Raw genomic sequence first — 50568 nt, forward strand, 5'->3', positions numbered from 1 at the left:
AGGCCATCCCTGGCCTGTCTTCAGACGCTTCGGCATCCTGCCTCGCCCGGCGCGAACACACGCGCCGGCTCATGCCGCCACGAGCTGCGATGCTCGGCGCAAACTACGGGGCGGAAAATCAAAAGCAACGGCCAAAGCCAAAGCAACATCAAAAGCCAAAGCAACATCAAAAGCGCCGCTACTCCACCTTCGTCATTCCGGCGAAAGCCTGAATCCAGGGGCCGTACGCGCGACTCTCTCAGCTACGCGACCACCGCGGTCACTGCCTTCGTATCCGCTACCCGCCACAGATACCAGCTCCCCACCGAACGGTAGGGCGCCCACTTCGCCGTGATCGCCAGCGTCGCCTCGTCGTCCAGCTTCTCGCCCTTGTTGTGCAGCACATTGAGTCCGCGCCGCAGTCCGGCATCGCCCAGCGAGAAGATGTCGAGCCGGCCCATGGCGAAGATCAGGAACATCTCGGCGGTCCAGCGGCCGATACCGGGCAGGGCGTCGAGCGTCTCGATGGCGGCTTCGTCGTCGAGCTTGGCCAGTTTGCGAAAGAATTGCGCGTCGCCGTGGTGGACTTCGGACACGGCGCGCAGCCATTTCGCCTTGGCGTTGGACAGGCCGCAGGCGCGTAGCGCTTCCGGCGTGGTGCCCATGAAATGGGCCGGCTTGAAGCGCGCGCCGGCCAGGGTGGCAGCGGCGACGCGCGCCTGGATGGTGTCGGCGGCGCGGGACGACAATTGCTGGCTGATGATCGAGCTGCACAGCACATGGAACGGATCGCGCTTCTTGCCGCCGATGGTGCAGGGGCCGTGCGCGTCGATGACGCGCGCGAGCTTTTTGTCACGGCGGCGCAGATGCGCCTCGGCGGCCAGCAGCACTTCGGGATCGATCACGGTGGCACCGGGTAGTGGAATGACTCTTAGCATGCCGCAAAGTCAGCGGCTTCTCATCCATCGCCAGCGTCTCGGGGACCGGGATCGTACAGCCCCCCCGACTACGGGTAAACACCGGCTTTACCCCCACCCCCGGGCGCCTTCAGTACACTAGGGAGGTGGTTCCACGCGCCCCGTCCAGGCAAACCCGTCGCGGCGCCCAAAAGGATCGTTTACAGTCCGGTCATGCTATTCGGCTTTTTCCTCACCTTGCGCGCCGCCGGCCTCAAGCCCGGCCTCGGCGAATTCCTGGCCCTGCTGGAAGCCCTGCGCGAGCACGTCATCATGTTCAGCCTGGACGACTTCTACGTCCTGGCACGCACCATCCTGGTCAAGGACGAAAGCCACTTCGACCGCTACGACCGCGCCTTCGCCGCCTATTTCAAGGGCGTGGAGAAGGTCTTCGAGGGTTTCGACAAGGCCATTCCCGAGGAATGGCTGCGCCTGGAGGCGATGAAGCTGCTAAGTGAGGAAGAGCGCGCCAAGATCGAAGCCCTGGGCGGCTTCGACAAGCTGATGGAGACGCTCAAGCAGCGCCTGGAAGAGCAGAAGGAGCGCCACCAGGGCGGCAATAAATGGATCGGCACCGGCGGCACCAGCCCCTTCGGTAATGGCGGTTACAACCCCGAGGGCGTGCGCATCGGCGGCGAGGGCGGCCAGAAGAAGGCGGTGAAGGTGTGGGAGAAGCGTGAATACCGCAACCTCGACGACTCGGTCGAGCTCGGTACGCGCAACATCAAGGTGGCCCTGCGCAAGCTGCGCCGCTTCGCCCGCGAAGGCGCGCCGGAGATTCTCGACCTCGACGGCACCATCGAAGGCACCGCCCGCAACGCCGGCTGGCTCGATCTGCGCATGATGCCGGAGCGGCGCAACGCGGTGAAGGTGCTGCTGTTCCTCGACGTCGGCGGCTCCATGGACCCGCATGTCAAGGTCTGCGAGGAGCTGTTCTCCGCCTGCAAGACCGAATTCAAGCACCTAGAATATTTCTACTTCCACAACTTCGTCTACGAAAGCGTGTGGAAGGACAACCGCCGCCGCCACGCCGAGCGCATTCCCCTGTTCGACGTGCTGCATCGCTACACGCCGGACTACAAGGTGATCTTCGTCGGCGACGCCACCATGAGCCCCTATGAAATCCTGCACCCGGGCGGCAGCGTCGAGCACTGGAACGAAGAAGCTGGCGCGGTCTGGTTCAAGCGCCTGACCGAAGCCTATCCGCGCACCGTCTGGCTCAACCCGGAGCACGAGGACCGCTGGGAATACACCCCCTCGATCCAGGCCACCTTGCAGCTGATCGGCGAGGACCGCATGTTCCCGCTGACCCTGGCCGGGCTGGACCGCGGCATCCGCCGGCTCACCCACTAAAACAATAACGGGGCCTCCGGCCCCATCACGCGAAGGGAGGAACCCCATGTTGTCACTGCAAGCCTTGATCGGATTCACCGCCTGGACCCTGCTGCTGGTCCTGATCATCTTTGCCTGGCGCGGCATCGAGATCGTCATCAACGGCAAGAAGGCCGATTCCTGGACGCGCGGCAAGGACACCCCGGCCCCCGGCCTGATCCGGCGCATCGAGCATGCCCACGTCAACTGCCTGGAAAACCTGCCGATCTTCGCCACCATCGTGCTGGCCGCCGCCGCCATGGGCAAGAGCGCCGTCACCGAACCCTATGCCATGTACGTGCTGTACGCGCGCGTGGCGCAGACCCTCACCCACATGGTCGGCGTCAGCCACTGGCTGGTCATGCTGCGCGCCACCTTCTGGACCATCCAGCTGGCCCTGTTCGTGGTCATGCTCGCGGGCCTGTGCAGCGGGCACGCGGCTTGAAGTTCGGGCGCCACCTCGGGCGGAGATTGCGGCGGTGGTCACTGATCACCGCCGTGGTCCTGTTCGCCCTGGTGGCGCTGCTCAACAACTGGGTGGTCAACAACACCTACTCCTACATCTTCGACGACTGGTCCCTGCTGCCGGACAACGACGTCGGCCTGGTGCTCGGCACCAGCAGCTACACCCGCAGCGGCGCCGCCAACCCGCAGTTCTACGGCCGCATCCACGCCGCCGCGCAGCTCTACCAGCTGGGCAAGATCAAGCGCATCATCGTCAGCGGCGCCAATCCGGATTCGACCTACAACGAGCCGCGCGCCATGCGCCGCGAACTGGTCAAGTCCGGCGTGCCGCCGCAAGCCATCTACATGGACTTCGCCGGTTTCCGCACCTTCGATTCGGTGGCGCGGGCCCAGGTCGTGTTCGGGCTGGATCGCGTCACCATCATCACCCAGCGTTACCACGCCTACCGCGCCGTGTTCGTCGCCAAGAAACTGCACATGAAGGTGGTGGCCTACGCCGCGCCTTCGGACGAGATCGGCTCGTTTACCCGCACCATGGTGCGGGAAGTGCTGGCGCGGGTCAGGGTGGTGCTGGATATCTATGTGCTGCACACGGAGCCCAAGTTCCTGGGAACGCCGCAGAAAGTGGATACGGACAACAATCCGCCGCCGGACACAGACGGATAAAAGCCCGCATGCTGTTCTCCCTCTCTCGATGAACATGGGGAGCGGGTCGGGGTGAGGGTCCGTTTTCCTTTGCCGCTGCACCACCCTCCGTTCGCCCCGAGTGCCCGCGCAGCGGGTGTGCTTTTCCGAATGTCCCGAGTGAATCGCGCGGCGATTTGTATCGAGGGAGGGGCCAAGCACGGAACCCTCCTTTATTGGCATTCCCGCGCAGGCGCGAAGCGAGTTTTGCTTTTCGCTGTCATCCCCGCAGCGAAGGATCGCTGGCTTCCCAACTCGGAGACTTCACAACATGCGCTTGCGCGCGCGCCGGATCCTCCTCACCGACTGTACGGAGTTTTTCGCCTGCGGCGAGTTACTTTCTTGACGCAAGAAAACCAAAAGAACATCCCCCGAACGTCGCTTCTCTACCATCGTTCCCCGGCTTTCGCGGGGTGACGATTGATCGGAGTTACGGCGGCGCGGCCAGGGGATGGGCCTGCTTCAGCGCCTCGTCCAGCAACCACTCGCGGAACGCCACCACTTCCGGCCGCTGCATCGCCGCGTCCGGCACCACCGAGTAGTAGGCGTTGTCCAGCGGCAGCGCCATCGGGAAAGCCACGGTGACCTTGCCCTCGGCCAGTTCGGCAGCCGCCAGTAGCGGCATCGCCAGGGTCACGCCGAGGCCGTCGGCCGCGGCTTCCAGGGCCAGGGTGGAGTGGTCCAGTTGCAGGCCGCGGCGCGGGTCGACGTCGGTGACGCCGGCGCGGCGCAGCCAGCGCGCCCAGGCCGAGCGGGTGCGGTCGGCGACGCGGGCGTCGCCGTGCAGCAGGGTCTGGTGGCTGAGGTCTTCCGGCGTGCGCAAGGGCGAGGGGCCCTTGAGCAGGCGCGGATGGCACATCGGCACCACTTCCACGGTGAACAACAGGTCCACGTTCTGGCCCTGCGGCCGGCCGTTGCTGAAGCGGATCTCGATATCGGCGTCGACGGTGGATTCCGCCGCGTCCTCGGAGCGGATTTCCCGCGCCGAGGCGTTGATCAACTGGCCGCTGGCGACCAGGCGCACGTCGATTTCCGGATGGTCGACCAGGAAGCTCTGCAGGCGCGGCATCAGCCAGCGCGAGACGAAAGTCGGGGTGGCACCCACCGTCAGGTGCGGCGCCTGGCCATGGTTGCGCAGCTCCGCCACGGCCTGGGCCAGGGCGTCGAAGCCCTGCTGGAAGCGCGGCAGCGCCGCCTGCGCCGGCGGTGTCAGCTCGATGCGGCGGGCCAGGCGCTCGAACAGCGGGAAGCCGAGCAGCTCTTCCAGGGACTTGATCTGGTGGGTCAGTGCCGCGGGCGTGACGAACAGCTCCTCCGCAGCCTTGCGGAAGCTTTTGTGACGCGCCACGGCCTCGAAGGCGCGAAGGGCGTTGAGCGGGGGGAGTCTGGAGAAGGACACCTCTATAGTTTAGTTTTTTTCAGGTGAAGCAGTAAATAATTTTAATCATGAATTTTGCTTCGACTGTGTCCGAGGTCACGCAACCTGCCCGGCGGCGTGACCCGAAGCCCAGGCCCACTGGAAGTTGAAGCCGCCGAGGTGGCCGGTGACGTCCACCACCTCGCCGATGAAATACAGCCCCGGCACCTTGCGCGATTCCATGGTGGTGGAGGACAGCTCGTCGGTATCCACCCCGCCCAGGGTCACTTCGGCGGTGCGATAACCTTCGGTACCGCTGGCCACCACCGGCCAGGCATGCAGCTGGGTGGCGATACCGCGCAGCTCGGCGGGGCGATGCTGGCGCATCGGCCGGTTGCCGAAACGCAGTTCGCATAAGCGCTGCGCCAGGCGCTTGGGCAGGACTTCGGACAGTACCGTCTTCAGCTCCGCCGCCGGACGTTCCTGCTGTTGGGTCATCAGGTATTCGAGCGCATCCGCGTCCGGCAGCAGGTTCAGGCTCAGGGGCTCACCGGGTTGCCAGTACGAGGAGATCTGCAGGATCGCCGGCCCGCTCAGGCCGCGATGGGTGATAAGGAATCCGGCGCGGAAACTCCGGCCGTTGGCTTCGGCGATCACCGGCAGGGCTACACCGCTGAGGTCGGCGTAATCATCGAGGTGCCGGCCGCTCAGCGTCAGCGGCACCAGTCCGGCGCGCGTGGCCAATACGCGGTGGCCGAACTGCCGCGCCAACTCGTAGCCGAAGCCGGTGGCGCCCATCTTGGGAATCGACAGGCCGCCGGTGGCGACCACCAGCGAAGTGCCGCGCACCTGGCCCAGCGTGGTATCCAGCAGGAAGCCTTCGCCGCCGCGTCGCACCTGTGCCACGGCGCAGTCGGTCTCGATCCGCACGCCGGCTTCCGCGCACTCGTCCAGCAGCATCTTCACGATCAGCCTGGACGATTCGTCGCAGAACAGCTGGCCCAGTTCCTTCTCGTGCCAGGCGATGCCGTGGCGCTCCACCATGGCGATGAAATCCCATTGCGTGTACCGCGCCAGCGCCGACTTGCAGAAATGTGGATTGGCCGAGAGGTAGTCCTCGGGCCCCGCGTGCAGGTTGGTGAAATTGCAGCGACCGCCGCCGGACATGAGGATCTTCTTGCCGACGCGATTGGCATGCTCGATCAGCAGCACGCGCCGGCCCCGCTTGCCGGCCTCGATCGCGCACATCAGCCCGGCGGCGCCGCCGCCGATGACGATCAGGTCGTGATGCATGTGCGCGCCGCCGCCTTGCGTGTTCAGTTCGCCGAAACGACCGGCAGCTCGATCGAGCTGGCCTGTGCACCGGCGCGATAGACGCGCTGCGTTGCCTTGCGGTAGTCCTCGGGCTTGGCGAAGAAGATGTTCGGCACGTAGGTCTGCGGGTTGCGGTCGTACAGCGGGAACCAGCTCGACTGTACCTGCACCATCAGGCGGTGCCCCGGCAGGAACACATGGTTGGCATTGGGCAGGGCGAAGCGGTAGCGCTGCACCTTGCCGGCGGGGATGGCGGAAGGATGCTCCAGGCTGTCGCGATAGCGGCCCCGAAAGATGTCCATGCCGATGTTCAGTTCATAGCCTCCGAGCTCCGGCTGTGAGGGTACCTCGTCCGGGTAGACGTCGATCAGCTTCACCACCCAGTCGCTGTCGGTACCGCTGGTCGAGGCATAGAGGTTCACTTCCGGTGCGCCGCCGATCTGCAGCGGCGCGGTGAGCGGTGCCGAGACGTAAGTCAGCACGTCCGGGCGGCCGTCGACGAAGCGCTGGTCGGTCACCAGCCAGCGCTTCCAGGCGTCGCCGTCCTCGAAGCGCACCGGACGCGGCAGGTAGGGCACCGGCTTGGCCGGATCGGAGACGTACTCGTCGTAGCTGGTTTCGGCCTTGGCGGGCACGTCGAAGCCGAGCGCGAAGGACGGTTCGAGGTACAGCGTCTTCGTCTTGCCGGCGCAGCCCTTGTCGCAGGACAGCGGCCAGGCTTGCAGGCGGCGCCAGGTGTTGGTGCCGGTTTCGTAGGCGAACACCGGCGGCGTCTGCGCCTTGGGTGCGCCGTCCTTCAGGCGCTCGTCGAGGAAGGGCTGCATCACGTCGCGGCGGAATTGCAGGGCGGTGTCGCCCTCGAACTTGAGCGGGCCGAGATTGCGGCCCTCGTAGTTCACGCCGCTGTGGCGCCAGGGGCCGAGCACCAGGAAGTTGGTGTCGTTGTTGCCGTCCTTCGGTTCCACCGCCTCGTAGGTGTTGATGGCGCCGTACATGTCCTCCTGGTCCCAGATGCTGGCCACGTACATGGTCGGCACCTTCAGCGGCTGCGCCGCCAGCGCCACGTCCAGCGCCTGTCCCTGCCAGTAGGCGTCGTAGGCGGGGTGCTCGGACAGCTTCTTGAAGTACGGTAGCTGGTCGATACCGGTCTGGTGCGCGTAGGCGCCGTCCGAGCCGGCGGCGAGGAAGGCGGCGTAGTCGTCATAGGCGCCGCGCGGCACCGCGTCGCTCTTGCCCTTGACCGAGGTCTGGTCGTAGATGTAGTCGAGGTTGGTCTGGCGGAAGGCGCCGTTGTGGAACCAGTCGTCGCCCTTCCAGCCGTCCACCATCGGGCTCATCGGCACCGCCGCCTTCAGCGCCGGATGCGGATTGACCAGGGCCATCAGCACAGTGAAACCCTCGTAGGAGGAGCCGATCATGCCGACTTTGCCGTTGCTCTCCGGCGTGTTCTTCACCAGCCAGTCGATGGTGTCCCAGGCATCGGTGGAGTGGTCCACCGTGCTGTCGTTGAGCGGCCCGCGCAGCGGCCGCGTCATCACGTAGTCGCCTTCCGAGCCGTATTTGCCGCGCACGTCCTGGAACACGCGGATGTAGCCCTCGCCGATGAAGACTTCGTCGCCCTGCGGCATCGTCGCCAGCAGGTGCGGGCTTTCGTAGCGCGCCACGCGCTTCGAGGCGTCGTAAGGCGTACGGGTGAGGATGATCGGCGCGCCGTGCGCGCCCTTGGGAATCATGATGACGGTGTGCAGTTTCACGCCGTCGCGCATCGGGATCATCACATCGCGCTTGATGTAGTCGTAGCCTTCCTTCGAGGCTTCGAACTTCGGCAGGATGTCGGGGGCGAGGGAAGCGGTCTGGGCGAAGGCGGCAGTCAGCGGCAGCAGGCCAAAGGCGGCGATCGCGGCCGCCGGGCCGCGCAGGCGGAGGAGGGACATGGGTGGAATTCCTAAGAGCCTGTAACAGAATGAATCGCGCCTGCGACGGCGGTCATTTTTGCGCAGTGCAAGTCGGACAGAGTGCGGCATGGTGATTCCATGGTGCGCTCTGGCCGGCGCAGCAATGCGCAAAAATGGCCCCGTCCCGAAGGGTTGCGCCCAAAATCGCGCCAGGCTGCGTTGTCAGCCCCAGCCATGGAATCACCATGGCTGGGGCCTCCGCCTTGCCTGACGCGATTTTGGACTGCAACGCAGGTGCGATTCATTCTGTTACAGGCTCTAAAGAGATGCAGCATCCTAGGCGATCCGCCCCCAGGCGCGGAAGTGAGCGGCGCCTGCAGGCCGCCGCCGGGATGCATAAGATGTCCGCATGGAAGACTGGGTACAGAGATCCCTGGCGCGCTGGCCGAATGTGCCGGCCCTGTTCGGCTGGCTCGCGCTCGACCGGCGCGGGCGCTGGCTGATCCAGGGCGAGTTGATCAGCCGGCCGCAGATCATCGAAACCATCAACCGCAACTACGCCGCCGACGAACAGGGCCGCTGGTATTTCCAGAACGGCCCGCAGCGCGGCTACATGAAGCTGGAGTATGCACCGCTGGTGCTGCGCGCCGAAGCGTCCGGCGAGGCGCTGGTCGCCCATACCGAAGCCCGCGTCGGCAAGGTCGAGGCTGCTTACCTGGACGAGGAAGGCGCGCTCCTGCTCGATACCGATCTGGGCCCCGGCGTGCTCGATGCCGCCGACCTGGATTGGGCGCTGCAGCGCCTGGAATCCGATGAGGGGGAAGTCGGCGAGGCGCAGCTTGCCGAAGCGCTGGCGCTGGCGTCCGGTAGCGCCACGGCGCTGTCATTGCGCATCGGAACCGACAGGCTACCGCTGTTGCGCCTGGATGCGGCCCTGGCACCGCGGCTGCTTGGTTTCGTGCGCGAACCGCTGCCCTAGTCCCGGGCCTGGCCGCGGCCGTGTGACGAACACGGCTGACTTTTCGCCGGGACGCGGCTACGCTGCCGCATCTTACGACTGTCTTTGCTGCCATGACCATGTTTGTTGCGAAACGTTGCGCGCGACTGCTGTGCGCGTTGGGCGTTGCCTTTGTCGCGGCTGCACCCGCCGCCGATCCCGCGCCTGAAGAAAATCCCGATACCGTGTTGCAGACCGTGGCGGAGCAGTCCGGCTTCGTCAGGACAGGCCGCTACGACGAGGTCGAGCGCCTGTGCCCGGCGTACCAGAAAATCTGGCCGCAGCAGGTGCGCTGCTTCGAGTTCGGCCGCTCGCCCGAGGGCCGGCCGATGCTGGCCATGGCGGTCAGCCGCAGCGGCGCCCTCACCGGCGAGGAGGCGGCCAGGCGCGGCCTGCCGGTGCTGCTGATCCAGGCCGGCATCCATTCCGGCGAGATCGACGGCAAGGACGCCGGCTTCCTGGCCTTGCGCGAGCTGCTGGAAAAGCGCGTGTTGCCGGAAGCGCTGGAACACAGCGTCATCCTGTTCGTGCCGGTGTTCAACCTCGACGGCCATGAGCGCTTCGGACACTGGAACCGCCCCAACCAGGTCGGTCCGGAGGAGATGGGCTGGCGCACCACCGCGCAGAATCTCAACCTCAACCGCGACTACATCAAGGCCGACGCGCCCGAGATGCAGGCCATGCTGCACCTGCTCGATACCTGGGACCCGATCGTCTACGCCGACCTGCACGTCACCGACGGCGCCAACTTCCAGCACGACATCTCCATCACCGTCGAGCCCCTGTACGCCGGCGACAGCACCCTGCGCACCGCGGCACGCGAGCTGCAGCAGGGCACCACCGAGCGGCTGGCGAAGAGCGGCTCGCTGCCGCTGGATTTCTACCCCAGCTTCAAGCGCGATGACGACCCCGCCTCCGGCTTCGAAGTCGGCGTGATCCAGCCGCGCTTCTCCAACGGCTACTGGGGCCTGCGCAACCGCCTCGGCGTGCTGGTGGAGACGCATTCCTGGAAGGACTACCCGACCCGCGTGCGCATCACCCACAACACCATCCTCGCCCTGGCCGAGCTGATCGCGACGAAAGGCCCTGAGTGGCTGAAGGACGCGCACCAGGCCGACAAGCGCGCGGCGCAACTGGGCGGCACCGACGTGGCGCTGGACTTCACCGCCGGCGACCACATGCGCGTGATCGACTTCAAGGGCTACGCCTACACCCGCGAGCCCTCGGCCGTTTCCGGCGGCCTGGTCACCCGCTACGACACGAGCAAGCCCGAGACCTGGCACGTGCCGCTGAAGGACACGGTCAAGGCCAAGCTGACGGAGAAGGCGCCGCGCGCCGGCTACATCGTGCCGGCCGCCTATGCGGACGTCATCGCGCAGAAGCTGGCCCTGCACGGTATCGGCTTCCGCCGCTTCGACGCCGCCGCGCCGGCCATGCCGGTCGAAACCTTCCGCGCCACCGAGGTCAGCTTCGCCAAGGCGTCGTTCGAAGGCCGCACCGCGCCCACGCTCAAGGGCGAGTGGAAAGCCGAGAAGCGCGACGTGCCTGCCGGCTCGCTGTTCGTGCCCATCGCCCAGCCGGGTGCGCGCCTGCTGATGACCCTGATGGAGCCGCTCGCAGGAGACTCCTTAGCGTCCTGGGGTTTTTTCAACGGCGCCTTCGAGCAGAAGGAATACATGGAGCCCTACGTCGCCGAGCAGGTCGGTCAGCAGATGCTGGCCAGCGATCCCAAGGTTGCCGCCGAATTCCGCCACAGGCTGGATACCGACGAGGCCTTCGCCCATGACCCGCAGGCGCGGCTGGATTTCTTCTACCGCCGCTCGCCGTCCTGGGACGAGCGCCTGAATCTGTATCCGGTGTATCGCGCCGAACAGGCGCCGCCGGGATAGCGCGGGCCGGCTTATGACGCAGCGGAAGATCCCCGCGCTCTACATGCGCGGTGGCACCAGCAAGGGGGTGTTCTTCCGCGCCGAAGACCTGCCGGAAGATGGGGCGCAACGGGATGCGATCCTGCTGCGCGTTATCGGCAGCCCCGATGCCTACGGCAAGCAGATCGACGGCATGGGCGGCGCCACCTCCAGCACCAGCAAGGTGGTGATCCTGCGCCGTTCGGAGCAACCGGATTGCGATGTGGATTACCTGTTCGGCGCCGTCGCCATCGATAGTGCGGTGATCGACTGGTCCGGCAGCTGCGGCAACCTCGCCGCCGCGGTCGGCCCCGCCGCGCTGCACTGGGGCCTGTTGCCGGTGCCGCGCGAAGGCCTGGCCACGGTGCGCATCTGGCAGGTCAACACGCGCTCGCACATCGTGGCGCGGGTGCCGATGCGGGATGGTGAAGTACAGGAGGAAGGCGGTTTCTTCCTCGATGGCGTGAGCTTCCCCGGCGCGGAGATCGAGTTGCAGTTTCCAGATCCGGGCGGCGAAGGTGGTGCTCCAGGCACTGGCGGCCTGTTTCCCACCGGCCGTCCGCTGGACCGGCTGGACATCCCCGGTGTCGGCCCCATCGAGCTGACCCTGATCAACGCCGGCAATCCGGCGGTGTTCGTCGATGCGACGGCGCTGGGCCTGCGCGGCGACGAGTCGCAGCAGCAGGTCAACGAAGACGCCGCCCTGCTGGCGCGCTGCGAAGCGGTGCGCGCTCACGCCGCCGTGGCCATGGGTCTCGCCGCCAGCGCCGAAGAAGCCACCGCCAGCCGTCCCGCCACGCCCAAGCTGGCTTTCGCTTCACTGCCGCGTGCTTACGTCGCCGCCGATGGCCGGCGGGTCGAAGCGCAGTCCATCGATCTCAACGTGCGCATCCTTTCCATGGGCCGGCTGCATCACGCCATGACCGGCACCGGTGCGGTGGCGATCGCCGCGGCCGCGGCAATTCCCGGCACCGTGGTGCGGCGCTGTGCGCAGCCGGATGCGGCGGGAAGACTGCGCTTCGGCCATCCTTCCGGCACCATGACGGTTGGTGCTGAAGCTGCCTTGCAGGATGGGCAGTGGCAGGTCACCCGCGTCAGCATGAGCCGCAGCGCGCGTCGGCTGATGGAAGGCGTGGTGCTGGCTCCCTAGCGCACCACGCGATAGCAGGGCACGTATTCCTTCCCCGCCAGCTTCATGCGGTGCTGCGCCACGAAGGACTTCAGCAACTCGTCCATCGGTTCCATGATCGCGGCGTCGCCGCGGATCTCGAACAGGCCGTGCTGTTCCACCGCGCGGATGCCGGCTTCCTTGACGTTGCCGGCGACGATGCCGGAGAAGGCGCGGCGCAGGTTGGCGGCGAGGTGGTGCGGCACCTGGTCGCGGTGCAGCTCCAGGCTGCGCATGTTCTCGTGCGTCGGCGCGAACGGTTTCTGGAATTCCGGGGCGATCTTCAGCAGCCAGTTGAAGTAGTAGGCGTCCTCGCGGCCCTTGCGGAAGTCGCGCACGCGCTGGATGCCGGCCACCGCGCGGCGCGCCACCCGCTCCGGGTCGGCGACGATGATCTCGTAGCGCGCCTGCGCCGTCGGGCCCAGGGTCTTGCCGATGAACTGGTGGATGCGCTCGAAGTACTCGGCGGAGCGGGCCGGCCCGGTGAAGATCAGCGGGTAGGGAATCTCCGCGTTGTCCGGGTGCAGCAGGATGCCGAGCAGGTAGAGGATTTCCTCGGCGGTGCCGGCGCCGCCCGGGAACACCACGATGGCGTGGCCGGTGCGGACGAAAGCTTCCAGCCGCTTCTCGATGTCCGGCATGATCACCAGGTCGTTGACGATCGGGTTGGGCGACTCGGCGGCGATGATGCCGGGCTCGGTGATGCCCAGATAACGGCCGCCGCTGATGCGCTGCTTGGCGTGGCCGATGGCGGCGCCCTTCATCGGGCCCTTCATCGCGCCGGGGCCGCAGCCGGTGCAGATGTCCAGGCCGCGCAGGCCCATCTCGTAGCCGACCACCTTGGTGTAGTCGTACTCCTCGCGGGAGATGGAGTGGCCGCCCCAGCACACCACCAGATTGGGCCGTGTCACCGGGCCCAGGATGTTGGCGTTGCGCAGGATGTGGAATACCGCGTCGGTGACGCCTTCGGGCGATTGCAGGTCGAAGCGCGGGTTGGCGACAATCTCGTTGCTGACGTAGATGATGTCGCGCAGCACCGCGAACAGGTGCTCGTTGATGCCCCTGATGATCTGCCCGTCGACGAAGGCCACCGCCGGCGCGCCCTTCAGCGCCAGGCGGATGCCGCGTTCGTTCTGCACCAGGCTGATCTCGAACGATTTGTAGCGCTGCATCAGCTCCTGGCCGTCGTCGAGGAAGCCGCCGCTGTTCAGCACCGCCAGCGAGCAGCGCCGGAAGATCTGGTACAGGCCGCCGTGGCTGGTGTCGAGCAGCTGGCTGACTTCGGACTTGGACAGGATGTCCAGCCGGCCGGTGGGCGAAATGCTGGCGTCGACGACGTCGTAGTCCATGGGTGCGAGAGTCCTCCGTATTGGTCTGTGCGCCGATTCGCCGGACTTAAGGCGGACGTGGGCGAGGCGGTCCGGAGCCGTGGATGTTCCACCGGCGGCCGCCTCCCGGATTATGCCTGAGGGCTACCCGGGGAGCCGCTTCCTCGGCGCAGGCGCGTGCGCCGTACGTGGGCGTATTTCCGCTTTCAGCGGGCCGCCCGTTCTTGAGTGGATGCCTTGAAGACCAGCCGCGAGCGGATGCGGTTCGATTCGCGGCAATGCCTCAATCAACAAGCCCGGGGGAAGCCATGAGCGGTGCAGGAAGCGGTTCGATGAGCCGGCGCGAGCTGTTCCGCATGATCGGCGCCACCGCCGGCGGCGCGGCCATGTTCCAGGCCATGAGCAGCCTCGGCTTCAACGCGGAATCGCCCTACAACGGGCCGATCGAGCTGCAGGGCACGCCCAAGGGCGCCTCGGTGCTGATCCTGGGCGCGGGTATCGCCGGCATGACGGCGGCCTACGAGCTGCGCAACGCCGGCTACAAGGTGCAGGTGCTGGAGTACAACAACCGCGCGGGCGGCCGCAACTGGAGTCTGCGCGGCGGCGACAGCTATACCGAGCTGGGCGGTTTCACCCAGAAGTGCGAATTCGACAAGGACCTGTACATCAACCCGGGCCCCTGGCGCATTCCCTATCACCATCGCGGCCTGCTCAGCTACTGCAAGCGCCTGGGCGTGCCGCTGGAAGCCTTCGTGCAGGTCAATTACAACGCCTACCTGCACAGCAGCCAGGCCTTCGGCGGCAAGCCGCAGCGCTACCGCGAGATCAAGGCCGACTACCAGGGCCATGTGGCCGAGCTGCTGGCCAAGGCCACCCGGCAGAACGCCCTGGACGATTCGGTCAGCAAGGAGGACCGTGAGAAGCTGCTCGAGTCCCTGCGCGGCTGGGGTGCCCTCGACCGGGATTTCAGCTACGGCCCCAGCGAGGCCAGCAGCGACCGGCGCGGCTACGAGAAGGAGCCCGGCGGCGGTCTGAGCGCGCGGCCGATCCCGTCCAAGCCCATCGGCCTGTCCGACGTGCTCGATTCCGGGCTGTGGCAGGGCATCCCCAACGGCGACACCTTCGACATGCAGACCGCCCTGTTCCAGCCGGTCGGCGGCATGGGCCGCATCGGCGAGGCCTTCGGCCGCGAGCTGGGCCCGCTGATCCGCTACAGCGCCAAGGTCATCGACATCCACCAGGACCAGCACGGCGTCACCGCCACTTACGAAGACCGGCTGGCCCCAGGCACGACGCTCAAGGCCAGCGCCGACTGGTGCCTGTGCACCATCCCGCTGCCGGTGCTGGCGCAGATTCCCATGAATGTCGGGCCGGCCCTGTCGGCGGCGATCTCGTCGGTGCCGTACGCTTCCGCCATCAAAGTGGGCCTGCAGTTCAAGCGCCGCTTCTGGGAGGAGGACGACCACATCTACGGCGGCATCAGCTACACCGACCTGCCGATCACCAATATCGGCTATCCCAACACGGGCTACCACAGCAGCGGCAAGGGCGTGCTGCTGGGCGCCTACATCTGGGGCCTGAATGCGATGGAGTTCACCGCCATGACGCCGCAGCAGCGGGTACAGAAGGTCCTGGAATACGGCAGCCAGATCCATCCGCAGTACCCCAAGGAATTCGACAACGGCGTTGCCGTCGCCTGGCACCGCTCGCCCTTCACCATGGGCTGCTACGGCATGTGGAGTGCCGATGCCCGCGCCAAGCACTACGACGACCTGTGCCGGATCGACGGGCGCATCGCCCTGGCCGGCGAGCACGCCTCCTTCCTCGGCGGCTGGCAGGAGGGCGCCGTGACCTCGTCGCTCGACGCCATCGGCCGCTTGCATCAACTCGCCCTGGCACAGGGAGGCAAGGCATGAGCATCCTGTTCAAGCGGCTTCGTGTGAGCCATTGCGCCGCCTTGATGCTGGGCGCCGCTGCCATCGCGGCCCACGCCGACGATTCCTCCTTCACTTCCACCGCCGGCATCGGGAGCATCGGCGGCGAGGAAATCTACAGCCGCATTTGCCAGGGCTGCCACATGCCGCAGGGGCAGGGCGCCGTCGGCGCCGGTCACTATCCGAAGCTGGCCGGCGACCCGCGCCTGGCTTCCTGGCAATACATGGCGCTGACCGTGCTCGACGGCCGCAACGGCATGCCGCCGTTCGGCCTGCCGACGGACCAGGTGCAGGAAACCCGCACCGTGCACCTGAGCGATGCCCAGGTGGCGGACGTGGTCAACTACGTCCGCAGCCACTTCGGCAATGCTTACAAGGACAAGGTCACGGCAAGCCAGGTGACGGCCCTGCCGCATCCGGGCGCGCCCGCCGCGCCCTGATCGCTGCCCGGCAACGCCGTCCCGAAAAGCGGAAAGCCCGGCTTGCGGCCGGGCTTTCCGTTTTGCGGCACTCCGATCAGCTGGAGCCGAACCTCAGGCTCAGGAGGCTTGCTGGGTGGTGGGGTGCGGGGAATACCACTCGGTCATGTCGTCGTACATCGCACCCTTGAACAGGTAATACGGCGCCTTGTGGTAGATCTTGATGTCGTGGAACGGGTCGGTGAGGATCTTGGTGCCCCACACCAGGGCCGGCTGCGCGCCCTTGATGAAGAGCAGCTGGCCCATGCGGAACAGCACCGCGCCGATGCCGACGAACAGCCACAGGATCGAGGTGTTGTAGAGCAGGCCGCGAGCCACTTCCTGGGTGTTGAAGAAGCCGAAGAAGCTCGGCTGGAAGTACAGCACGAACGGCACGGCGAACCAGATGCTGAGCAGCACCACCTTGCGCTGCAGGTTGTAGCCCACCTTCACGCTTTCCTTGTACTCGTGCGTCGCGTCGTTGACCGTGTCGTAGGTCTTCGGCTCGAAGAAGAAGTGGCCGATCTGGCGCAGGATCATCGCCAGCAGCCAGCCCACCATCACGGCGAGCACCGGGTTGGTGAAGATCAGCACGTAGCTGGCCAGGAAGCAGCAGGCGCTCACCAGGTGCAGGGCCTGGTTGATGCGGCTGTGGTGGTAGTAGCGGTGGTCATCCCAGCGTTGCTGGTGCAGTTCTTGGAGAAAGGTCATGGCGGCGACTCCTGGGTGATGGCGTATAGCGGTTGAATCAAACGGTCAGCGTGGCCGCTTCCGATGGAAGCGGGGCGAGTCCTGCGGCGGCGGTATCGGTCATCAGCGCCTGGCCCATGCGGATGGTGCGGCCCTGCTCGATGCCCTGCGCCAGGGCGTAGTTGGAAGTGGCGAAAACGATGATGGTCGAGCCGTGCTGGAAGTAGCCCATCTCCTCGCCCTTGCGGTATTGCGCATGGCAGGGGATGCGGTTTGGGCCCCGGTACTTCAGGTCCAGCTCGTCCGGCAGGCAATGGAATTTCATGCTGGCGACGAGGATTGCGGCCACCGGCACCAGGCAGATGTCGCCGGGACCATCGAGCTGGGTCAGCGGCACCACCGCGCGCTCGTTGCGGCAATACAGCTTCTCCACGCGCTTCAGCGCCACCGGGTTGACGTTCCAGGTGTCGCCGGAGATGTAGCGCACTTCCTCCACCGTGCAGTCCACCGGCGCATGGAAGCGGTGGTACATGCTCGACTTGAGGCGCAGCGTGGCGTAGCAGCCGTCGCGATATTTTTCCTGCAGCCCGCGATCGGGAATCAGGTCGCCGATCTCGTAGGGAAAGCCCTTGGCCTGGAACACCGTGGTGCCGGCGATCGGCCCGCATTCGCCGACGATGGCGTCGCAGGGGCTAACCATGACCTCCGGGCGCTCATCCAGCGGGCGCATGCCGGGCTTCAGGCGCCGGGTGAAGCAAGCGTGCAGGCTGCTGAACTCGCGTTGCTCGGCTTCGTCCAGGTTCAGGTCATCGGCCAGCAGCTGCCAGGCGGCCATCGACAGCTTCGTCAGCGCCGGGCTTTCGATGCGGCTGTACCAGCCCATGAACCGGGTCAGCGCGCGGCGCGGCACCCGGTTGGTGAGCAGGAAGTTGAGCTGTTCCTGCTGGCTGAGATTTCGTAGTGCGGTGGTGGCCATGGTTCAAGCTGCGGAGCGCTGCTCCATCTCCGGCTCGGCGATGGGCAAGCCCATGTTGCCGAGGAACTGGCGCATGATCGGCTCAGCCTGGTAGTCCGCCACGCGCAGCAGGGCTTCGCGCCGCATGGCGGCGTGACGCTCGCGCTCGCTGAAGTGCCGCACGATGCGCCCGGACATTTCCTCGATGGTGTCGACGAGATAGCCGTTGCGGCCGTTCTGGATGATGTCCTTGGGGCCCTTGCAGTTGTAGGCCAGCACCGGCATGCCCTGCGAGAAGGCTTCGAGGATGACGTTGCCGAAGGTGTCGAACTGCGAGGGGAAGACGAACAGGTCCAGGCCCGCGTAGATCTGCTCGATGCGCTCGCGGCTGACCCAGCCGAGGAAGGTGGCTTCGGGCAGGGCCGCGCGCAGCTCGGCTTCTGCCGGGCCGGAGCCGGCGATGACCAGTTGCAGGTCCGGGATTTGCTGCTTGGCAGCCTTGTAGATCTCCGGCAGCTCGAGCACACCCTTTTCCTTGCTCATGCGGCCGGCCATGAACAGCACCGGCGTGGCGGCGGTGGCGCCGGGGATCAGTTCGGACTTCTGCACCGGAACGACGTTGCGACGCGACGGCTCGACGTGGTGACCAGTGAGGTGCACCGCTTCCTCCGGCAGGCCGATCTGGCTGCCGGTGAGCCACTTGCGGTGGTCGGTGTTGAGCACGAACACGCCCTGGAACTGGTGGTACAGCGCGCGCAGCAGGCGGCGGATGCGGTCGCGCTCGTGGTGGTCCAGGTTGGTGGTGTGCTTGACGAAATCGAGCCAGTCCGTGTGCATGAAGAAGAAGGCCGGCACGTTGAACATGTACTTGATGAGCAGCGCCACCAGCACCATCGGACCTTCGGTGGAGCAGACCACGCGATCGTAGCCGCCGCTGTAGAAGATGCGGGCGATCTCGAGCACGTCGGGAATGCGCAGCTGCTGCTCGCCGAAGTTGGGAAAGGTGATCTGCGTGATCGGCCGCACCACATGCAGATGCGGCTCGGGCGCGGCATCGGAGTGGCAGATGAGGAAATCGACCGGATAATCCCGGCGCTGGATCTCGGCCAGCTTGGCGGAGAGCGAGCTGGAGACGCCGTTCTTGTCGCGCAGGGTATCGGTCAGATACAGCGCGCGCCGCGGATGGTGGTTGCTGCCGATATGGTCGGCGAAGTCGTTGAGGAAAGACCGGTTCTCGTAGAGCACGCGCGCGCTGGCGACCTGCGAGCCGGCCAGCACGCCAGCCATGATCAGCGGGAACGAGAGCTGGTCCACCAGTTCACCGAAATTGACGCCGGTGATGTTCTTCTTGTCGCGCGGGGCTTTGCCGAAGGCCAGGCCCCGGATCTGCGTGGGAATTTCGAACTTGCGGATCAGCGTCTCGGTGGAGAACTCGTCCAGCGGTATTTCCGAATACTTCGAGGCGTACTTGCCCAGCCGGCCGGCGATGAGATGGGTAAGGCCGTTGAACAGGGCGGAGATGGCCTCGTTCACCATTTCCCTGGCCTGTTCCGGCGGCTTGTCGTGGCTCTCGGCGATGGTCTCGAGATGCTTGACGCAGAACTTGTAGTCGGCCGAAACACCCCAGCGCAGTTTCCAGCCCGGCTTGGTGCCGTGCAGCGCGTCGTGGACGAAGCCGACGAAGCGCTGCGTGTTCTTGTGCTTCTTCAGCTCCAGCATGACGTTGGCGATGGCGAAGCAGGCCAGCTTGTCGTTGGTCTCACCGCGATGCAGCATCAGGCGCAGCAGGCCCGGATCCTCCATGCGGGTGGCGATCTGGGCGAAATAATCCAGCAGCGCCAGGCTCAGTTTCTGGTTCTCGCCGACATGGCCGTAGGGCGCGATGCGGCCGGCGCGGATGGCCTCCAGCGCCAGCTGCGACAGCGGCGTGGTCTTGCGGCGCTGCGCCAGGTTGGGGATGAACAGGGAGGAGCCGCACTGGCCGGCGGACAGGCCCATGTGGTCGTCCGAACCGCCGGTCAGCACCTTGGGCGCGCGCAGGCTGACGGCGAAATCGGCCGGGTTGAGCTTGTGCTTGTGGCCGTAGCGCACCAGTTTCTCTTCGGTCAGGCCGCGCGCCCAGTTCAGCACCAGCAGGCTCTGCCAGATGTCGCGGTGGCCGTTGAGCACCTCGAAGCGCTGGAACAGCACCGCGAACTTCTCGAACAGTTCCAGGCGGATGTGCGGATTGCGGGTGTAGAAATACAGCGGGTGCGGCAGCACCACCGGGATATCGTGCTCTGCGGCGTAGCGCAGGAAGTCGTAGATGTCGCGCCGCTTCCTGTTCAGCACCACTTCCTGTTCCGGCGTGAAGCCGTAGGTGAGGACGTGGACGTAAAGCTCGTACTCCGGGAAATGGCAGGTGAACTCGGTGCCGACGACGACATCATGCCCCTTGTCCAGAAGCTCCCAGCAGGAGCGCGCGTTGTTGTGGTTGGTGATGGTGATGACGTCGCTGCCGTTGCCCTGCAGGCACTTCACCAGGTCGCGGGTTTCGAGCCAGGTTTCGGGCAGACCGAGGATGCGGCCCCACAGCTCATCGGGGATGTCGCTGTTGCGGTCGTGGCAGTGGAAGTCCATGCGGAGGCATTCCTCCGGGTTGAAGCGCACGGCTTCCTGCGCCAGGTAGCGCTGGAAATCGACCTGCAACTGCTCGCGGAAGGAGGTGACCGCCTTTTCCCTGTGCCGGTTCAGATTCAGTTCGATCATGTCGGATCACGTCCTCTAGCGTTAACAGGCCCTAACGGAGACTCGCCACGGGCTGACCGGACGGAGCCGATCGTTCGGGCCGGCCGCGGAAACGCGCGGCCAGCATGTCCTTCAGCATCTGCCGCTTGATCCACTTGTTGCTCAGGTGGGGCGCGGTCCACCACCAGCCGTCGTTCTGCATCTGCTGCACCGCGCGCTGGAAGCGGCGCGCCACTTCCGCGAAATCCTCGTCGGTGTAGTTGAGGCTCATGATCATGCGGCCGCTGCCGATCCAGCTCAGCTCCAGGCCTTCGGCGCGCAGGTAGAACTGCAGCATCCAGTTGTAGCGGCAGGGCACGCTGTAGAGGATGGTGACGATGCTGTGCATATTGGCCAGCCGCACCGGCAGCGCCGCGTCGGCCAGCGCCTGGCTGAGCCCGGCCACGCGCGCATTCCATAGCGCATCGGCCTTGGCGTAGATGTCCTGGTATTCCGGCTGGCGGATGCGCTTGAGGAACACCGACATGCAGGCCATCACGTGCGGGTGCGAGTTGAAGGTGCCGCGGGCGAACGAGATGTTCGCCGGCTCGGCTTCCTTGAAGCGCTTCATCAGCGCCGCGCGTCCGCACAGCACGCCCACCGGCAGGCCGCCGCCGAGGGTCTTGCCGTAGGTGACCATGTCGGCCTGGAAGGAGAAATACTCCTGCGCGCCGCGATGCCCGAGGCGGAAGCCGGCGAAGACCTCGTCGGAAATCAGCACGATGCCGCGACGGGTGCAGACCTCGCGGATGCGCCCCAGCCATTTGGTATAGGCCTCGCGGTCGAAGGCGGTGCGGCGCTCGCTGTTGACCAGGGAGGCGTCGCCCGGCGCGTCCGAGTTCGGATGCAGCGCCTGGAACGGGTTGATCAGCACGCAGGCGATGTCCCTGCGCGTGTCGAGGATGCGCAGGGTGTTCTCGCCGAGGTCGGCCAGCGTGTAGACGTCGTTGACCTGCCGCTGGTTGCCCACGCCCGGCTGCACCCCGTCCCACCAGCCGTGGTAGGAGCCGCACAGCCGCACCAAGTGGGTCTTGCCGGTGTGGTAGCGGGCCAGGCGCACGGCCTGCATCACCGCCTCGGTGCCCGACATGTGGAACGAAACCTCGTCCAGGCCGGAGATTTCCTTCAGGGCCTGCACGTTGTCGCGGATCACCGGGTGGTAAGGACCCAGCACCGGCCCTATGTCCGCCACCATGGCGTAGCCCTCGCGCAGGCACTCCTTGTAGAAGTCGTAGCCGAAGACGTTGACGCCGTAGGAGCCGGAGACGTCGTACTTCCAGTTGCCGTCCATGTCGCACAGCTGCGTGCCGCGCGTCTGCGTCACCACGCTGCCGAACTTGAACTCCGCCGGGAGCAAGTTGCGGTAGGGGAAGGGCACCCGGTAATGGCTGGTGAACTGCACGTCGGAAATGCCGCTTTCCAGCGACTGGCTGTAGCCCAGCGTCTGCGGGGCCGCCGCGACGAAGCGCTGTCGCAGCTGCTCCATCCCCGCCTTGCGCCGGGCGGCGATGTCCGCCGGGGCGAGGTCGCTGGAGAAATAGCGCGTCGCATCGTAGTCGAAGAAGCTGGTCAGCCGGGCCAGCCGCCGCGACATCTTGGAGTGGCCGCTGAGCGACGGATGCTTGGCACGGGACAGCAGCAGTCGCGTGTAAACTTTGCGGAGGAGCAGAAGCCCCAGACAGGCTAAAGCCAGATAGCGGGCGATTTCCAAGTTGACCTGCAACGGCACCGGGCCGTAAAGACGCCGAGCGTGTGGCGCGATCCGGCGATGCTACGAGCCCCGGATGGCAAAAAAATGAATCTTTATGTTCGATTCATTGACACTTTGATGTGATCAAGAGTGAATTTTCATGACAGCCGTGTGACGGCCCCGGCGCATGCTCGCCCGGAGTGCCGTTCCCGGCGGCGTCCGCACAATTCCGGTGCGAAAACGCAGGAGGGTGAGTGCACGGCCAAGGCGGCCTGGCTCCCCGGAATCATCGCCCACGCGGCAGCCGCTGCCGCCATAAATATATGGAGAGAAGCCATCCGGCGATGCAAACCCGCTTCTGCCGGTCAATCCTCAATCTTCCCCGGTCTCCGGGGTACGGAATCGGCGCTTTTCACGTCGATGCGGCATTCGCTTCGATCATGGTCGGCAGGGTGTCGTCGAGCCCCCGCGCCGGCCCCCTCGATTGATTCAAACCGGTGACCGCGTAATATAGACGCCGGCTCTCCACCCCGGCCGCTCGTCGAAAGCGCCGACCGCCGCCGTGGAAAAGTCTCAGGGCGCCTCGAAAACAGAAATTCTGACAGCCCCACCAGCGATGAATGCACTTGGCCGGCCAGATCCGCCAAGCCGGCTATTCCATGACGCGGGCTGGACCTCCCAATCTAGGACACCAACCATGAGTACCCAGCAGCCCACCATCATTTACACGCTGACCGACGAGGCGCCGTTGCTTGCAACCGCCGCCTTCCTGCCGATCATCCGCACCTTCATCGAACCGGCCGGCATCACCGTTGCCACCAGCGACATTTCGGTGGCGGCGCGCATCCTGGGAGAGTTCCCCGAGTTCCTCACCGAGGAACAGCGGGTGCCGGACAACCTGGCCGAACTGGGCCGGCTGACCCTGCTGCCCGATACCAACATCATCAAGCTGCCCAACATCAGCGCCTCGGTACACCAGCTGGTCAGCGCCATCAAGGAATTGCAGTCCAAGGGCTACAAGGTTCCCGACTTCCCCGAGGATCCGAAGACCGACGAGGACAAGGCCATCCGCAAGCGCTACTCCAAGTGCCTGGGCAGTGCCGTCAACCCGGTGCTGCGTGAGGGCAACTCGGACCGCCGCGCTCCCAAGGCGGTGAAGGATTACGCCCGCAAGAACCCGCACAGCATGGGCGAGTGGAGCATGGCTTCGCGCACCCACGTCGCGCACATGCGCCACGGCGACTTCTACCACGGCGAGAAGTCCATGACCCTGGACCGCGCCCGCGACGTCCGCATGGAGCTGCTCACCCGCGGCGGCAAGACCGTCGTGCTCAAGCCCAAGGTTTCGCTGCTGGCGGGCGAGATCATCGACAGCATGTTCATGAGCAAGAAGGCCCTGTGCGCCTTCTACGAAGAACAGATGGAAGACGCCCGCAAGACCGGCGTGATGTTCTCCCTGCACGTCAAGGCCACCATGATGAAGGTCTCGCACCCCATCGTCTTCGGCCACGCCGTGCGCATCTTCTACCGCGAAGCCTTCGAGAAGCACGCCAAGCTGTTCGAGGAACTGGGCGTCAACGTCAACAACGGGCTGGTCAACCTCTACGACAAGATCGAAACGCTGCCGAGCTCGCAGCACGACGAGATCGTCCGCGACATGCACGCCTGCCACGAGCACCGCCCGGAGCTGGCCATGGTCGACTCGGCCAAGGGCATCTCCAACCTGCACGCGCCCAACGACGTCATCGTCGACGCCTCGATGCCCGCCATGATCCGTCTCGGCGGCAAGATGTACGGCGCCGACGGCCGCCCCAAGGACACCAAGGCGGTGATCCCGGAGAGCACCTTCGCCCGCATCTACCAGGAGATGATCAACTTCTGCAAGACCAACGGCAATTTCGATCCGGTCACCATGGGCACCGTGCCCAACGTCGGCCTGATGGCGCAGCAGGCCGAGGAATACGGCTCGCACGACAAGACCTTCGAGATCGCCGAGGACGGCGAGACGCGCATCGTCGACATCGAGACCGGCGAAGTGCTGCTGGTGCAGCAGGTGGAAGCCGGCGACATCTGGCGCATGTGCCAGGTCAAGGACGCGGCCATCCGCGACTGGGTCAAGCTGGCCGTCACCCGCGCCCGCAACTCCGGCATGGAAGCCGTGTTCTGGCTCGATCCGTACCGCCCGCACGAAGCCGAGATGATCAAGAAGGTCGAACGGTACCTGAAAGATCACGATACGTCCGGCCTGCACATCCAGATCATGTCGCAGGTGCGCGCCATGCGTTACACCCTGGAGCGCGCCTACCGCGGCCTGGACACCATCTCGGTCACCGGCAACATCCTGCGCGACTACCTCACCGACCTGTTCCCCATCATGGAGCTGGGCACCAGCGCCAAGATGCTGTCCATCGTGCCGCTGATGGCCGGCGGCGGCATGTACGAAACCGGCGCCGGCGGCTCGGCGCCCAAGCACGTCAAGCAGCTGGTGGAGGAAAACCATCTGCGCTGGGATTCGCTGGGCGAGTTCATGGCCCTGGCCGTGAGCCTGGAAGACATGGGCATCAAGACCGGCAACAAGCAGGCCAAGGTGCTGGCCAAGACCCTGGACGCCGCTACCGGCAAGCTGCTCGAGAACAACAAGAACCCCTCGCCCAAGACCGGCCAGCTCGACAACCGCGGCAGCCAGTTCTACCTCGCCATGTACTGGGCGCAGGAACTCGCCGCACAGACCGAAGACCGTGACCTGCAGGCGCGCTTCGCCCCGCTGGCCAAGACACTGACGGACAACGAGCAGACCATCGTCGGCGAGCTCGCCGACGTGCAGGGCAAGCCGGCCGACATCGGCGGCTACTACCTGGCCGATCGCGCCAAGATGGAATCGGTGATGCGGCCGAGCAAGACCCTCAATGCCGCCCTGGAAGCCGTGCGGGGCTGAACGGCGGCGTATGCCGCAGCCGCGGGTCTGAAGCGATGCAGTGCCCGGGCCGTCGAGGCCCGGGTACGTTGGCGGTTAGTGCCCGACGCCGTCCACCGCGCCCTGCGGCTTCTGGATCAGCGGCACCAGCAGCACCGTCAGCGCCGTGGAGATCGACAGCAGGAAGTACATGTCGCCGTAGGTCATGGTCGAGGCCTGCTGGTAGGCCTGCTGCGCCAGCATGCCGATGGCGCCGGCGGCGCTGCCCGCGCCGAGCTGCGGTGCCAGCATCGCGCTCATGCCGGACAGGGCCTCGCGCACCGCCGGGCGGGACAGGCGCGTGCTCTCCGCCAGCGCCTGCCAGTGGGTCCAGTTGCGCTGGTTGATCAGCGTCGCCACCACCGCCAGGCCGAAGGCGCCGCCGAGGTTGCGGGTCACCGTATAGAGCGCGCTGGCGTTGTTCAGTTCATGGCGCGGCAGGGTGCCGAGGGCGAGGTTGGTCATCGGGATGAAGGCGAAGATCAGGCCGGCGCCGCGCAGGCTTTGCGACAGCGCGAACTCGGCGAAGCCCCATTCCGCGGTGAGCTGGGCATTGGTCCAGGAGCCGATCGCCACCAGCAGCAGGCCGATGCCGATGGTCACCCGCGGGTCCAGCACCATCGCCATGCGCATCACGAAGGGCGCGGCCACCACCATCGCCATGCCCTGCACCATCATCACCTCGCCGATCTGCTGCGGGTTGTAGCCGCGCACCTGGCCGAGGAACACCGGTGTGATGTAGACCAGGGTGAAGATGCTGACGCCGAGCATGGCCGATACCAGGGAAGTCACGGCGAAGTTGCGGTTGCGGAAGGCGCGCAGATCGATGATCGGATGATCCGAGTGGAAACCGCGCCAGAAGAACAGGCTGCCGCCGATGGTCGCGGCCACTGCGCAGAGCAGCACGCTGCGGTCGTCGAACCAGTCGTGGCGCGGGCCGTCGTCCAGGGTGTATTCGAGCCCGCCGAGGAACATGGCGAGGAACAGCACGCTCCACAGGTCCAGCTTCTTCAGCATCTCCGGCCTGGGCCGGTCGACGTCGAGCGTGGCCCACACGATCAGGGCGCAGGCGATGCCGGGCACGAAGTTGATCAGGAACAGCCAGCGCCAGGACAGCGAGTCGGTGATGTAGCCGCCAAAGGTCGGGCCGATGGCCGGCGCCAGCATCGTCGCCATGCCGCCCAGCAGCTGCGGCAGGTTGCGCTTTTTCTCGTCCGGGAACAGCAGGAACATGGTGGCGAACGAAGCGGGGATCAGGCCGCCGCCGAGGAAACCCTGCAGGGCGCGGAACACCACCATCGAGCCCAGGCTCCAGGAGAAGCCGCAGGCCACGCTGGACAGGGTGAAGCCGATCGCCGCGATGGTGTAGAACACCCGCGTCGACAGCATCGGCGCCAGGTAGCCGGACAGGGGGATGGCGATGATTTCGGCGATCAGGTACGAGGTCTGCACCCACTGGATCTCGTCGGTGCTGGCCGACAGCCCGGCGCGGATCTCGTTGAGCGAGCTGGCCACGATCTGGATGTCCAGGATCGCCACGAAGCTGCCGAGGGTGATGGCCAGGAACGCGGCCCAGTCGCGCCACGCGCGTGCGCGGTCGCCCGCAGCGGTGGCCTGAGCCTGCGGGATGGATGCGCCTTGGCTCATGCTCGCGGGTTCGTGCGGAGTGTAGGAAGGTCATTCCATTTCACACGGCCCGGCGCTGTTCAGCCTACCCAGTTTGGGGTAGGGGCGGCGTCTCGAAGCCCAATAAAGAAGCCGCGGGACACTTGCGTGTCCCGCGGCTTGCATCGGCCGCGATTCAGCGCGCGACGATTATGGCAGCAACTTGCACAGCGCCGACAGCGGCGTGTTGGCAAACACGCAGGTCGTGCCGGTGCCGCCGAGGATGCCGGTCAGTACCGTGGTCAGCGGCCCCAGCAGCCCATCCAGAGGCGTGCCGGTGACGCCGCCGGAGGACGAGCCGCCGGCGCCGGCAAGCGCCTGCGTGATCGGACCGAGGATCGCCGGCAGCAGGGTGTTCAGCACCGGGTTGACCACCGGCGCCAACTGGCTGCTGTTGAGTGCGGCCAGCAACTGCTGCTCGCCCTGCGTCAGCGCCGTCGCGACCGTGGCGGCGAAGGTGGCGGCCGCGGTGTCGATCGGGCCGGTGATGCTGCCCGGCTTGCCGGCCTGCGTCTCGATGAAGCTGGTCGGCACGACCTGGGTCAGCACGTTGACCAACAGGTTGTCGAGCAGGGCCTGCGTCGCGCTCTGGAACGCAGCGCTGTTGCTGGTGGACAGGGCATCGACCACCGCGGCCAGGTTGCCGACCGTGACCTTCAGCGTGGTCAGCACGCCGCCGACCACCGGCTGCGAGAAGGCCGAAGCCGGGACCTGGGCCATACCGGTCTGGAATGCCGCATTCAGCTGGTCCACCAGGCTTGCCAGGTCGGCAAGGCCGTTGCCGCCGCTGCTGCCGGCGCCGAGCTGGAGCTGGATTTTCTGCAGGATCGGCAACAGGGCATCGCCCAGCGGAGCCAGCGGCGTGCCGGCCAGCGGGTTGGTGACGGGAACGCTGCCGCCCCCACCGCTGCTGCTGCTACTGCCGGCAGCGCTGCCGCAACCGCCCTTGCCGGCAAGCGAGTTGAGCAGGCCGCCGAGGTTGTTCGCCATTTCCAGCAACAGCGCCTGGATCTGCGGCGGTGCGCTGGCGGCCGAGGCCGGGTTTTGCAGCGCGTTGAGTATGGAATCCACCACGTCGAGCGTGTTCTGGTTCACCACGTCGTCGGTGCACACCAGCACGCCCTGCAGCGGGGTGCCCGCCGTCGCCGTTTCAAGCTGGCTCAGCACACTGCCGGACAAGGTGGTCTGCACCGTGTCGAGCGGTCCTGCGACCGAGACCGTGGTGCCGCTGGCCCCGCTGCTGCTGCTGCCGCTGCTGCCACCACTGCTGCTTCCGCCTCCGCTGGAACTGCCCGAACTGCCGCCGCAGCCTGCCGCGACGACACACGCGGCAAGGGCTCCCGATAAAAGGAATTTCTTGATGATCATCTCCCGCTCCTCCGTGACAAGGTTGTACAACTGCAGCATCCCCAAGCTGGTGGATGCCTGGGCCGACGCTAGGCGGGATGACGCGTGGTTCGGGCCGTATGGCGACCGGCGGTAGCGGCCAGGGGGATACCGTGACCGGCGGTAGCGGCAGGAGCCGCGAACGGTAGGCCAAAGCGTCAAGGATTTGACGCGCCGCAGCCTCGCCGCGCGGGGCCGGTGCGCCGCGGCGGGGCCCTGTCCGTGCCAAACTTGTCCTAAGAGCCTGTAACAGAATGAATCGCGCCTGCGACGGCGGTCATTTTTGCGCAGTGCAAGTCGGACAGAGTGCAGCATGGTGATTCCATGGTGCGCTCTGGCCGGCGCAGCAATGCGCAAAAATGGCCCCGTCCCGGAGGGTTGCGCCCAAAATCGCGCCAGGCTGCGTTGTCAGCCCCAGCCATGGAATCACCATGGCTGGGGCCTCCGCCTTGCCTGACGCGATTTTGGACTGCAACGCAGGTGCGATTCATTCTGTTACAGGCTCTTAAGAAATTGCGGAATACGATGAACGCAACGCAAACACCCCGCTGGCAGTTCTGGATCGACCGCGGCGGCACCTTCACCGACATCGTCGCCCGCCGCCCGGACGGCAGCCTGCTGATGCGCAAGCTGCTGTCCGAGAATCCCGCGCAATACGCGGACGCCGCCATCGCCGGCATCCGCGGACTGCTTGGCGTGGCGCCTGGAGCGGCCATCGATCCGGCGCAGGTCGAGTGCGTCAAGATGGGCACCACCGTCGCCACCAACGCCCTGCTCGAGCGCCGCGGCGAGCCCACCGTGCTGTTCATCACCGCCGGCTTCGCCGATGCCCTGCGCATCGGCTACCAGAACCGGCCGCGCCTGTTCGACCGGCATATCGTGCTGCCGCCGCCCTTGCATGAGCGCGTCGAGGAAGTGCGCGAGCGCGTCACCGCGGAAGGAGAGATCCTGCTGCCGCTGGACGAGGCCGACACCTTGCGCAAGCTGTGTGACGCGTATGCAGCCGGCTATCGCGCCGTGGCCATCGCCCTCATGCACGGCTACCGCCACACCGCCCACGAAGCGCGCGTGGCCGCGCTGGCGCGGCAGGCCGGCTTCACCCAGGTCTCGGTCTCGCACCAGGTCAGCCCCCTGCCCAAGCTGATCTCGCGCGGCGACACCACTGTCGCCGACGCCTATCTCTCGCCGATCCTGCGCCGCTATGTCGAGCAGGTCGCGGGCGAGCTGCGCGGCGTGCGCCTGATGTTCATGCAGTCCAGCGGCGGCCTGGCCGAAGCCGGCCTGTTCCAGGGCAAGGACGCCGTGCTCTCCGGTCCCGCCGGCGGCATCGTCGGCATGGCCCGCACTGCGCAGGCCGCCGGGTTCGAGCGCGTCATCGGCTTCGATATGGGCGGCACTTCCACCGACGTCTCGCACTTCCGCGGCGAGTACGAGCGCGTGTTCGAGACCCAGGTCGCCGGGGTGCGCCTGCGCGCGCCGATGATGGACATCCATACCGTCGCCGCCGGCGGCGGCTCCATCCTGTTCTTCGACGGCGCGCGCATGCGCGTCGGCCCGCAGTCCGCCGGCGCCACTCCCGGCCCGGCCAGCTACCGCAACGGCGGCCCGCTCACCGTCACCGACTGCAACGTCATGCTGGGCAAGATCCAGCCGCGCTTCTTCCCGCAGCTGTTCGGCGCCGATGGGCGGCAGCCGCTGGATGCGGCAGTTGTGCGCGCGCAGTTCGAAGCGCTGGCGCGGGAGATTTCCGCCGCCGTCGGCGAGACGCGCACGCCGGAGCAGGTGGCGCAGGGCTACCTCGACATTGCCGTGGCCAATATGGCCAACGCCATCAAGAAGATCTCGGTGCAGCGCGGCTACGACACCGGCAAATATACCTTGATGTGCTTCGGCGGCGCCGCCGGCCAGCACGCCTGCCTGGTGGCCGATGCCCTGGGCATGCGCGGCGCGCTGCTGCATCCGCTGGCCGGCGTGCTGTCCGCGCTGGGCATGGGCCTGGCCGACATCACCGCCATGCGCGAACACAGCATCGAGCGCGATCTCGATGCCGGCGGTGCTGCGGCCTGCGATGCAGTGCTGCCGGACTTGGGCACGGAGGCAAAGCGGCAGGTGGAAGGGCAAGGCGTGCAGCCGTCGCGCATCCGCCTGCTGCAACGCGCGCACCTGCGTTTCGAAGGACAGGACTCCACCTTCGTCGTTCCTTACGCCAGTCCGGCGGCGATGCGCGAAAGCTTCGAATCGGATTACCGCAGGCGCTACGGCTTCGTGCCGGCCGGCAGCAAGTTGATCGTTGCTGCCGTGTCGGTGGAAGCCAACGGCCTCGGCGATGAATCCCTTGCCGATGCTTTGCCGGAGAGCGGCGTCCCAGCGCAGCCGGCGGCCCAGGTGCCGCTGTACAGCGAGGGCGGCTGGCGCGAGGTGCCGGTCTACCGCCGCGAGCAACTCGGCGCCGCGGCCCGCATCGCCGGCCCCGCCATCATCGCCGACGCCGGCGCCACCACCGTGGTGGAAGCGCAGTGGCAGGCGGAAGTCCTGCCGCGCGGCGAGATCCTGTTGAACCGCGCCGTGCCGCGGCAGTCCACACATGCGCTCGGCACCGCCGCCGACCCGGTGATGCTGGAGATCTTCAACAACCTGTTCATGAACATCGCCGAGCAGATGGGCGCGGTGCTGGCCAACACCGCGCAATCGGTCAATATCAAGGAACGTCTCGACTACTCCTGCGCCCTGTTCGACAGCGCCGGCAACCTCATTGCCAACGCGCCGCACATCCCCGTGCACCTGGGCTCGATGAGCGACAGCATCCGCGCCGTCATCGCGCAGCATGGCGCTGCCATCCGTCCCGGCGACGTTTACGTCCTCAACAATCCCTACCGCGGCGGCACCCACCTGCCGGACATTACCGTGGTGACGCCGGTGTTCCGGCCCGGCCGCGACCGCCCGCTGTTCTACGTCGCCTCGCGCGGCCATCATTCCGACGTCGGCGGCATCACGCCGGGTTCGATGCCGCCCGACAGCCGCACCCTGGAGGAAGAGGGCGTGCTGCTCGACAACCTGCTGCTGGTGCGCGATGGCGAGTTGCGCGAACAGGCCATGCTCGAAGCGCTTGCCGCCGGCCCCTGGCCCGCGCGCAATCCGCGACAGAACATCGCCGACCTGCGCGCCCAGGCCGGCGCCAACCAGAAGGGCGTGGACGAGCTGCTGCGCATGGTTGAGGACTTCGGCCTCGACGTCGTCGAAGCCTACATGGGCCATGTGCAGGACAACGCCGAGGAAGAAGTGCGCCGCGCCATCGCCGCGCTGCACGATGGCGCATTCAGCTGCGAGTTGGACGACGGTGCCCTGATTCGCGTGAGCATCACCATCGACCGGTCCGCGCGCTCCGCCGTCATCGACTTCGCCGGCACCAGCCCCCAGCGCCCCAACAACCACAACGCGCCGGAAGCGATCTGCAAGGCCGCCGTGCTCTACGTGTTCCGCAGCCTGGTCGATGCCGACATCCCGCTCAACGAAGGCTGCCTGCGCCCGCTCACCCTGCTGATCCCGCCCGGCTCCATGCTCAGCCCGCGGGCGCCCGCCGCCACCGTCGCCGGCAACGTCGAAACCTCGCAGGCCCTGGTCGATGCCTTATATGGCGCTTTGGGTGTGATGGCCGCCGCGCAGGGCACCATGAACAACTTCACTTTCGGCGATGCGCGCCGCCAGTACTACGAAACCATCTGCGGCGGCTCCGGCGCCGGGCCGGAGTTCGATGGTGCCAGCGCCGTGCAGACGCATATGACCAATTCACGGCTGACCGATCCCGAGGTACTGGAAGCGCGCTTTCCGGTGTTGCTGGAAAGTTTTTACGTGCGTCGCGACAGCGGGGGCGTGGGCTTGCATCGCGGCGGCGATGGCGTGGTGCGGCGCCTGCGCTTCCGCGAGCCGATGAATGCCGCCATTCTTTCCAACCGCCGCCGCATTGCGCCGCACGGTTTGGCGGGAGGCTTGCCCGCGCAAAAGGGGCGCAACTATGTGATCCGTGCCAACGGGGATGTCGAGTCTTTGCCTGCTACTGCGAGCGTGGACATGCGGGCGGGAGATACGTTTGTCATCGAGACGCCTGGCGGCGGAGGTTATGGGGCGCCCCGCTGAGATTTGCCATCGCAATGCGGTTCCCCTCTCCCTGGGCAGCGCAGGCAATTGAGCTCAGCCGCTGCGCGGAAGATGGCGCGGGCTATATTCTCCGTATCGAATGGACTTCGGCGGATGGACACATGCAGGGCTTGGGATCAGTCAGAGGCTCCCTAGCGGCCCGCCACCGGCATCGACACCGTCTCCTTCGAATGCCAGATCGCCCAGCTGACCCCGGCAAACACCGAGTACCCCATCGTGCTCTTCGACAGCGGGCTGTCCTCGTTGCGAGCCCCGGAGTAATCGTCGATGCGGCCGAAGATGAACAGGCGGAAATCCTTGCCCAGCTTGCGGCCGATGCCCATTTCCAGGCGCGAGCCGAAGTAGCCGCCGTGGGCCTGGTAGGCGGGCCTGTCGGGCAGGGCGTATTGCGGGTCCACCTGGTAGAAATACTGCTGGAAGCGCCCGCTGGCGAATTCCGGCCCGACGCTGACGGAGCCGTTCCACTTGGTACCGAACAGGGAGCGGGTCTGGATGCCGATGTCGGGAGTGAACACCAGGCCCTCGTAGGCGAAATGCAGGCCGTTGAGCGAGACCACCGCCCGCACCGGCAGCTGCAGCAGCACGCTGCTGTTCTCGGATGGGTGGTCGAGGGTGATCTTCAGGTTCGGTCCCAGTTGCAGCAGGTACTTCAGGTCCGGCATGCCGGCACGCGGCCCGGCCGAGTCCGAGTGGCTGGAGAAGGAGACGCCGCCGCTGACATCCAGTTCCATGTTGGAACGCACGTCGGCGCGCAGATGCGCGCCGTTCTCGTCGGAACGGAACAGGTGACCGCGGTAGATGAAATACGGGAAGGGGACGAAACGGGCGCTGTAATTGTCCGCCGCGGGATAGTCCGGCACCGTACCGGCGATTGCGCCGACGCCCACTTCCCATAGGGGCTGCACGGTGTTGCCGATGGGCGCGGAGTCCACGGCGGGGACGGAGTCATCGGCCATTACGGCCTGCGCCGATAGCAGTGCGGTCAGGAGCAGGGCGGTGCCGCGGGCTTGGCGGATGAAATTCACGGAATGCGGATTCCACGGTTGGGGTGAACCTGATTGTGCCTGTTCGGAGCCGCTCGCGGGCGTTCCTGGCTGCTGGCATCATCCAGGCATGAGCACCACCTTTCCACATTGCGGGATTCGTGCATGAACGAGCAGGGCCGGGTTCGGCCGGGGCAACACCGCGACGACGCCGCGATCCTCACGCTGGAGGAGCTGTTTCCCGGCGACCGCATGTCGATGCGCTCGGTGCGGCACTTCCTGAAGTCGCCGTCAGCCCGCACCTGGGTGGCGGAGCTGGAGGGCGCGGTGGTCGGCAACCTGATCCTGCTGACGCGCAGGAGCAGCCGCGTCGCCCGCATCTATTCCGTGGTGGTGGCGCCGCCGGCGCGCGGCCGCCGCTTCGCCGAACGCCTGATCCGCGCCGCCGAGGCCGAGGCGCAGGCCCTGGGCCTGAAGCAGATCAAGCTCGAAGTGCGCGCGGACAACGCCGCGGCGCGGGCGCTGTACGCCAAGCTGGGCTATGTCGAGGACGAGGCGCTGCCCGGCTATTACGAGGACGGCGCGGATGGTCTGCGCCTGTGCCATACCTTCGGCCATGAGCCGGCCGCACCCGCTCCGGAATCTTTACCGTCACCCGCCGAGCGGCGCTGACGTTCCACGGACACAGGCGTAAGATGCGCCCGCCTTGAACAGTGTCCGCGATGCCACCAGATTCACAGCGGCGCTACCAGGGGTGGCAATGACGCCGTATCCGAGGGTCTCGCCGTTTTGAGTTGAGGGTCTGATCGTGACCGCTTTCATCCGCAACCTGCCCGAACACGGCGCCCTGCTGGTATTCCTGGCGGTGCTGCTGGAACAGGCCGGCCTGCCGCTGCCCTCCTTCACCGTGCTGGTCGCGGCCGGCGCCCTGGTGGCCGAGGGCCAGGTCTCGGCCTTCGCGGTGCTGGGCTCGGCCGTGATCGCCGCAATGCTGGCCAATATGGCTTGGTACCTCGCCGGCGTGCGCTACGGCCAGAAGGTGTTGCGCCTGCTCTGCCGCGTCTCCCTGTCCCCCGATACCTGCGTACGCATGACGCAGTCCATCTTCCAGCGCTGGGGCCTGGCCTCGCTGCTGTTCTCCAAGTTCGTGCCGGGAATTTCCCTGGTGGCGCCGCCCATTGCCGGCGCGGTGCGCATGCCCCTGGTGCGCTTCCTCGCCGCCTCCTCGGCTGGGACCCTCCTATGGGGCGTCATTTACCTGAGCCTGGGCTACCTGTTCCGCGACCAGATCACCGCGGTGTTCGACTACGGCACGCAGCACCTGCAGGTGGTCCTGCATGTGCTGGCGGTGATGCTGGTGATGTATATCGCCTACCGCGCCATCCAGCGCTGGCTGGTGGCGCGGGGCGGCGGCGTGCCGCGCATCGAGGCGGCCGAGCTGCGCGACCTGCTCAACCTGGAGCCGCGCCCGCTGATCCTGGACTTGCGTTCCGGCCTGATACGCGACGACAAAAGCGGCGTGCCCGGCGCGGTGGCGGTCGAACTGGCCGAGATCGAGCGCAAGGGCAAGACCTTCCCCTACGATTTTCCCTACGACCGCGACATCGTCGCCTACTGCGCCTGCCCCAACGACGTTTCGGCGGTGCGGGCGGCGCGGGCCCTGCGCCGCCGCGGTTACCTGCGCGCGGTGGTCCTGCGCGGCGGCGCCGAAGCCTGGAATGGCGGGCCCGGGTTCGACGAAGCCTTGTCGGCGAAATAAGGCGGGGAAGGGGCGGCTTTGCCGCTGACAATCCCCGCGTCAGCGCCCGGTTGCCGGCTTCAGTTGTCCGGCAGCGTGATGTTCAGCTCCAGCACTTCCAGGCCGCCCTCGCGCTGCACCGAGAACTGCACCGCTTCGTCCGGCACCTGGATGTACTTGCGCACCACGCCGAGCAGTTCTTCGCGCAGCTTGGGCAGGTAGGAGGGACCGTTGGCCTGGCCGGAACGCTGGTAGGCCACGGCCAGCATCAGCCGGTCCTTGGCGGTCTTGGCGGTGTTGCTTTTCTCGGCGCGGAAGAATTTTAGCCAATCCATCAGTTCGCTCCGAACAGCTTGCTGAACAGGCCCTTTTTCTGCTCGGTGATGAAGCGGTGGGGCACCTCGTCGCCGAGGAAGCGCGCCACCAGGTCCTGGTAGGCGAGGCCCGCATCGCTGCCTTCCTCGCGGATCACCGGCACGCCGCTGTTGGAGCAGGTCAGCACGGTGGGGGATTCCGGCACCACGCCGAGCAGGGGAATCGCCAGGATTTCCTTGACGTCCTCCAGCGACAGCATCTCGCCCTTGGCCACGCGCGCCGGGTTGTAGCGCGTCAGCACCAAGTGCTCCTTGACCTTGGATTCGCCGCGCTCGGCCAGCCGCGCCTTGCTGGAGAGGATGCCCAGCACGCGATCCGAATCGCGCACCGAAGACACTTCCGGATTGGTCACCACCAGGGCCTCGTCGGCGAAATACATCGCCAGGAAGGCGCCCCGCTCGATGCCGGCCGGCGAGTCGCAGACGATGTAATCGAAGTCCTGCGACAGCTCGTTGAGCACCCGCTCCACGCCTTCCTGCGACAGGGCGTCCTTGTCGCGGGTCTGGCTGGCGGCCAGGATGTGCAGCTGGTCCAGGTGCTTGTCCTTGATCAGGGCCTGCTTCAGGGTCGCCTCGCCGTTGATGACGTTGACGAAATCGAACACCACGCGCCGCTCTACGCCCATGATCAGGTCGAGGTTGCGCAGGCCGACGTCGAAGTCGATGACCGCGGTTTTCTTGCCGCGCATGGCGAGGCCGGTGGCGAACGAGGCGCTGGTGGTGGTTTTACCCACGCCGCCCTTGCCGGATGTGACTACGATGATCTTGGCCAACGGTGCTCCTTGGTTAAGCGGTGAATCGAGAATAGGCAATCGGGAAGGGGAAAAGTGAGCGCCGCTGCGCAGTTCCGCCGCCGCTCCTGTCCCGCTTCCTGTACAGGTTCATATCTTGTGCGGCTCGATCTTGAGCCGCCCTTGTTCGAGATAGGCCATCGCGGAGACTCCGCGCGGGCCGTCCTTGATTTGTTCCGATACCGCGTAGATGCCGGCGATGGCGATCAGCTCGGCCTCCAGCTTGCGGCAGAAGACGCGGGCGCCCTCGTCGCCGCGGGCTCCGGCAATGGCGCGGCCGGCCAGCTTGCCGTAGACGTGGACGCAGCCGTCGGCGATGACTTCCGCCCCGGGGCTGACCGTGTTGAGCACCACCAGGTCGCCGTACTCGGCGTAGATCTGCTGCCCGGAGCGCACCGGCTCGGTGATGATGCGGGCCGCCCGGCGCGGGCCGGCCGCGGGCGCCGCGGCCTGGGGTGCGGCCTTGGCCGGTTCCGGCGCGGCTGCTGCGCCCTTGCCCGAATCCTTCGACACCACCGCCAGGCCCAGCCCCTTGGCCGCCGCGGCCAGGGGGCCCTCGGACACCGCCAGCGGCTGCATGCCGACGCCGCGCATCGCCTCCAGCAGGGCCGGCAGATCGGTCTCGAACTCGCTGTCGATCACCACCGCCATGCCCTTGACCGCCTGCGGCATCTGTTTTGCGAGTTGTTCGATATGCGCGCGGATCGCGGCGGTGTCGGGGTCGAGCACCCGCACGCGTGTGATCGACAACATGCGGCCCTTGATTTCCAGGGCGGTGCGGGAACGGGTCATCAGGTTTGCGGTCTTGGATATGCCGGTGATTGTAGGGGACGCGCGCCGCGTGGCTTGGGTTTTGCTTCGCGTTCCTGCTAGGTTAGAGAGCAAATCCCGCAAGATCAATGCGTCGGCGCGGTTTTGACGCTTTGCGGTCCTGCGGTTCCCAAGGAAAAAAAGGAAAAAGACGAACAGATGGCTTTCGAGTGGAGCCAGTACCGGTGTCAGGACGCCTACGACGAACTGTTTGAGAGGCCGGGCGTGCCGCGGGCGGGGGCCAAGCAGCTGCTCAGCTACCTGCAGGGCATCTCCGCCAAGGATCTGGCCGACCGGCGTGTAGCGGCCGACCTGGCCATCAAGGTGATGGGCATCACCTTCACCGTCTATTCCGAGGGCAAGACACTGGATCGCGCCTGGCCTTTCGACATGATCCCCAGGGTCATCGCGCGCAAGGAGTGGGAGCGCACCGAGCGCGGCCTGAAGCAGCGCGTCAACGCGCTCAATCACTTCATCCAGGACATCTACGGCGATCAAAAAATCGTCAAGGACAAGGTGGTCCCGCCCGAGGTCCTGGTCGATTCGGTCAATTTCCGCCCGCAATGCGTCGGCGTGCAGCCCAAATTCGGCGTGTGGGCGCATATCTGCGGCAGCGACCTGGTGCGCGACGGCGACGGCACCCTGTACGTGCTGGAAGACAACCTGCGCGTCCCCTCCGGCGTCTCCTACATGCTGGAAAACCGCATGGTGATCAAGCGGGTCTGGCCGGAGCTGTTCGAGACCAGCAACATCCTGCCGGTGGACGACTACCCGGCCCAGCTCTACGACACCCTGGCGGCGCTGAGCCCGCGTCCCGGCGACCAGCCGAAGATGGTGCTGCTCACTCCCGGCATCTACAACTCGGCCTATTTCGAGCACGCCTACCTGGCGCAGCAGATGGGCATCGAGCTGGTCGAAGGCACCGACCTGTTCGTCGATGACGACGACTGCGTCTACATGCGCACCATCTACGGTCCCAAGCGGGTCGACGTCATCTACCGCCGCATCGACGACCTGTTCATCGACCCGGAAGCGTTCCGCCCGGACTCGGTCCTCGGCGTGAAGGGCCTGATGCGCGCCTGGATCCGCGGCAAGGTCGGCCTGGCCAACGCCCCCGGCGCCGGCGTGGCCGACGACAAGGTGATCTACGCCTTCGTCCCGGCGATGATCAAGTATTACCTCGACGAGGAGCCGATCCTGCCCAACGTGCCGAGTTTCCTGTGCATGGACGCCAAGCAGCGCAAGCACGTGCTGGCCAACCTGGACAAGCTGGTGGTCAAGCCGGCCAACGAGTCGGGCGGCTACGGCATGCTCATCGGCCCGCGCGCCTCGAAGGAGGAGCGCGAGAAATTCCGCGGCCTGATCGAGGCCAATCCGCGCAACTACATGGCCCAGCCGACCCTGTCCCTGTCCACCGCGCCGACCATCACCGACGACGGCGTCGAACCGCGCCACCTCGACCTGCGGCCGTTCATCCTGTCGCGCGGCGAGAGCACCTACGTCACCACCGGCGGCCTCACCCGCGTCGCCCTGGTCAAGGGCTCGCTGGTGGTCAACAGCTCGCAGGGCGGCGGCAGCAAGGACACCTGGGTGGTCGACCTCGACGAGGACCTCGAACAACGCCAGTTGCAGTCGCAAAGCCAGTCCACGGGAGGGCCGCGCTGATGCTGTCCCGCGTCGCCGACAACCTCTACTGGTTCGGGCGCTACCTGCAGCGCGCCGAAAACACCGCCCGCCTGATCAACGTCAACGCCATCCTGATGCTGGACCTGCCGCGGCGCATGACGCTCGGCTGGGGCCCGCTGATCGAGATCGTCGGCGCCGAGAGCACCTTCCGCGAGCATTACGAGGAGGCCACCGAGGAAAACGTGGTGCGCTTCCTCATCGCCGACCCGCGCAACCCCGGCTCGATCCAGTCCTCCCTCTACAACGCCCGCGAAATCCTGCGCACGGTGCGCGACACCATGCCGCGCGAGACCTGGGAGCGGCTCAACGACCTGTATTTCTACGTGCAGGAGCGCGGCGAGGCGGGCATCCCGCGCAACCACCGCCAGGCCTTCCTGAGCGAGGTGGTCAACCGCACCCTGCTGATCTACAGCGTGCTGACCAGCAACATGAGCCGCGATGTCGGCTTCCAGTTCCTGCGCATCGGCACCAATCTCGAGCAGTGCGACATGACCTCGCGCATCCTCGACGTGCGCTCCACCCGTCTCGGCCGCGAAATCTCGGGACCGGACCTGTCGCCCTTCGAAAACATCATCTGGATGAGCGTATTGCGCTCGCTCACCGCCTACCAGATGTACCGCAAGCACATGAAGACGCGGGTCAACGGCGCCGGCGTGCTGCGCTTCCTGCTGCAGAACCGCGAATTCCCGCGCAGCATCATGTTCTGCCTGTCGCAGGTCGCCTCGACGCTGCCGACCCTGCCCGAAAGCCGCAAGATCGAGCGCTCGATCGAGCGCATCCGCGCCCTCTCGCGCGACGCAAACATCGACGCCCTGCTCAAGGCGGAATTCGGCGTGCCGGGCCTGATGGACGAAATCCAGATCGGCCTGGGCGAGCTGCACGAGGCCCTGGCCGCCGCCTATTTCAAAGTGGCTTAGCGGGAAAGGGTGAGCCACTCCAGCGAGCGAAGCTCGCTGGAGTGGCGAACGCCCGGCCATGGATGGCCGGGCCGGGCTCTCCAGTAGCTGCAAGGTCTCGCCAGGGATGGCAGGGAACTGGCCGGTAAAGCCAGGTTCTTCGCTACGCTCAGAGCGACAAACAGCAGCTACGCGCGGTCAGTAACTCTGTCCGCCTGAACCGTTATTGCCGTTGTTGCCGCTGCCGAACTGCATCTGCGCGGCGGCATTCAGGCCGTTCTGCTGTGTCTGCGCGCCCATTTGCGCCTGTGCCTGCGGTTGCTGCGACTGGGTCTGCACCTGCAGGGACAGCTGCGGCTGCAGCTCCCACTCGAACTTGGGCAGGCTGCGCACCGCGTTTTCCAGCTGCCGTGCCCAGATTTCCTTGAGCTGCGAGTAATACGGCGTGTCCAGGTCCAGGCGCAGCGAGTGTTTCACCTTGAGGGCGTCGCGCGGGATGAAGGCCAGGTCCACCGGCGGCCCCACCGAGATGTTCGAGCGCATGGTCGAGTCCAGCGACACCAGGGCGCAGCGCGCCGCGTCCTCCAGCGTCACGTGCGGGCGAATGAAACGATCCAGGATCGGCTTGCCGTATTTGATCTCGCCGATCTGCAGGAATGGCGTCTCCGGGCTGGCGGCGATGCAGTTGCCGACCGGGTAGATCAGGTAGATCGCCGGCTCCTCGCCCTGGATCTGGCCGCCGAGGATCAGCGTGGTTTCGACGTTGAGGCTGCTGTACTGGCTCTGCAGCTGCTGCGTCACCTGCTTCTGCGCCCGCACCGAGAGCTGGCCGAGATAATCGGCGGCGTCGAACATGTGGCGCACGGTGCGCAGATTGACGGTGGCGGTGGGATCGTTGAGATCGCGCTGCGCCTGCGCCAGCACGTGCTGGGTGGTGGCCAGGTTGCCGGCCGACAGCACCACGAAGACGCGGTCGCCCGGAAACTCGAAGGTGTGCATCTTGTTGTAGGTGCGCACGTCGTCGACGCCCGCAGCTGTGCGCGTGTCGGCGGCCATTACCAGGCCTTCGTTGACTTTGATGGCGACGCAGTAAGTCATTCTGGAATCAGCAGGTCACGGGTGACGGCGGGTAGGGGTCGATTGTAGCCGAGCCCGTCCTAAGCAAGCATGGCTTGTGCCAGAAAGTGATGCCTTGTGCCGAAAGGTAGCGACATGCAGACTGCCCGGCAGGCGCGAGACAGCGCGGGAGGAGTCACGGTGGAACAACGCACGATCGAATTTTTCTGGGACGCGGCCAGTCCTTACACCTATCTGGCGGCCACCCAGGTCGGCCCGCTGGCTGCCCGGGCCGGCGTCGCCGTGGCGTGGCGGCCATTCCTGCTCGGCAAGGTGTTCGAGGCCAGCGGCAACCGCATGCCGGCGGCCGTGCCGGCCAAGGCCAAGCACCTGTTCCGCGATGTGCAGCGCTGGGCGCAGCACTACGGCGTGCCGGTGGCCTTTCCCAAGGTGTTTCCGGTCCACAGCGTGCTGGCCCTCCGCGCCGGGCTGGCCGCGGCGGCGCAGGGCAGGGGTGCCGAGTTCGCCCAGGCGATCATGAAGGCCTATTGGGCCGACGGCGCCGACATCGCCCAGCCGGAGGCGGTAAGCAAGGTTGCCGACGCGGTCGGTCTGGATGGCGCCGCCCTGTTGTTGCAGGCGCAGGAGCAGTCGATCAAGGACCAGCTGCGCGCCAATACCGAGGAAGCGGTGCAGCGCGGCGCCTTCGGCGCACCGACCTTCTTCGTCGGCGAGCAGATGTTCTGGGGCAACGACCGCCTGGTGCTGCTGGATGAGTTCCTGAGCGGCAAGATCGCCTGATGCGGTTTGGCCGGCCCGGGATGCTGGCGGGGCTGCTGTTGTTGCCGGCATGGCCGGCAGCCGCCGACGCGCCGGCCTCGCCGCTTTCGGAGTGGCGCGTCAGCCTGGACGCGGTCGGCCCGATCCGGCTCGGCATGACCCTGGCGCAGGCGCGCAAGGCGGCAGGCGCGGCGCTGACCGAGCAACCTCCGCGCGGCGATGCCGGCGCCTGGCGCGCCTGCCATTACGCCTGGCCCACGGAGGGCGGGCAGTTGCGGCTGGACCTGGGCCTGATGCTGGAGCAGGGCGTGGTGACGCGCATCGATATCGCCACCCCGGAAGTCGTCACGCGCTCCGGCGCGCGCGTCGGCGATACGGAAGACAGCGTGACCGCGCGCTACGCCGGTCACCTGCAGGTCGCGGCGGATGGCGCCGCGCACTACCTGATCGTCTACCCGGATCAGCCGCGGCAGATGATTTTCCAGGCGGAAGAGGGCAAGGTGACGGCCTATCGGATCGGCCAGCTGCCGGCGGTCCATTACAGCGAGGGTTGCGCTTGAACAGCAGTCTCGACAGCCGGTCCGAATTCCTGCGCGTGCGCGGATTGCGTCACCACGTGCGGCGCTGGGGCGACCCCAGCCTGCCGCGGCTGTTCATCACCCATGGCTGGCTCGACGTGTCCGCCACCTTCCAGCCCCTGGTCGAGCCGCTGCTGCAACGTTGGCAGGTGCTGATGCCGGACTGGCGCGGCTTCGGCTACAGCGAGTGGCCGCAGGACGGCTACTGGTTCTACGACTACGTCGCCGACCTTGAAGCAATACTCGACCATTATTCCCCCGACGAGCCGGTGCTGCTGGCCGGCCACAGCATGGGCGCCCAGGTTTCCGCCCTGTATGCCGGCCTGCGCCCGCAACGGGTGCGCAAGCTGGCTTGCCTGGACGGCATCGGCCTGCCGGACGCGCCGGCTGCGCGCGCGCCGGCGCGGGTGCGCAAATGGCTGGACCAGTTGCGCGAACCGCTGCCGGTGAAGACTTACGAGTCGTTCGAGCAGCTGGCCGGGCGCGTGCGCCGCCAGCATCCGCGCCTGAACGAGGCGCAGGCCCTGTTCGTGGCGAGCTGCTGGGGCCAGCAGGACGGCTACGGCCGCATCCGCCTCTGCGCCGATCCCAAGCACACCCTGGCCGGCCCGCTGCTGTACCGCGCCGCCGAGGCGGAGGAGATCTGGAAGCAGATCACCGCGCCGACCCTGTTCATCGACGCCGCCCTGTCGGAAACGGCCCTGCCGGCCGAAGAGCGGGCCCGCCGCCGCGGCTCATTCGCCGACCAGCGGGTGGTGGTGATCGCGAATGCCGGACACATGCTGCATTTCGACGCCCCGCGGGAAACGGCGCAGGCGCTCGCGGCATTCATGGCGGATTGAGGGCAAAGACGCTCCTGCGGCGGTGGCGCAGTGACGCCAAGGCGATGATTAATAAGGCGCTTCTACTTTTTTGCGACCCGACGCCGTTGTCCCGGGAGCTTTTAACTAAAATACGGCCATGCGCCTGAATCCCGGTCAGCTTGCCTCTCAACTACAGCGTGGTCTCGCCCCGGTGTACCTGGTCGCCGGCGAAGAGCCCCTGTTGATGCAGGAAGCGCTGGACGCCATCCGCGCCGCCGCCCGGGCCAAGGGTTTCGCCGAGCGCGAGGTACTGGACGCCGAGCGCGGCTTCGACTGGCAGCGCCTGGTCGATACCTGCAACACCCCCTCCCTGTTCGCACCGCAGCGCATCGTCGAATTGCGCGCCGCCAACGCTCCCGACGCCGCCGGTGCCGCCGCCCTGATCAAGCTGGCGCAGGACCCGGCGCCGGACGTGCTGCTGATCGTGGCCCTGGGCAAGCTCGAATCGCGCGCCCGCAACGCCGCCTGGTACAGCGCGCTGGAGACGGCCGGCGCCAGCCTGTATGTGTGGGCGTTGAAGCCGGAGGAATTGCCGGGCTGGATCGGTACGCGCCTGCGCACCGCCGGGGTCCAGGCCGACCCGGACGGGCTGCGCCTGCTGGTCGAGCGCACCGAGGGCAACCTGCTCGCCGCGCAGCAGGAAGTGGAAAAGCTGGCCTTGCTCTATCCGGGGCAGGCGGTGGGCGTGGCGCAGATCGAGGCGGCGGTGGCCGACTCGGCGCACTACGAGGTATTCGGCTGGTTCAATAAGATCATGGCCGGCGACGCGCGCGGCGCCGTGCGCGGCCTCTACGGCCTGCGCGATGAGGGGGTGGACCTGCTGCCGATCCTGGCGGTGGTGGCCAATGGCCTGCGCCAGCTGGCCCGCGCCGCCGCGGCCTATGCCCGCAGCCACAATGCCGGCGCCGCCATGGAAGCGGCCGGCGTATTCAAGATGAACCAGCCGGCCTTTGCGCGGGCGGTCGAGCGCAGCCGTTCCGGCCAGGTGCTGGGCTGGCTGCGGGATTGCGCCAATATCGACGCCCTGGCCAAGTCCAGCGGCACCCAGTCCGCCGCCTGGGAAGAGTTGTTAACATTGGTGCTGGCGGCGAGCGGCGCCGCCAAACCCAGACTGGCCGCGGCACGGAATCCTGTATGACGGCGGTAACGTTGAAAGACGGCAAGCGCGGTGCGCGCAAGGACGAGGTTGCTTCCTACATGCGCAATGTGGGCGAGCGCGCCCGCGTCGCCTCCCGCGCGGTGGCCAAGGCCAGCGCCGGCGAGAAGAATGCCGCCCTGTTCGAGCTGGCGCGGATCATCGAGGACGAAGCCTCCACGATCCTCGAAGCCAATGCCCGCGACATGCGCGCGGCCCGCGAAAACAAGCTGGAAGAAGCCCTGCTGGACCGCCTGGAACTGAACCAGGGCCGCATCGCCGCCATGGCCGACGGCGTGCGCCAGGTGGCGGCGCTGCCCGATCCGGTGGGCGAGATGTTCGACCTGAAGATGCGCCCCTCCGGCATCCAGGTCGGCCGCATGCGCGTCCCCCTGGGCGTGGTCGCCATCATTTACGAGTCGCGGCCCAACGTCACCGCCGACGCTGCCTCGTTGTGCCTCAAGTCCGGCAATGCCTGCATCCTGCGCGGCGGCTCCGAGGCCCTGCATTCCAACCAGGCCATCGCCCGCTGCATCCAGCGCGCCCTGCGCGACGCCGGCCTGCCGCCGGACGCGGTGCAGGTGGTGGAGACCACCGACCGCGAGGCGGTCGGGCACATGCTGACCATGCCGCAGTTCGTCGACGTCGTGATCCCGCGCGGCGGCAAGGGCCTGGTCGCTTTCGTCGCGGAGAACGCGCGCGTGCCGGTGATCAAGCACCTGGACGGCAACTGCCACGTCTACGTCGACGGCGAAGCCGACCTGGAAAAGGCCATCGCCATCGCCGTCAACGCCAAGACCCAGCGCTACGGCACCTGCAACACCATGGAAACCCTGCTGGTCGACGCGCCGATCGCGCAGCGCCTGCTGCCCGACCTCGGCCGCATCTACGCCGGCCATGGCGTCGAGCTGCGCGGCTGCGAGCGCACCCGCAAGATCCTGCCGCAGGCGCGCCCGGCCAAGCCGGAAGACTGGGACACCGAATACCTGGCGCCGATCCTGGCGATCAAGGTGGTCGACGGCCTCGACCAGGCCATCGACCACATCACCCGCCACGGCTCGCAGCACACCGACGCCATCGTCAGCGAGAACTACAGCAAGGTGCGCCGCTTCCTGCGCGAAGTGGATTCCGCCTCGGTCATGGTCAATGCCTCGACCCGCTTCGCCGATGGTTACGAATACGGCCTCGGCGCCGAAATCGGCATCAGCACCGACAAGTTCCACGCCCGCGGACCGGTCGGCCTGGAAGGCCTGACTTCGGTGAAGTGGGTGGTGCTGGGCGACGGACAGGTCCGTTGAAGCAGTGGTTAGTGATTAGTGGTCAGTGGTTAGTGAAAAAGCTCAACTGCGTCAATTTTTTGCTTTTACTGGCCACTAATCACTGGCCACTAATCACTGCCGATTGCGGCCCGCACGCAGGTTCTCTTGTCCACTGAATCATCAGCCGCAATCGGCGTCTTCGGCGGCACGTTCGCGCCGATCCATCACGGTCATATCCGCCTGGCGCTGGAACTGCGCGAGCGGCTCGGTTTGTCGCGCGTGCTGATCGTGCCGAGCGCGCACCCGCCGCACCGTGCCGCACCGGAAGTGCCGCCGCAGCGTCGGCTGGAGTGGGCGCGGCTGGCCCTCGCCGGCGAGCCCGGCGTGGTGGTGGACGATCGCGAAATCCGCCGCAATGGCCCTTCCTATACCTATGACACGGTGGCCGGTCTGCGCGCCGAGCTGGGCGAGGCCACGCCGCTGGTGCTGCTGCTCGGCGACGACGCCGCCAACCAGCTGCACACCTGGCACCGCTGGCGCGAGCTGTTCGACCTGGCGCACCTGGTCTTCGTCGAGCGGCCCTACGAGCCGCCGGCACCGTCGCCCGAGCTGGCCGCGTTCCTGCGCGGCCGCCGCGCCGCCTCGTCCCAGGCCCTGCTGGCGCAGCCGGCCGGCCTGTGGATCGCCGCCAGCATCCCGCCGCTGGCCATTTCTTCCACCCGCATCCGGCAGTTGCTCAAGGCCGGCCGCAGCATCCGTGGCCTGGTCCCGGATGCCGTGATCCAGACATTCACCACCGAGGACGTCCGCGCTCTAACCCACGATGAAGACCCCGCCCAAGACTAAAGCAGCCTCCAAGGCCAAGGCCCCCGCCAAGAGCAAGGCGAAGGCCACCGGCAAACCTGCCGCCAAACCCGCAGCCAAGTCCGCTACCAGGGCCAAGGCTGCCGTGAAGTCCAAGCCCAAGTCCAAGTCCGGGCTTGGACCGAAGAGCAAGGCCGTAGCCAAGACCGCGCCGAAGAAGGCCGCCTCCAAGGCCAAGCCAAAAGCCGCTCCCGCGCCGAAGGCCAAGGCAGCGAAAGCCGGCTCGGTCGATCCGTCCGACACCCTGACGGCACTGGCGGTGTCGGCGCTGGAGGATCTCAAGGCGGTCGACATCAAGGTCCTCAACGTGCGCGACCTCACCACCATCGCCGACGCCATGGTGATCTGCACCGGCACCTCCAACCGCCACGTCAAGTCGCTGGCGGAGAATGTGGTCGACATGGCCCGGCAGCGCGGCTTCCGCGCGCTCGGCATCGAGGGGCTGGGCGAAGGCGAGTGGGTGCTGGTGGACCTCAACGGCGTGCTGGTGCACGTGATGCAGGCGCAGACGCGCCTGTTCTACCAGCTGGAAAAGTTGTGGGACATGAGCCAGCTCGACAGCCGGTCGGCCTGAGCCGGACCCGCTCGAGCCCCCTATGCGCGTGCGCCTGATCGCCGTCGGCACGCGCATGCCGGCCTGGGTCGAGGCCGGCTTCACCGAATACGCGCAGCGCCTGCCGCGCGAGTTGCGCCTCGAGCTGGTGGAAGTGCCGGTGGAGGCGCGGGGCAAGAATGCCGACATCGCGCGCCTGCGCGAAGCCGAGGGCGAGAAGATGCTGCGCGCCGCCGGCAGCGGCAGCCGCATCGTCGCCTTCGACGAGCGCGGCGACGCACTGGACACCGTGGGCTGGGCCAAGGCCCTGCCGCAATGGTTGCAGGACGGGCGCGACGTGGCCCTGCTGGTCGGCGGCCCGGACGGATTGTCCCCCGCCTGCCTGGCGGCCGCCTCGGCGCGCTGGTCGCTGTCGCGGCTGACGTTTCCGCATCCCCTGGTGCGGGTGCTGATCGCAGAGCAACTGTACCGGGCCTGGAGCCTGACGCAGAACCATCCCTATCACCGCGCCTGAGTCGCCGGGCGCGAACCGGGGTAACAGGTACTGGCGCATTCCCGTCCCGCCTTGCCCGCACAGGGCGGGGGCATGGACAATACGCATCCTTCGCCGTTCCCTTCAGCCGAGCCGCCTCCGATGCCGACCCGTTTCGAACTCGCCAATGCCATCCGCGCCCTTGCCATGGATGCCGTGCAGCGCGCCAACAGCGGCCACCCCGGCATGCCGATGGGCATGGCGGACATCGCCGAAGTGCTGTGGAACGACTATCTCAGCCACAACCCGGCCGACCCGAGCTGGTTCAACCGCGACCGCTTCGTGGTCAGCAACGGCCATGGTTCGATGCTGCTCTACGCCGCGCTGCACCTGTCCGGCTACGACCTGCCGATGGAGGAACTGAAGAACTTCCGCCAGCTGCACTCGAAGACTGCCGGTCATCCCGAGCACGGCCACACGCCGGGCGTGGAAACCACCACCGGCCCGCTCGGCCAGGGCTTGGCCAACGCCGTGGGCATGGCGCTGGCGGAACGCCTGCTGGCGGCGAGCTTCAACCACGACGGCCTGCCGCTGGTCGATCACTACACCTACGTCTTCGCCGGCGACGGCTGCCTGATGGAAGGCGTCTCGCACGAAGCCTGCTCGCTCGCCGGCACCTTCGGCCTGGGCAAGCTGATCGTGTTCTACGACGACAACAATATCTCCATCGACGGCGAGGTGCGCGGCTGGTTCCGTGACGACACCCCCGGCCGCTTCGAGGCCTATGGCTGGCAGGTGGTGCGCAACGTCAACGGCCATGATCCCAGCGAAGTGCGCATCGCCATCGAAACGGCGCGGGCGCAGACCACCCAGCCGACCCTGATCTGCTGCAAGACCGTGATCGGCTTCGGCTCGCCCAACCGCCAGGGCACCGCCAAGGCCCACGGCGCGGCGCTGGGTGATGCCGAGATCGTGCTGGCGCGCGAGAAACTGGGCTGGACCTACGCGCCGTTCGAAATCCCGCAGGACATCTACGCCGGCTGGGATGGCCGCGCACGCGGCCAGCAGAAGCAGGCCGCCTGGAACGAACTGTTCGACGCCTACGCCAGACAGCATCCGCAGCAGGCGGCCGAACTGCGCCGCCGCATCGCCGGCGAGCTGCCGGCGGAGTGGGCCGCGACGATCGCCGGCGCCATCGGGAAGGCCGCCGCCGGCGACAAGCCGGTGGCGACGCGCAAGTCCTCCGAAGCGGTGCTCAACCTCATCGCTCCGGTGGTGCCCGAATTCGTCGGCGGCTCGGCCGACCTGACCGAGTCCAACAACACCATCTGGCACGGCGCCAAGACCATCGTGCCGGGCGACGTCAGCGGCAACTACCTGTCCTGGGGCGTACGCGAATTCGGCATGTGCGCGGCCATGAACGGCATGGCGCTGCACGGCGGCGTCATCCCCTTCGGCGGCACCTTCCTGGTCTTCTCCGACTATGCCCGCAACGCGGTGCGCATGGCGGCACTGATGCGCCAGCGCGTCATCTTCGTCTTCACCCACGACTCCATCGGCCTGGGCGAGGACGGCCCCACCCATCAGCCGGTGGAACATCTGTCCTCGCTGCGCCTGATTCCGCACCTGCATGTGTGGCGTCCGGGCGACGCCTTCGAAACCGCCATCGCCTGGAAGGCCGCGGTCGAGCGCAAGGACGGCCCGGCCGTGCTGGCGCTGTCGCGGCAGAATCTCGCGCCGCAGAAACACGAGGCAGCGCACACCGCCCTGGCGGCGCGTGGCGGCTACATCCTGTCGGAGCCGGCGAGCCCCCCCGAAGCGGTGGTCATCGCCACCGGTTCGGAACTGGACCTGGCGGTGCAGGCCGCGCAAAAGCTGGCGGGCGAGGGACGCGCGGTGCGCGTGGTGTCGATGCCCTGCCTGGAAGTATTCAATGCGCAGGATGCAAGCTACCGTGAGCAGGTGCTGCCTGCTGCGCTGCAGCGCAGGCTGGTGGTCGAAGCCGGCGTCACCGCGTTGTGGCGCGGCCTGGCCGGCCCGCAGGGCGCCGTGCTCGGCGTCGACGATTTCGGCGCCTCGGCCCCGGCCCCCAAGGTTTTCGCTGAATTCGGACTGACCGTGGACGGTGTGGCGCAGGGCCTGCGCGGGCTATTTGCCTGACCGACAGGTCCGGCCGGCGAGCGGGCCATGGCGTTTGCGCCAAAAGTGGGCGCTTGCCTACTGCATACGGGCTAGATACTATTCGACCCTTTCCCAGCGGGACGAATGGGGCTTATTCGGCATGGAAAATGCCTCCCAAGCGTTCCATAGCTTGAGCCCTACTTTGGAGTCCTTCCTGTGTCAGTTTCCTTGATCAATATTGCGGCGGACGCCGCGGATTCCGTCGCCGCCATCAACCCGGCCGACCTGTCCATCTATCACCTGGTTTCGCAGGCCGACCCCGTCGTCAAGGCCGTGCTGGTGATCCTGGTGATCTTCTCGTTCTGGTGCTGGACCGTGATGTTCGAGAAGCTGTTCGCCTTCATGTCCGCGCTCAGCGCCGTCAGCCGCCTCGAAACCACGCTGGAAGACGGCACGCTGGAGGACATGATCAACTACAGCGACAAGCATCAGATCTCCAACATCATCGCCGCCGGCAACCAGGAATGGCGCGAAGGCTCCGGCGAGCACGAGCACGAAGCGCTGCACGAAGTGCGTGACCGCATCGAGCGCGCCATGCGCCTGGAACTGTCCAACGAAACCCGCCGCATCAACAAGCGCCTGCCGTTCCTGGCGACGGTGGGTTCCTCGGCTCCGTTCATCGGCCTGTTCGGCACGGTGTGGGGCATCATGAACACCTTCACCGGCATCGCCGCGGCGCATGACACCAGCCTGGCCACCGTGGCCCCGGGTATCGCCGAAGCGCTGATCGCCACCGGCATCGGCCTGGCCGCCGCCATCCCCTCGATCATGGCGTACAACAGCTTCGCCACCAACCTGGGTCGTTACGTCGGCCGCCTCAACACCGTCATCGGCATCTATGCCGGGCGCCTGTCCAAGCGCTTCGCGCCGGCCATTGCGGCCTGAGCGGGGAGAGCGGCCGTGAAGAGCAAGAAGGTGGTCAGTGGTCAGTGGTCAGTGACTAGTGAAAAGCAGGATGGGCTGCGCCCGTCTTTTGATGTGACTAGCCACTGGTCACTGGCCACTAGCCACTGGCAGTTGGAGTTTTCGCCATGGGCGTGAGCGTCAAATCCTCTTCGGGCGGAGACGAAGGGGAGATGGGGCCCGTGGCGGAAATCAACGTCACGCCTCTGGTCGACGTCATGCTGGTGTTGCTGATCATCTTCATGGTCACGATGCCGCTGATGATGAACCAGTTGCCCATCACCCTGCCCAAACCCAGCCTGTTCCAGTCGGACAAGCCGCCGGAGAAGCTCGGCGTCAGTTTCGATCTGCAGAACAATTACTTCATCCAGCACAACGACGATGCCAAGGAAGCGGTGCCGTATGCCGACCTGCCGGCGCGCCTGCACGATATCGCGCAGCAGTTCCCGGATGAGCTGGTCACCGTGTGCGCGGATCCCCAATCCGTCTACGACCGCGTGGTCGACCTGATGGCCATCGTCGGCAGCTCCGGCTTCGGCAAGGTGACGTTATGTCCATGAGCGCAAAGACGTC

The 50568-nt window shown here is 66.7% G+C and carries 42 protein-coding genes; 26 read left to right on the plus strand and 16 right to left on the minus strand.

Features of this window, described 5'->3' with window-relative positions:
- Positions 1-212, plus strand: a 212-nt coding sequence (locus tag BP26_RS30375; protein WP_211254955.1) for a hypothetical protein, incomplete at its 5' end; no start/stop codon positions are given.
- A 30-nt stretch (positions 213-242) separates the two neighbouring features.
- On the opposite strand, the gene BP26_RS0117230 is transcribed toward BP26_RS30375, so the two are convergent.
- A complete protein-coding gene (locus BP26_RS0117230) occupies positions 243-917 on the minus strand; it encodes a DNA-3-methyladenine glycosylase family protein (protein ID WP_051749098.1) in 675 nt (224 codons plus the stop codon).
- 192 nt (positions 918-1109) lie between these two features.
- Here BP26_RS0117230 and BP26_RS0117235 point away from each other — a divergent pair, with 192 nt between their 5' ends.
- The 3 genes from BP26_RS0117235 to BP26_RS0117245 are packed head-to-tail and all read left to right on the plus strand — an operon-like array spanning position 1110 to position 3437.
- Positions 1110-2288 carry a vWA domain-containing protein gene (locus tag BP26_RS0117235; protein WP_029921809.1) on the plus strand — a complete coding sequence of 393 codons (1179 nt, stop codon included), beginning with the start codon at positions 1110-1112 and terminating at the stop codon, positions 2286-2288.
- 46 nt (positions 2289-2334) lie between these two features.
- Complete coding sequence (locus tag BP26_RS0117240) at positions 2335-2751, plus strand: MAPEG family protein (protein WP_029921810.1); 417 nt, start codon at positions 2335-2337, stop codon at positions 2749-2751.
- Between the two features lie 26 nt (positions 2752-2777).
- Entirely contained in the window at positions 2778-3437 is a 660-nt protein-coding gene (locus BP26_RS0117245) for a SanA/YdcF family protein (protein ID WP_245611833.1), read from the plus strand.
- A 448-nt stretch (positions 3438-3885) separates the two neighbouring features.
- Here the strand turns inward: BP26_RS0117245 and gcvA are convergent, their stop codons facing one another.
- The 3 genes from gcvA to BP26_RS0117260 all read right to left on the minus strand — a co-directional run bounded on the left by gcvA (position 3886) and on the right by BP26_RS0117260 (position 8060).
- On the minus strand, positions 3886-4854 hold the full coding sequence (gene gcvA, locus BP26_RS0117250) for a transcriptional regulator GcvA (protein WP_029921812.1): 969 nt from the start codon (positions 4852-4854) through the stop codon (positions 3886-3888).
- A gap of 75 nt (positions 4855-4929) precedes the next feature.
- On the minus strand, positions 4930-6105 hold the full coding sequence (locus BP26_RS0117255; protein WP_029921813.1) for a BaiN/RdsA family NAD(P)/FAD-dependent oxidoreductase: 1176 nt from the start codon (positions 6103-6105) through the stop codon (positions 4930-4932).
- Positions 6106-6128: 23 nt separating this feature from the next.
- Complete coding sequence (locus BP26_RS0117260) at positions 6129-8060, minus strand: CocE/NonD family hydrolase (protein ID WP_029921814.1); 1932 nt, start codon at positions 8058-8060, stop codon at positions 6129-6131.
- Positions 8061-8430: 370 nt separating this feature from the next.
- Here BP26_RS0117260 and BP26_RS0117265 point away from each other — a divergent pair, with 370 nt between their 5' ends.
- The 3 genes from BP26_RS0117265 to prpF all read left to right on the plus strand — a co-directional run bounded on the left by BP26_RS0117265 (position 8431) and on the right by prpF (position 12075).
- The gene (locus BP26_RS0117265) at positions 8431-9000 is read left to right on the plus strand and encodes a DUF2946 family protein (protein ID WP_029921815.1); all 570 of its coding nucleotides are present in this window, start codon (positions 8431-8433) and stop codon (positions 8998-9000) included.
- Positions 9001-9098: 98 nt separating this feature from the next.
- A complete protein-coding gene (locus tag BP26_RS0117270; protein WP_029921816.1) occupies positions 9099-10907 on the plus strand; it encodes a M14 family metallopeptidase in 1809 nt (602 codons plus the stop codon).
- A 13-nt stretch (positions 10908-10920) separates the two neighbouring features.
- Positions 10921-12075, plus strand: a complete 1155-nt coding sequence (prpF, locus tag BP26_RS0117275; protein WP_029921817.1) for a 2-methylaconitate cis-trans isomerase PrpF — start codon at positions 10921-10923, stop codon at positions 12073-12075.
- On the opposite strand, the gene ppnN is transcribed toward prpF, so the two are convergent.
- Entirely contained in the window at positions 12072-13442 is a 1371-nt protein-coding gene (ppnN, locus tag BP26_RS0117280; RefSeq protein WP_029921818.1) for a nucleotide 5'-monophosphate nucleosidase PpnN, read from the minus strand. The genes prpF and ppnN overlap by 4 nt on opposite strands.
- Before the next feature lie 287 nt (positions 13443-13729).
- Between ppnN and BP26_RS0117285 the strand changes: the two genes are divergently transcribed.
- Both BP26_RS0117285 and BP26_RS0117290 read left to right on the plus strand, forming a co-directional pair.
- Complete coding sequence (locus BP26_RS0117285) at positions 13730-15337, plus strand: flavin monoamine oxidase family protein (RefSeq protein WP_029921819.1); 1608 nt, start codon at positions 13730-13732, stop codon at positions 15335-15337.
- A complete protein-coding gene (locus BP26_RS0117290) occupies positions 15334-15795 on the plus strand; it encodes a c-type cytochrome (RefSeq protein ID WP_029921820.1) in 462 nt (153 codons plus the stop codon). The genes BP26_RS0117285 and BP26_RS0117290 overlap by 4 nt, the downstream gene beginning before the upstream one ends.
- A 99-nt stretch (positions 15796-15894) precedes the next feature.
- Here the strand turns inward: BP26_RS0117290 and BP26_RS0117295 are convergent, their stop codons facing one another.
- From BP26_RS0117295 to BP26_RS0117310, 4 genes are read right to left on the minus strand one after another with little or no spacing between them, the layout of a single operon-like run.
- Positions 15895-16524, minus strand: coding sequence for an Mpo1-like protein (locus tag BP26_RS0117295; protein ID WP_029921821.1), 630 nt, complete (start codon positions 16522-16524; stop codon positions 15895-15897).
- A 37-nt stretch (positions 16525-16561) separates the two neighbouring features.
- Positions 16562-17479 carry an archaetidylserine decarboxylase gene (gene asd, locus BP26_RS0117300; RefSeq protein ID WP_051749099.1) on the minus strand — a complete coding sequence of 306 codons (918 nt, stop codon included), beginning with the start codon at positions 17477-17479 and terminating at the stop codon, positions 16562-16564.
- Between the two features lie 3 nt (positions 17480-17482).
- On the minus strand, positions 17483-20206 hold the full coding sequence (locus BP26_RS0117305; protein WP_051749100.1) for a glycosyltransferase: 2724 nt from the start codon (positions 20204-20206) through the stop codon (positions 17483-17485).
- A 31-nt stretch (positions 20207-20237) separates the two neighbouring features.
- Positions 20238-21818, minus strand: coding sequence for an aminotransferase class III-fold pyridoxal phosphate-dependent enzyme (locus BP26_RS0117310; RefSeq protein ID WP_157572585.1), 1581 nt, complete (start codon positions 21816-21818; stop codon positions 20238-20240).
- 793 nt (positions 21819-22611) lie between these two features.
- On the opposite strand from BP26_RS0117310, the gene BP26_RS0117315 reads away from it, so the two are divergent.
- Positions 22612-24849 (plus strand): NADP-dependent isocitrate dehydrogenase, encoded by a 2238-nt coding sequence (locus tag BP26_RS0117315; protein ID WP_029921825.1) that lies wholly within the window; start codon positions 22612-22614, stop codon positions 24847-24849.
- A 75-nt stretch (positions 24850-24924) separates the two neighbouring features.
- Here the strand turns inward: BP26_RS0117315 and BP26_RS0117320 are convergent, their stop codons facing one another.
- Positions 24925-26514, minus strand: a complete 1590-nt coding sequence (locus BP26_RS0117320) for a DHA2 family efflux MFS transporter permease subunit (RefSeq protein ID WP_036517254.1) — start codon at positions 26512-26514, stop codon at positions 24925-24927.
- A 168-nt stretch (positions 26515-26682) separates the two neighbouring features.
- Positions 26683-27900 (minus strand): hypothetical protein, encoded by a 1218-nt coding sequence (locus BP26_RS0117325; RefSeq protein WP_157572586.1) that lies wholly within the window; start codon positions 27898-27900, stop codon positions 26683-26685.
- Positions 27901-28443: 543 nt separating this feature from the next.
- Between BP26_RS0117325 and BP26_RS0117330 the strand changes: the two genes are divergently transcribed.
- A complete protein-coding gene (locus BP26_RS0117330) occupies positions 28444-32052 on the plus strand; it encodes a hydantoinase B/oxoprolinase family protein (protein WP_029921828.1) in 3609 nt (1202 codons plus the stop codon).
- Between the two features lie 152 nt (positions 32053-32204).
- On the opposite strand, the gene BP26_RS0117335 is transcribed toward BP26_RS0117330, so the two are convergent.
- Positions 32205-33098 carry a MipA/OmpV family protein gene (locus BP26_RS0117335; RefSeq protein WP_051749101.1) on the minus strand — a complete coding sequence of 298 codons (894 nt, stop codon included), beginning with the start codon at positions 33096-33098 and terminating at the stop codon, positions 32205-32207.
- A gap of 123 nt (positions 33099-33221) precedes the next feature.
- On the opposite strand from BP26_RS0117335, the gene BP26_RS0117340 reads away from it, so the two are divergent.
- Together BP26_RS0117340 and BP26_RS0117345 are read left to right on the plus strand one after the other, a co-directional pair.
- Positions 33222-33728: a GNAT family N-acetyltransferase gene (locus BP26_RS0117340; protein WP_084183184.1), complete on the plus strand. Its 507-nt coding sequence runs from the start codon at positions 33222-33224 to the stop codon at positions 33726-33728.
- A gap of 136 nt (positions 33729-33864) precedes the next feature.
- A complete protein-coding gene (locus BP26_RS0117345) occupies positions 33865-34815 on the plus strand; it encodes a VTT domain-containing protein (protein ID WP_029921831.1) in 951 nt (316 codons plus the stop codon).
- Between the two features lie 59 nt (positions 34816-34874).
- On the opposite strand, the gene minE is transcribed toward BP26_RS0117345, so the two are convergent.
- From minE to minC, 3 genes are all read right to left on the minus strand, one after another.
- Positions 34875-35129, minus strand: coding sequence for a cell division topological specificity factor MinE (gene minE / locus BP26_RS0117350; protein WP_029921832.1), 255 nt, complete (start codon positions 35127-35129; stop codon positions 34875-34877).
- Positions 35129-35941, minus strand: a complete 813-nt coding sequence (gene minD, locus BP26_RS0117355; RefSeq protein WP_029921833.1) for a septum site-determining protein MinD — start codon at positions 35939-35941, stop codon at positions 35129-35131. Before minD ends, minE begins: the two co-directional genes overlap by 1 nt.
- A 108-nt stretch (positions 35942-36049) precedes the next feature.
- Positions 36050-36751: a septum site-determining protein MinC gene (gene minC / locus BP26_RS0117360; protein ID WP_029921834.1), complete on the minus strand. Its 702-nt coding sequence runs from the start codon at positions 36749-36751 to the stop codon at positions 36050-36052.
- A gap of 177 nt (positions 36752-36928) precedes the next feature.
- Between minC and BP26_RS0117365 the strand changes: the two genes are divergently transcribed.
- Positions 36929-38434 (plus strand): circularly permuted type 2 ATP-grasp protein, encoded by a 1506-nt coding sequence (locus BP26_RS0117365; RefSeq protein WP_029921835.1) that lies wholly within the window; start codon positions 36929-36931, stop codon positions 38432-38434.
- Positions 38434-39372 carry an alpha-E domain-containing protein gene (locus tag BP26_RS0117370; RefSeq protein ID WP_029921836.1) on the plus strand — a complete coding sequence of 313 codons (939 nt, stop codon included), beginning with the start codon at positions 38434-38436 and terminating at the stop codon, positions 39370-39372. Before BP26_RS0117365 ends, BP26_RS0117370 begins: the two co-directional genes overlap by 1 nt.
- A 177-nt stretch (positions 39373-39549) precedes the next feature.
- Here BP26_RS0117370 and BP26_RS0117375 read toward each other — a convergent pair whose 3' ends face one another.
- On the minus strand, positions 39550-40449 hold the full coding sequence (locus BP26_RS0117375; protein ID WP_084183185.1) for a proteasome-type protease: 900 nt from the start codon (positions 40447-40449) through the stop codon (positions 39550-39552).
- Between the two features lie 159 nt (positions 40450-40608).
- On the opposite strand from BP26_RS0117375, the gene BP26_RS0117380 reads away from it, so the two are divergent.
- The 11 genes from BP26_RS0117380 (at position 40609) to BP26_RS0117430 (ending at position 50555) form a co-directional block, all read left to right on the plus strand.
- Positions 40609-41208 carry a 2-hydroxychromene-2-carboxylate isomerase gene (locus BP26_RS0117380; protein ID WP_029921838.1) on the plus strand — a complete coding sequence of 200 codons (600 nt, stop codon included), beginning with the start codon at positions 40609-40611 and terminating at the stop codon, positions 41206-41208.
- Positions 41208-41747, plus strand: coding sequence for a hypothetical protein (locus tag BP26_RS30660; protein ID WP_157572587.1), 540 nt, complete (start codon positions 41208-41210; stop codon positions 41745-41747). The genes BP26_RS0117380 and BP26_RS30660 overlap by 1 nt, the downstream gene beginning before the upstream one ends.
- The gene (locus BP26_RS30665) at positions 41744-42607 is read left to right on the plus strand and encodes an alpha/beta fold hydrolase (protein WP_029921840.1); all 864 of its coding nucleotides are present in this window, start codon (positions 41744-41746) and stop codon (positions 42605-42607) included. The genes BP26_RS30660 and BP26_RS30665 overlap by 4 nt, the downstream gene beginning before the upstream one ends.
- 118 nt (positions 42608-42725) lie before the next feature.
- Complete coding sequence (gene holA, locus BP26_RS0117395) at positions 42726-43766, plus strand: DNA polymerase III subunit delta (protein ID WP_029921841.1); 1041 nt, start codon at positions 42726-42728, stop codon at positions 43764-43766.
- Positions 43763-45061, plus strand: coding sequence for a glutamate-5-semialdehyde dehydrogenase (locus tag BP26_RS0117400; protein ID WP_051749103.1), 1299 nt, complete (start codon positions 43763-43765; stop codon positions 45059-45061). Before holA ends, BP26_RS0117400 begins: the two co-directional genes overlap by 4 nt.
- A gap of 126 nt (positions 45062-45187) precedes the next feature.
- Positions 45188-45868, plus strand: a complete 681-nt coding sequence (nadD, locus tag BP26_RS0117405) for a nicotinate-nucleotide adenylyltransferase (protein ID WP_036517256.1) — start codon at positions 45188-45190, stop codon at positions 45866-45868.
- A complete protein-coding gene (rsfS, locus tag BP26_RS31155) occupies positions 45846-46460 on the plus strand; it encodes a ribosome silencing factor (protein ID WP_084183186.1) in 615 nt (204 codons plus the stop codon). Before nadD ends, rsfS begins: the two co-directional genes overlap by 23 nt.
- A 22-nt stretch (positions 46461-46482) precedes the next feature.
- The gene (rlmH, locus tag BP26_RS0117415; RefSeq protein ID WP_029921845.1) at positions 46483-46953 is read left to right on the plus strand and encodes a 23S rRNA (pseudouridine(1915)-N(3))-methyltransferase RlmH; all 471 of its coding nucleotides are present in this window, start codon (positions 46483-46485) and stop codon (positions 46951-46953) included.
- 120 nt (positions 46954-47073) lie between these two features.
- Positions 47074-49071 (plus strand): transketolase, encoded by a 1998-nt coding sequence (gene tkt, locus BP26_RS0117420; protein ID WP_029921846.1) that lies wholly within the window; start codon positions 47074-47076, stop codon positions 49069-49071.
- 177 nt (positions 49072-49248) lie between these two features.
- Positions 49249-49977 (plus strand): MotA/TolQ/ExbB proton channel family protein, encoded by a 729-nt coding sequence (locus BP26_RS0117425; protein WP_157572588.1) that lies wholly within the window; start codon positions 49249-49251, stop codon positions 49975-49977.
- Between the two features lie 152 nt (positions 49978-50129).
- Entirely contained in the window at positions 50130-50555 is a 426-nt protein-coding gene (locus tag BP26_RS0117430) for an ExbD/TolR family protein (RefSeq protein WP_169740624.1), read from the plus strand.
- Positions 50556-50568: the final 13 nt, after the last annotated feature.

The sequence above is a fragment of the Nevskia soli DSM 19509 genome (assembly GCF_000711955.1).
Lineage (GTDB): Bacteria > Pseudomonadota > Gammaproteobacteria > Nevskiales > Nevskiaceae > Nevskia > Nevskia soli.

What these genes read in the sequence shown, in the direction of transcription:
- BP26_RS0117235 (WP_029921809.1), top strand. Translation starts at nt 1,110, where the DNA reads ATGCTATTCGGCTTTTTCCTCACCTTGCGCGCCGCCGGCCTCAAGCCC.
- tkt (WP_029921846.1), top strand. Translation starts at nt 47,074, where the DNA reads ATGCCGACCCGTTTCGAACTCGCCAATGCCATCCGCGCCCTTGCCATG.
- BP26_RS0117270 (WP_029921816.1), top strand. Translation starts at nt 9,099, where the DNA reads ATGTTTGTTGCGAAACGTTGCGCGCGACTGCTGTGCGCGTTGGGCGTT.
- BP26_RS0117230 (WP_051749098.1), bottom strand. Translation starts at nt 917, where the DNA reads ATGCTAAGAGTCATTCCACTACCCGGTGCCACCGTGATCGATCCCGAA.
- BP26_RS0117290 (WP_029921820.1), top strand. Translation starts at nt 15,334, where the DNA reads ATGAGCATCCTGTTCAAGCGGCTTCGTGTGAGCCATTGCGCCGCCTTG.
- holA (WP_029921841.1), top strand. Translation starts at nt 42,726, where the DNA reads ATGCGCCTGAATCCCGGTCAGCTTGCCTCTCAACTACAGCGTGGTCTC.
- BP26_RS0117285 (WP_029921819.1), top strand. Translation starts at nt 13,730, where the DNA reads ATGAGCGGTGCAGGAAGCGGTTCGATGAGCCGGCGCGAGCTGTTCCGC.
- BP26_RS0117305 (WP_051749100.1), bottom strand. Translation starts at nt 20,206, where the DNA reads ATGATCGAACTGAATCTGAACCGGCACAGGGAAAAGGCGGTCACCTCC.
- asd (WP_051749099.1), bottom strand. Translation starts at nt 17,479, where the DNA reads ATGGCCACCACCGCACTACGAAATCTCAGCCAGCAGGAACAGCTCAAC.
- BP26_RS0117255 (WP_029921813.1), bottom strand. Translation starts at nt 6,105, where the DNA reads ATGCATCACGACCTGATCGTCATCGGCGGCGGCGCCGCCGGGCTGATG.
- BP26_RS0117365 (WP_029921835.1), top strand. Translation starts at nt 36,929, where the DNA reads ATGGCTTTCGAGTGGAGCCAGTACCGGTGTCAGGACGCCTACGACGAA.
- BP26_RS30660 (WP_157572587.1), top strand. Translation starts at nt 41,208, where the DNA reads ATGCGGTTTGGCCGGCCCGGGATGCTGGCGGGGCTGCTGTTGTTGCCG.
- prpF (WP_029921817.1), top strand. Translation starts at nt 10,921, where the DNA reads ATGACGCAGCGGAAGATCCCCGCGCTCTACATGCGCGGTGGCACCAGC.
- rlmH (WP_029921845.1), top strand. Translation starts at nt 46,483, where the DNA reads ATGCGCGTGCGCCTGATCGCCGTCGGCACGCGCATGCCGGCCTGGGTC.
- BP26_RS0117310 (WP_157572585.1), bottom strand. Translation starts at nt 21,818, where the DNA reads ATGTCGCGGCGGCTGGCCCGGCTGACCAGCTTCTTCGACTACGATGCG.
- rsfS (WP_084183186.1), top strand. Translation starts at nt 45,846, where the DNA reads ATGAAGACCCCGCCCAAGACTAAAGCAGCCTCCAAGGCCAAGGCCCCC.
- BP26_RS0117325 (WP_157572586.1), bottom strand. Translation starts at nt 27,900, where the DNA reads ATGATCATCAAGAAATTCCTTTTATCGGGAGCCCTTGCCGCGTGTGTC.
- minC (WP_029921834.1), bottom strand. Translation starts at nt 36,751, where the DNA reads ATGACCCGTTCCCGCACCGCCCTGGAAATCAAGGGCCGCATGTTGTCG.
- BP26_RS0117260 (WP_029921814.1), bottom strand. Translation starts at nt 8,060, where the DNA reads ATGTCCCTCCTCCGCCTGCGCGGCCCGGCGGCCGCGATCGCCGCCTTT.
- BP26_RS0117240 (WP_029921810.1), top strand. Translation starts at nt 2,335, where the DNA reads ATGTTGTCACTGCAAGCCTTGATCGGATTCACCGCCTGGACCCTGCTG.
- BP26_RS0117330 (WP_029921828.1), top strand. Translation starts at nt 28,444, where the DNA reads ATGAACGCAACGCAAACACCCCGCTGGCAGTTCTGGATCGACCGCGGC.
- BP26_RS0117370 (WP_029921836.1), top strand. Translation starts at nt 38,434, where the DNA reads ATGCTGTCCCGCGTCGCCGACAACCTCTACTGGTTCGGGCGCTACCTG.
- BP26_RS0117265 (WP_029921815.1), top strand. Translation starts at nt 8,431, where the DNA reads ATGGAAGACTGGGTACAGAGATCCCTGGCGCGCTGGCCGAATGTGCCG.
- minE (WP_029921832.1), bottom strand. Translation starts at nt 35,129, where the DNA reads ATGGATTGGCTAAAATTCTTCCGCGCCGAGAAAAGCAACACCGCCAAG.
- BP26_RS0117320 (WP_036517254.1), bottom strand. Translation starts at nt 26,514, where the DNA reads ATGAGCCAAGGCGCATCCATCCCGCAGGCTCAGGCCACCGCTGCGGGC.
- BP26_RS0117295 (WP_029921821.1), bottom strand. Translation starts at nt 16,524, where the DNA reads ATGACCTTTCTCCAAGAACTGCACCAGCAACGCTGGGATGACCACCGC.
- ppnN (WP_029921818.1), bottom strand. Translation starts at nt 13,442, where the DNA reads ATGGACTACGACGTCGTCGACGCCAGCATTTCGCCCACCGGCCGGCTG.
- BP26_RS0117315 (WP_029921825.1), top strand. Translation starts at nt 22,612, where the DNA reads ATGAGTACCCAGCAGCCCACCATCATTTACACGCTGACCGACGAGGCG.
- BP26_RS0117340 (WP_084183184.1), top strand. Translation starts at nt 33,222, where the DNA reads ATGAACGAGCAGGGCCGGGTTCGGCCGGGGCAACACCGCGACGACGCC.
- BP26_RS0117375 (WP_084183185.1), bottom strand. Translation starts at nt 40,449, where the DNA reads ATGACTTACTGCGTCGCCATCAAAGTCAACGAAGGCCTGGTAATGGCC.
- BP26_RS0117400 (WP_051749103.1), top strand. Translation starts at nt 43,763, where the DNA reads ATGACGGCGGTAACGTTGAAAGACGGCAAGCGCGGTGCGCGCAAGGAC.